General features: G+C 36.9%; 55 protein-coding genes and 1 pseudogene (1 of these 56 running past the window's edge). 40 read left to right on the plus strand and 16 right to left on the minus strand.

Going from position 1 to position 57,671, the window contains the following annotated elements; translation table 11 throughout:
- The 12 genes from tnpB to QI30_RS00870 all read left to right on the plus strand — a co-directional run.
- The coding region (gene tnpB, locus QI30_RS00815) for an IS200/IS605 family element RNA-guided endonuclease TnpB (RefSeq protein ID WP_148113843.1) at positions 1 to 1,052 on the plus strand (1,052 nt) is incomplete at its 5' end.
- 161 nt (positions 1,053 to 1,213) lie between these two features.
- The gene (locus tag QI30_RS00820; RefSeq protein WP_126989052.1) at positions 1,214 to 1,756 is read left to right on the plus strand and encodes an ATP-binding protein; all 543 of its coding nucleotides are present in this window, start codon (positions 1,214 to 1,216) and stop codon (positions 1,754 to 1,756) included.
- Positions 1,757 to 1,878: 122 nt separating this feature from the next.
- On the plus strand, positions 1,879 to 2,964 hold the full coding sequence (locus tag QI30_RS00825; protein ID WP_126989053.1) for a hypothetical protein: 1,086 nt from the start codon (positions 1,879 to 1,881) through the stop codon (positions 2,962 to 2,964).
- Between the two features lie 245 nt (positions 2,965 to 3,209).
- Positions 3,210 to 3,818, plus strand: coding sequence for an RsiV family protein (locus tag QI30_RS00830; RefSeq protein WP_126989054.1), 609 nt, complete (start codon positions 3,210 to 3,212; stop codon positions 3,816 to 3,818).
- Positions 3,819 to 4,245: 427 nt separating this feature from the next.
- Positions 4,246 to 5,256: a serine hydrolase gene (locus QI30_RS00835; RefSeq protein ID WP_126989055.1), complete on the plus strand. Its 1,011-nt coding sequence runs from the start codon at positions 4,246 to 4,248 to the stop codon at positions 5,254 to 5,256.
- A 295-nt stretch (positions 5,257 to 5,551) separates the two neighbouring features.
- Positions 5,552 to 6,202 carry a DUF3298 and DUF4163 domain-containing protein gene (locus QI30_RS00840; protein WP_126989056.1) on the plus strand — a complete coding sequence of 217 codons (651 nt, stop codon included), beginning with the start codon at positions 5,552 to 5,554 and terminating at the stop codon, positions 6,200 to 6,202.
- A 147-nt stretch (positions 6,203 to 6,349) separates the two neighbouring features.
- Positions 6,350 to 7,003: a DUF3298 and DUF4163 domain-containing protein gene (locus QI30_RS00845; protein ID WP_126989057.1), complete on the plus strand. Its 654-nt coding sequence runs from the start codon at positions 6,350 to 6,352 to the stop codon at positions 7,001 to 7,003.
- A gap of 76 nt (positions 7,004 to 7,079) precedes the next feature.
- Positions 7,080 to 8,510, plus strand: a complete 1,431-nt coding sequence (locus QI30_RS00850) for a transglutaminase domain-containing protein (RefSeq protein ID WP_126989058.1) — start codon at positions 7,080 to 7,082, stop codon at positions 8,508 to 8,510.
- 11 nt (positions 8,511 to 8,521) lie between these two features.
- Positions 8,522 to 8,998, plus strand: a complete 477-nt coding sequence (locus QI30_RS00855; protein WP_126989059.1) for a hypothetical protein — start codon at positions 8,522 to 8,524, stop codon at positions 8,996 to 8,998.
- A 42-nt stretch (positions 8,999 to 9,040) separates the two neighbouring features.
- Positions 9,041 to 9,451: a hypothetical protein gene (locus QI30_RS00860; RefSeq protein ID WP_126989060.1), complete on the plus strand. Its 411-nt coding sequence runs from the start codon at positions 9,041 to 9,043 to the stop codon at positions 9,449 to 9,451.
- Positions 9,452 to 9,526: 75 nt separating this feature from the next.
- The gene (locus QI30_RS00865; RefSeq protein WP_126989061.1) at positions 9,527 to 11,146 is read left to right on the plus strand and encodes a DUF2075 domain-containing protein; all 1,620 of its coding nucleotides are present in this window, start codon (positions 9,527 to 9,529) and stop codon (positions 11,144 to 11,146) included.
- Positions 11,143 to 11,478, plus strand: a complete 336-nt coding sequence (locus QI30_RS00870; RefSeq protein WP_199754616.1) for a nucleotide pyrophosphohydrolase — start codon at positions 11,143 to 11,145, stop codon at positions 11,476 to 11,478. Before QI30_RS00865 ends, QI30_RS00870 begins: the two co-directional genes overlap by 4 nt.
- Before the next feature lie 47 nt (positions 11,479 to 11,525).
- Here QI30_RS00870 and QI30_RS00875 read toward each other — a convergent pair whose 3' ends face one another.
- On the minus strand, positions 11,526 to 12,590 hold the full coding sequence (locus QI30_RS00875; protein WP_126989062.1) for a M24 family metallopeptidase: 1,065 nt from the start codon (positions 12,588 to 12,590) through the stop codon (positions 11,526 to 11,528).
- A 95-nt stretch (positions 12,591 to 12,685) separates the two neighbouring features.
- A complete protein-coding gene (locus tag QI30_RS00880; RefSeq protein WP_158620924.1) occupies positions 12,686 to 13,207 on the minus strand; it encodes a GNAT family N-acetyltransferase in 522 nt (173 codons plus the stop codon).
- A gap of 112 nt (positions 13,208 to 13,319) precedes the next feature.
- On the opposite strand from QI30_RS00880, the gene QI30_RS21060 reads away from it, so the two are divergent.
- On the plus strand, positions 13,320 to 13,448 hold the full coding sequence (locus tag QI30_RS21060) for a hypothetical protein (protein WP_255411542.1): 129 nt from the start codon (positions 13,320 to 13,322) through the stop codon (positions 13,446 to 13,448).
- Positions 13,449 to 13,692: 244 nt separating this feature from the next.
- Here QI30_RS21060 and QI30_RS00885 read toward each other — a convergent pair whose 3' ends face one another.
- The 4 genes from QI30_RS00885 to QI30_RS00900 all read right to left on the minus strand — a co-directional run bounded on the left by QI30_RS00885 (position 13,693) and on the right by QI30_RS00900 (position 17,727).
- The gene (locus QI30_RS00885) at positions 13,693 to 15,378 is read right to left on the minus strand and encodes a methyl-accepting chemotaxis protein (RefSeq protein WP_126989064.1); all 1,686 of its coding nucleotides are present in this window, start codon (positions 15,376 to 15,378) and stop codon (positions 13,693 to 13,695) included.
- 12 nt (positions 15,379 to 15,390) lie between these two features.
- Positions 15,391 to 15,936, minus strand: a complete 546-nt coding sequence (locus QI30_RS00890) for a glutathione peroxidase (RefSeq protein ID WP_126989065.1) — start codon at positions 15,934 to 15,936, stop codon at positions 15,391 to 15,393.
- Positions 15,937 to 16,108: 172 nt separating this feature from the next.
- Positions 16,109 to 17,176 carry a copper resistance D family protein gene (locus QI30_RS00895; protein WP_126989066.1) on the minus strand — a complete coding sequence of 356 codons (1,068 nt, stop codon included), beginning with the start codon at positions 17,174 to 17,176 and terminating at the stop codon, positions 16,109 to 16,111.
- Positions 17,176 to 17,727: a copper resistance CopC family protein gene (locus QI30_RS00900; protein ID WP_233600492.1), complete on the minus strand. Its 552-nt coding sequence runs from the start codon at positions 17,725 to 17,727 to the stop codon at positions 17,176 to 17,178. Before QI30_RS00900 ends, QI30_RS00895 begins: the two co-directional genes overlap by 1 nt.
- 203 nt (positions 17,728 to 17,930) lie before the next feature.
- Between QI30_RS00900 and QI30_RS00905 the strand changes: the two genes are divergently transcribed.
- The 5 genes and pseudogenes from QI30_RS00905 to QI30_RS21185 all read left to right on the plus strand — a co-directional run.
- Positions 17,931 to 18,509 (plus strand): TetR family transcriptional regulator, encoded by a 579-nt coding sequence (locus QI30_RS00905; protein ID WP_126989067.1) that lies wholly within the window; start codon positions 17,931 to 17,933, stop codon positions 18,507 to 18,509.
- Between the two features lie 70 nt (positions 18,510 to 18,579).
- A complete protein-coding gene (locus QI30_RS00910; RefSeq protein WP_126989068.1) occupies positions 18,580 to 18,909 on the plus strand; it encodes a DMT family transporter in 330 nt (109 codons plus the stop codon).
- A 1-nt stretch (position 18,910) separates the two neighbouring features.
- Positions 18,911 to 19,225, plus strand: coding sequence for a DMT family transporter (locus tag QI30_RS00915; protein WP_126989069.1), 315 nt, complete (start codon positions 18,911 to 18,913; stop codon positions 19,223 to 19,225).
- Between the two features lie 314 nt (positions 19,226 to 19,539).
- Positions 19,540 to 19,809 carry a hypothetical protein gene (locus QI30_RS00920; protein ID WP_126989070.1) on the plus strand — a complete coding sequence of 90 codons (270 nt, stop codon included), beginning with the start codon at positions 19,540 to 19,542 and terminating at the stop codon, positions 19,807 to 19,809.
- An 84-nt stretch (positions 19,810 to 19,893) separates the two neighbouring features.
- Positions 19,894 to 20,013 (plus strand): annotated as a pseudogene (locus tag QI30_RS21185) (dimethylsulfone monooxygenase SfnG); the annotation flags it as partial.
- A gap of 188 nt (positions 20,014 to 20,201) precedes the next feature.
- Here QI30_RS21185 and QI30_RS20280 read toward each other — a convergent pair.
- Both QI30_RS20280 and QI30_RS00930 read right to left on the minus strand, forming a co-directional pair.
- Positions 20,202 to 20,348 carry a hypothetical protein gene (locus QI30_RS20280; RefSeq protein ID WP_158620925.1) on the minus strand — a complete coding sequence of 49 codons (147 nt, stop codon included), beginning with the start codon at positions 20,346 to 20,348 and terminating at the stop codon, positions 20,202 to 20,204.
- A gap of 123 nt (positions 20,349 to 20,471) precedes the next feature.
- A complete protein-coding gene (locus tag QI30_RS00930) occupies positions 20,472 to 21,776 on the minus strand; it encodes a hypothetical protein (RefSeq protein WP_126989072.1) in 1,305 nt (434 codons plus the stop codon).
- 103 nt (positions 21,777 to 21,879) lie between these two features.
- On the opposite strand from QI30_RS00930, the gene QI30_RS00935 reads away from it, so the two are divergent.
- The 4 genes from QI30_RS00935 (at position 21,880) to QI30_RS00950 (ending at position 26,935) form a co-directional block, all read left to right on the plus strand.
- Positions 21,880 to 23,421, plus strand: coding sequence for an AbgT family transporter (locus tag QI30_RS00935; protein ID WP_233600493.1), 1,542 nt, complete (start codon positions 21,880 to 21,882; stop codon positions 23,419 to 23,421).
- A gap of 16 nt (positions 23,422 to 23,437) precedes the next feature.
- Complete coding sequence (locus QI30_RS00940) at positions 23,438 to 24,730, plus strand: amidohydrolase (protein WP_126989073.1); 1,293 nt, start codon at positions 23,438 to 23,440, stop codon at positions 24,728 to 24,730.
- 5 nt (positions 24,731 to 24,735) lie between these two features.
- Positions 24,736 to 26,172, plus strand: a complete 1,437-nt coding sequence (locus tag QI30_RS00945) for a M20 family metallopeptidase (RefSeq protein WP_126989074.1) — start codon at positions 24,736 to 24,738, stop codon at positions 26,170 to 26,172.
- Positions 26,173 to 26,248: 76 nt separating this feature from the next.
- A complete protein-coding gene (locus QI30_RS00950; protein ID WP_126989075.1) occupies positions 26,249 to 26,935 on the plus strand; it encodes a hypothetical protein in 687 nt (228 codons plus the stop codon).
- A gap of 41 nt (positions 26,936 to 26,976) precedes the next feature.
- Here QI30_RS00950 and QI30_RS00955 read toward each other — a convergent pair whose 3' ends face one another.
- Positions 26,977 to 27,393, minus strand: a complete 417-nt coding sequence (locus tag QI30_RS00955) for a hypothetical protein (protein WP_126989076.1) — start codon at positions 27,391 to 27,393, stop codon at positions 26,977 to 26,979.
- 899 nt (positions 27,394 to 28,292) lie between these two features.
- Between QI30_RS00955 and QI30_RS00960 the strand changes: the two genes are divergently transcribed.
- Positions 28,293 to 28,928, plus strand: coding sequence for a peptidylprolyl isomerase (locus QI30_RS00960; protein WP_126989077.1), 636 nt, complete (start codon positions 28,293 to 28,295; stop codon positions 28,926 to 28,928).
- Between the two features lie 12 nt (positions 28,929 to 28,940).
- Here the strand turns inward: QI30_RS00960 and QI30_RS00965 are convergent, their stop codons facing one another.
- The 3 genes from QI30_RS00965 to QI30_RS00975 form a co-directional block, all read right to left on the minus strand.
- Complete coding sequence (locus tag QI30_RS00965; protein WP_126989078.1) at positions 28,941 to 31,463, minus strand: YfhO family protein; 2,523 nt, start codon at positions 31,461 to 31,463, stop codon at positions 28,941 to 28,943.
- Positions 31,464 to 31,620: 157 nt separating this feature from the next.
- On the minus strand, positions 31,621 to 32,484 hold the full coding sequence (locus tag QI30_RS00970) for a DMT family transporter (protein ID WP_126989079.1): 864 nt from the start codon (positions 32,482 to 32,484) through the stop codon (positions 31,621 to 31,623).
- Positions 32,485 to 32,642: 158 nt separating this feature from the next.
- Positions 32,643 to 33,614, minus strand: a complete 972-nt coding sequence (locus tag QI30_RS00975; RefSeq protein ID WP_126989080.1) for a restriction endonuclease — start codon at positions 33,612 to 33,614, stop codon at positions 32,643 to 32,645.
- Positions 33,615 to 33,979: 365 nt separating this feature from the next.
- Here QI30_RS00975 and QI30_RS00980 point away from each other — a divergent pair, with 365 nt between their 5' ends.
- Complete coding sequence (locus QI30_RS00980) at positions 33,980 to 34,210, plus strand: hypothetical protein (protein ID WP_126989081.1); 231 nt, start codon at positions 33,980 to 33,982, stop codon at positions 34,208 to 34,210.
- A gap of 28 nt (positions 34,211 to 34,238) precedes the next feature.
- On the opposite strand, the gene QI30_RS00985 is transcribed toward QI30_RS00980, so the two are convergent.
- Together QI30_RS00985 and QI30_RS00990 are read right to left on the minus strand one after the other, a co-directional pair.
- A complete protein-coding gene (locus QI30_RS00985) occupies positions 34,239 to 34,772 on the minus strand; it encodes a GNAT family N-acetyltransferase (protein WP_158620926.1) in 534 nt (177 codons plus the stop codon).
- 197 nt (positions 34,773 to 34,969) lie between these two features.
- Positions 34,970 to 36,625 carry a Na/Pi cotransporter family protein gene (locus QI30_RS00990; protein WP_126989083.1) on the minus strand — a complete coding sequence of 552 codons (1,656 nt, stop codon included), beginning with the start codon at positions 36,623 to 36,625 and terminating at the stop codon, positions 34,970 to 34,972.
- 220 nt (positions 36,626 to 36,845) lie between these two features.
- On the opposite strand from QI30_RS00990, the gene QI30_RS00995 reads away from it, so the two are divergent.
- A complete protein-coding gene (locus tag QI30_RS00995; protein ID WP_126989084.1) occupies positions 36,846 to 38,084 on the plus strand; it encodes an MFS transporter in 1,239 nt (412 codons plus the stop codon).
- 147 nt (positions 38,085 to 38,231) lie between these two features.
- Here the strand turns inward: QI30_RS00995 and QI30_RS01000 are convergent, their stop codons facing one another.
- Together QI30_RS01000 and QI30_RS01005 are read right to left on the minus strand one after the other, a co-directional pair.
- Positions 38,232 to 38,450 (minus strand): DNA-binding protein, encoded by a 219-nt coding sequence (locus QI30_RS01000; RefSeq protein WP_126989085.1) that lies wholly within the window; start codon positions 38,448 to 38,450, stop codon positions 38,232 to 38,234.
- A gap of 21 nt (positions 38,451 to 38,471) precedes the next feature.
- On the minus strand, positions 38,472 to 39,413 hold the full coding sequence (locus tag QI30_RS01005) for an LCP family protein (RefSeq protein WP_158620927.1): 942 nt from the start codon (positions 39,411 to 39,413) through the stop codon (positions 38,472 to 38,474).
- A gap of 147 nt (positions 39,414 to 39,560) precedes the next feature.
- On the opposite strand from QI30_RS01005, the gene QI30_RS01010 reads away from it, so the two are divergent.
- The 15 genes from QI30_RS01010 to QI30_RS01080 all read left to right on the plus strand — a co-directional run.
- On the plus strand, positions 39,561 to 40,355 hold the full coding sequence (locus QI30_RS01010) for a YveK family protein (protein WP_158620928.1): 795 nt from the start codon (positions 39,561 to 39,563) through the stop codon (positions 40,353 to 40,355).
- A complete protein-coding gene (locus tag QI30_RS01015; protein WP_126989088.1) occupies positions 40,352 to 41,047 on the plus strand; it encodes a CpsD/CapB family tyrosine-protein kinase in 696 nt (231 codons plus the stop codon). Before QI30_RS01010 ends, QI30_RS01015 begins: the two co-directional genes overlap by 4 nt.
- Before the next feature lie 12 nt (positions 41,048 to 41,059).
- Positions 41,060 to 41,824, plus strand: a complete 765-nt coding sequence (locus QI30_RS01020; RefSeq protein WP_126989089.1) for a tyrosine-protein phosphatase — start codon at positions 41,060 to 41,062, stop codon at positions 41,822 to 41,824.
- Positions 41,825 to 41,838: 14 nt separating this feature from the next.
- The gene (locus QI30_RS01025) at positions 41,839 to 43,065 is read left to right on the plus strand and encodes a lipopolysaccharide biosynthesis protein (RefSeq protein WP_158620929.1); all 1,227 of its coding nucleotides are present in this window, start codon (positions 41,839 to 41,841) and stop codon (positions 43,063 to 43,065) included.
- Between the two features lie 226 nt (positions 43,066 to 43,291).
- Positions 43,292 to 44,698, plus strand: coding sequence for a capsule biosynthesis protein CapI (locus tag QI30_RS01030; RefSeq protein WP_126989091.1), 1,407 nt, complete (start codon positions 43,292 to 43,294; stop codon positions 44,696 to 44,698).
- On the plus strand, positions 44,695 to 45,795 hold the full coding sequence (locus QI30_RS01035; protein ID WP_126989092.1) for a glycosyltransferase: 1,101 nt from the start codon (positions 44,695 to 44,697) through the stop codon (positions 45,793 to 45,795). Before QI30_RS01030 ends, QI30_RS01035 begins: the two co-directional genes overlap by 4 nt.
- Positions 45,796 to 46,703: 908 nt before the next feature.
- Complete coding sequence (locus QI30_RS01040) at positions 46,704 to 48,497, plus strand: polysaccharide biosynthesis protein (protein ID WP_233600494.1); 1,794 nt, start codon at positions 46,704 to 46,706, stop codon at positions 48,495 to 48,497.
- Position 48,498: 1 nt separating this feature from the next.
- On the plus strand, positions 48,499 to 49,527 hold the full coding sequence (locus QI30_RS01045) for an NAD-dependent epimerase (RefSeq protein WP_126989093.1): 1,029 nt from the start codon (positions 48,499 to 48,501) through the stop codon (positions 49,525 to 49,527).
- Positions 49,514 to 50,797, plus strand: coding sequence for a nucleotide sugar dehydrogenase (locus tag QI30_RS01050; RefSeq protein WP_126989094.1), 1,284 nt, complete (start codon positions 49,514 to 49,516; stop codon positions 50,795 to 50,797). The genes QI30_RS01045 and QI30_RS01050 overlap by 14 nt, the downstream gene beginning before the upstream one ends.
- Before the next feature lie 106 nt (positions 50,798 to 50,903).
- Entirely contained in the window at positions 50,904 to 54,362 is a 3,459-nt protein-coding gene (locus QI30_RS21160; protein ID WP_126989095.1) for an adhesive domain-containing protein, read from the plus strand.
- Between the two features lie 138 nt (positions 54,363 to 54,500).
- Complete coding sequence (locus QI30_RS01060) at positions 54,501 to 54,962, plus strand: DUF4352 domain-containing protein (RefSeq protein ID WP_126989096.1); 462 nt, start codon at positions 54,501 to 54,503, stop codon at positions 54,960 to 54,962.
- An 11-nt stretch (positions 54,963 to 54,973) separates the two neighbouring features.
- Positions 54,974 to 55,564 (plus strand): TetR/AcrR family transcriptional regulator, encoded by a 591-nt coding sequence (locus QI30_RS01065; RefSeq protein ID WP_126989097.1) that lies wholly within the window; start codon positions 54,974 to 54,976, stop codon positions 55,562 to 55,564.
- Between the two features lie 10 nt (positions 55,565 to 55,574).
- Entirely contained in the window at positions 55,575 to 56,693 is a 1,119-nt protein-coding gene (locus QI30_RS01070; protein ID WP_126989098.1) for a glycosyltransferase family 4 protein, read from the plus strand.
- Positions 56,690 to 57,247, plus strand: coding sequence for a sugar transferase (locus QI30_RS01075; protein ID WP_126989099.1), 558 nt, complete (start codon positions 56,690 to 56,692; stop codon positions 57,245 to 57,247). Before QI30_RS01070 ends, QI30_RS01075 begins: the two co-directional genes overlap by 4 nt.
- Positions 57,248 to 57,442: 195 nt before the next feature.
- On the plus strand, positions 57,443 to 57,671 hold the 5' portion of the coding sequence (locus tag QI30_RS01080) for a hypothetical protein (RefSeq protein WP_126989100.1). Its footprint extends 263 nt past the window's final position; 229 of the gene's 492 nt are visible here — the first part of the coding sequence; it begins with the start codon at positions 57,443 to 57,445; its stop codon lies off the right edge, out of view.

The following is a 57,671-nucleotide window of genomic DNA, read 5'->3' on the forward strand; positions in this document are numbered from 1 at the left end:
ACAACTATTTCCTTGAACGTTGGAATACTTCTTATGAAGAAGAAGGAAAAGGGTTGAATCGTTCCATTATGTCTAAAATGCTCACAAAGCTGAAAAAACAAGATGATACGGCATGGCTACGCAACGTAGATAGTGTGGCATTACAAGCCTCTTATGAAAATTTACTAGACGCTTTTAAACGTTTCTTTCAAAAGCAAAATAACTATCCTCGCTTTAAAAGTAAAAAGAATCCAGTTCAAAGTTATACTACGAAGAATACGAATAACAATATTGCGATTATCGGTAATCAAATGAAGCTACCAAAATTAGGACTTGTAAAGTTTGTAAAATCGCGTGACATTAAAGGGCGTATTTTAAAGGCGACAATCAAATACAATGCGAGTGGTACATTTTACGTGTCTGTCCAATGCGAAGTGCCAGACTTTAAGCCATTGCCTAAAACAAAGGAAGCTGTAGGAATTGATTTAGGTATCACCGATTTTGCGATTCTGTCTACTGGACGTAAAGTGGATAACCAACGCTTTACAGCCAAAATGGAGCAGAAGTTAAAACGTGAGCAACGCAAGTTATCACGTCGCTACGAGCAAGCGAAAAAAGATGGGCGTGATTTACGTGAGTGCATGAACTATCAAAAGCAACGTCGTAAAGTGGCTCGTTTGCGTGAGCGTGTCGCGTTTCAACGAGAAGATTTTTTGAATAAACTGTCAACAGAATTGATTCGTCACTATGACGTCATCTGTCTTGAAGACTTAAACACAAAAGGCATGTTGAAAAATCATAAGTTAGCGAAAGCGATCAGTGATGTGTCATGGTCTTCTTTTGTACAAAAACTGATGTATAAGGCGAAATGGTTCGGTAGAAAAATTGTTGAAATCGACAGATTTTTCCCATCGAGCCAACTTTGTCATGCCTGTGGTCATCGAGATGGCAAGAAAACATTGGATATTCGTGAGTGGACTTGTCCATCTTGTGATACGACACTAGACCGAGATATTAATGCAAGTAAGAATATCTTAATCGAAGGGTTAAGACTTTTAAAGCAACAACCGTAGGAACGACGGGGATAGCCTACTAAAAAAAGTGAAGCCGCTGTTTCGAGCAACTGGAAACAAGCAAGCACTGTTCGTAGGAATCTCCCACTTCAAGCAACGTTCGAAGAACGGCTAAGTGGGGGTAGTTCAAAGCAGAGACAGAAGAGGAGCAGCTGAATAAAATGCTCGCGGTTCGTGTGGCAGAGCGCTTTATTCAGGGCGAGGTGTTTAATGTATGGATTCAGTCGCCGGAGACCGGATGTGGGAAAAGTCATTTGGCGATGAGTATTTTACAGCAGGTCAATGAGGCCTCACCGCAAAATCGACGTACTTTATTTTTAGATTTTGGTCGGACAATGGAGCTGATGCGTGATAGTGTGGGTAACAGAGAAAGTATGTATACGCAAAATTATTTTGTGACGCTCGCGAGTAAGGTGGATGTGCTCGTACTCGATGATTTAGGTGCGGAAACTGGGGATATTTATAGTGATAAGCGGGCGAGCGAGTATACGAGCAATGTGCTACGAAGTATATTAAATAGTCGCCAGCATAAGCCGACAATTATTACGACAAATTTAAGTGGGCAGCGTCTTTTGACAGGCTACCGAGAAGGCGGCCGTTTCATTCCACCAATGTATGATAAAAAGATGATGTCGCGCGCCATGCGTAAGGTGGAGCATATTCTTTTTAAAGATACCCCTGATAAGCGCTTGCTGGGGTTTTAGCTACTTAAAAGGCCATAGAGGCGGTCTTTTTTTGTAAGAAATTCAAAAAAATGCAACTGTTTCATTATTGGAACGTTCTTATAAGAGATAGCAAAAGTAAATTGCGTAGGGAGCAGGTTGTATTGAGGAAAAAAGGGCTAGTAGTGTGCATCATCGCCGTTGTTATCGGTATGGCGATTTTTTTAACAGTGGGTGCTAATAAGAAGAGTGAGCGTAGCACAGGCTATACGATGATCAAGGATGAAAAACTGAAGGATGATGTCAAGTTACCTTATACGAATTTAACGAGTTACATAGCAACGAATGATTTTATTTACGTGGCCGTATGTGAGCCAGGTTCTGCATCGATTGCTAATCAGATTGTGAAAATTGACCGAACATCTGGTGCGTATAAAAGTATTTTCCATTCTAATTTAGATAAAGCGGCAACACAGGGCTTAAAAAATAGCGGAGACTGGATTATCTGGGTAGATGGAGATGATCTAGGAGGTAGCACAAAATTCTACGCATTTAATGAAAAAACAAACAAGACGCTGTCATTCGGCACAACAAGTGATACAGTGTATACCGATTTTCCAGAGATTTCGGGTGACCTTGTTGTATGGGCAGAGCATGAGCAAGTTACGAAACAAACAAAGCTGATGACCTATGATTTAACAACACAAAAACGCAAAACCATCCGTACCGTTTCTAAGGATAAATGGAAAGTTTCTGATTACACGATTCGCGATGGTGTGATTGCTTATATTGATAAATCATCAGAAAAAATGATGCTTCATGTACAGGATACGAAGAAAAAAACGAACAAAAAGTACCCTATTACAGCGAAAAATCCAGATTGGCTAACTTTTATTGATGAGCATACAATTGTGTATGTGGATAATTTAAAGCAAGGACAATTTGATAAAAATAAACTGATGACATATAGCATGAAAGATAAAAAGGAAAGTGCGTTATTTGCAGACCAAAAAACGGTAGAAGTAGACTCATTAAGTGGCTTTAAGAATGATGCCATTCTTACAGAGGTAAATAATGCGCTGCATGTATTTGCGGTTGAAAATGGTGTCGTAACCGAACAGCCTTTTACCCAAAAAAACAACTGGCCGCTTGATAGTGTAGATATCTCTTATTGGAATCACGAATTTTATATTTTTGAAAATGATGTAGACGCGCATATTTATAATTTAACCATTGATACAGAGCTTTAAATGGAGAGAGAGTCACACCGATGTGTGACTTTTTTTATTTGGTGGAAAAGCCCAGGAACTTTTTGGAATACGTACCGTCCTGTACTATAAGATGGAAATTTACCATTATATGTTGTATTAAAATGCTTAAATATCTAATAAGAAATTGATTTATAAATAGTTTGTTAATTTACCTATCTCCATTTAACTATAAAAAATTGTGTTATAATGGAAATGATAGAAATAAGTTCTAAGGAGTGTTTTATTTGAAAAAATTAGTAGCAACAGCAGCAATGTTAGGTTTTATGGTGGCAGTACCAGTTCAAAGCATTGGGGCTCAAGCAGCATCTGCACCAAAAGTATCCATTAAAGACTATAAAGGCGCAGACGATATTCAATACGCAGTTATTGCTGGGGACAAATACAAAGCAGTAAATGCAAAAATGAAAAAAGAAGCAAAAAAAGCGTATGACTACCAAGCTGCTGAAAAAACTGAAATGGCATTAAAACCTATCGTGAAATTTAAATCAGCGAGCAAAGTAAGTATTCTTTCTGTGATGTCAGAAACAGCAGATGATGCAGCACATGGTAACTTCACTGCAATCAGCTACAACACAATTAACGGCAAAGAAGTATCATTGAAAAGTGTTTTCAAATCAGAAAAAGCGTATTTAAATGCTAAAAAATATGCGAAAGCAAAAGTTTTAGATAATAAAAAGAAATATCCTTTAGCAGATAAGAAAACAACAATTGCAGGTCATTCATTCTACTTCACATCAACAGGCGGCATTAAAGTCGTATTTGATCCATACGAAGTAGCACCATATGCAGATGGTTTCGTAACCGTATCGATTCCAAAATCTCAATTAAAATAATGTGCTAATTTAAAAAGCACCTCAGAGCTCGGACAGCTTTGATGTGTTTTTGTATGAGGAAAAAAGCGTATAATAAGCTGTAGTGTGAAATCATGCTTACATAGGAATAGAGGAAAGAAACTAAAATATTAAGTAAGCCAATTAATAACCTGGGGGATTTTATTAAACTTAAACGAAGCTAAGGCCATAAAGAAAAGAAATCTGACTATATTCTCTCAAGTGTTTACATTATAACCGAATTTACTATGCTACCATTTTTGTGAGAGAATTAAAGATATACTTTGTAGCATAAATTTTTATAGGATGAGGTGCGATTTTAAAATTGATTTTTTTGTATAGTTTACTTATATTTCTAATTTTTATATTCATTTTAAATAGAATTTGGGTTTATAAAACAAAATCAAATCCAGAGTATATTTATAAATTTATGAAAGAAAATAGCAATAATGAAGTAGCCATATTAGTTAAGTATAATGGGGAAATTTTAGGGCAATGCAACGAAAATAAGATGTTACCTTTAGCCAGTGTAGCCAAAATAATAGTTGCAATTGAATTTTCGAAACAAGTGGCAGAAAGAAAATTGATTGCTAGCAATTTAATTAATATTAAAGAAATAGAAAAATATTTTATACCTAATAGCGATGGTGGCTCATATCAAGAATGGTTAAAAACGTTAGGTGATAGGGAACAAGTGACATTATTAGAGGTTGCTCAGGGAATGATTCATTATAGTTCTAATGCTAACACTTCATATTTAATGAATATTTTAGGGATTGAGAATACAAACAAATTATTGGGAGAATTACAGTTAAAGAAACATGAAAATATTTTCCCAGCTACAGAAGCGCTATACATACCATTAAAGTTAAATGGATATGATCAAAACTTCTCCAATATAGAATATATATTGGAGAAATTTGAAAAAATGGATTCGAATGAATACTATAGAGAATCTATCGCTTTAAATGAAGAATGGAATCGTAATCCATTATCTAAAGAACATAAAAATCAAATAATGAACAAGTTAAATTTAGATTTTCAGAGAATTTGGTCTAATCGCATGCCTAAATCGACAGCTAATGAATATATGTCTATCTTAGAAAAATTAAACAGCAAAACCTTCTTTCCGAAGGATGTTCATAATTACCTCGATAAAATCATGGAACAATTAATGTTAAACCCTCGAAATCAAGAATGGTTAAAACATGCTGGACAAAAGGGTGGTTCAACTTTGAATATTCTTAATAGCGCATTTTACGCTGAAGATATTAGAAACAATAAATTAGAAGTAGTCTTCTTTTCAAATTGTTTAGAAGAAAAAGATGTGCTAAAAAGAAGGAAATTAGAAAAATCTCTAAACGCATTTCACATTCAACTACTAAAAAGTGAAGCATTTAGAAATTCAGTTCGAAAGAATTTGAAGTCTCTAAACCAATAACATGGTTCTGTTGTAAAAAAATATCCTTATGCAGATGCAAGTATAACCATTGCGAGTCACGCGTTTCAACAGGTGGAGTAAAAGTGGTATTTGATCCATATGAATTAGCTTCATTTGCAGATGGAATGAAAACCGTATCGATAAAAATTAAATAACCAAAAGAGCCTACGCTTTTTTTCGTAGGCTTTTTTTAAAAAAGATTAATTTTTCAGAAAAATAACATATTAAACTAACAATTGGTTACTTTTTCAGACTATAATAAAGGAAGAAGGTAACTGATAAAGGGGTGATTTCAATGAAGAAGTTAGGAACGGTACTCATTATGCTATGCTTTCTCGCAATGTTACCGCTTCAAGGTTTAGGGGCAAGTGCGGCAGCACCTAAGATTTCGGTCAAGACGTATAAGACGGAGCAGATTCAATATGCAGTCATTCACGGGGATAAATATAAAGCGGTCAATGCGAAGATGAAAAAAGAGGCAGAGGAAGCTTATGCTACACAAAAAAAGCTTGATAAGCAGATGAAGAAAGACAAAGAGGCTGGCGTGGTTTTACAGGGAACTGATTATGTGATTGGCCTAACACCTGTTATAAAATATAAAACATCAACAAATATCAGTATTTTAACACAAACGTATATTTATGATGGTGGCGCACATGGAAATTCATATTATGAAAGTTACAATGTCTATAAAGGTAAGCTAATATCATTAAAGAAAGCCTTTAAATCGGATTCAGCCTACGTAAATGGTAAGAAATATGCGAAGCAAAAAATGCTACATAATCCAGCCAGCTATCCATTTGCGGATAATAAGTCGACAATTGCCGGTCATGCATTCTACTTCACATCAACTGGCGGCATCAAAGTGGTATTTGATCCGTATGAGGTAGCACCGTATGTAGATGGAATGAAAACCGTATTAATTCCCAAAAAATATATTAAATAACAGAGAAGCCTACGCTTTTTTTCGTAGGCTTTTTTAAAACTTTAAAAGACTAAATTTTCAGAAAAAATAGTACGTTAAACTAACGGTTGATTGCTTTTTCATATTATAATAGAAGGAAGAAGGTAAACTAATAAAGGGGTGATTTCAATGAAGAAGCTATGGACGGTACTCATTATGCTATGCTTTCTCGTAATGTTACCGCTTCAAAGTCTAGGGGCAAGTGCGGTGGCACCGAAGATCTCAGTCAAGCATTATAAGACGGAGCAGATTCAATATGCAGTCATTCACGGGGATAAGTATAAAGCGGTCAATGCGAAGATGCTAAATGAGGCGAAGGAAACGTACGCGCTACAAAAAGAATTGGATCAGCAATTGGCGCGTGATAAGGCAAATGGTAGTGTACCAGATTATATGGAATACTGGGCTGTGCTGACACCCTTTGTGAAATACAAATCATCAACGAAGGTTAGTATTTTAACGCAGCTTTATGTGTATAATGGCGGGGCGCATGGCAACTCTTCATATGAAAGCTACAATGTTTATAAAGGAACACAGCTTTCATTAAAAGGGGCATTCAAGTCAGAAGCGGCATATTTGAAAGCAAAAAAATATGCCAAAGCAAAAATGCTAGGATATCCTGAAAAATATCCATTTGCAGATAGCACAACAACGATTGCAGGTCATCCGTATTACTGGGTAGCGTCAGGTGGCATTAAGGTCGTCTTTGCACCATATGAGGTGGCACCATATGCAGCGGGTCCGGTGACAGTATCGATTCCTGCAGCGTATATGATGAAATAAAAGGAAGAAGCCTGGCGAAAGCGGGCTTCTTTTTTTGTTATAATAAAGCCATTATGTATAGATTGTAGGGAATTAGATGGCTATTTATTTTGAATCATTACAGACGTTTCAGGCGAACGGCGGCTTGAAGCAGTCAACAATTACAGCGAAGCAGCTACTACCGGCGTTAGTGACGCATATGCAACGAGGAGACCGAAAATTTTCGCTGCATATTAATGGGCGCCTGCCGAAGCCGCTTAGTGAGCTACTGCAGGATGCTTTTGACATCTCACATTTGCAGCAGCCGTTTCACACACAGCACTGCGCACGCCAGCAAAGCAAATATATAAACGTGTCAAAGAGCCGTATTAAAATTGATTTTTCGATGCATTACCGGATGTCGCGTGACGAGCATAAATGGGTCGTTGATGAAATTGGGCGTATTTTAAAGCAATTGATTAAGGAGGATATGAGTGATGTGCAAAAGGTTGTCGCGGTACATGACTATATCGTGCGCAATCACCAATATGAGATGAATACAACCGGCTCGCCGTTTACGGTATTTACCTTTATGCATGAGAAGCAGGGCGTTTGTATGGCGTATGCCTTACTTTTTGAAAAGATGATGGAGGAGCTTCACATTCCTTGTTATTACGTGGTCGGCAAGGCGGATGGTGAGAGTGATTTAGGGCATGCGTGGAATATGGTGCAGCTCGGCGGCGAGTGGTATCATATCGATGCGACATGGAATGATTTGGGCTCGAAGCTGAAAAATCATGAAATTCGCTATCGTTATTTTTTACGCTCGGATGAGTTTATGAAGCGTGATCACCACTGGAATCACAATCATTACCCGCAGTGCCTGAGTGAGACGTATAAAGGCATGTCGAATTTTTATGATGTGACCTACTGTGAGGATGCGATTTATTTTCCACATCCAACGTCGTCAAAGCTTATTAAAATGAATGTAGATACACGAAAAACAGCCGTATTAGTCGAGGGACGCGTGCAATTTTGCTCGGCATTTGAAGAGGCAATCTATTTTTGTGCGGTCGACAATGAACGTCATTTATATAAGCTAAATACGACAACAAATGAAGTTAGCTGTGTTGAAAAACGCGAGGTCATCGCCATCAAGCGAACATTATCACAGCTTATTGTGACATTTCGTGAAGGAGAGCCACTATGCTTAGAAGGGGCCCTTCAGGAAATAACGGAGACTGTGGAGGCATATGATGTCGAGCTTGCGGGCTTTGGCAATAGCTGGTTCGGTACGTATAAGGGTAAGGCACAGGCCATTTGCTTTACAGACGGTGCAGGGCTCGAGCTACTTATTCAAGATAGCTATAAGCAAGTCGCTGTCGATATTTTATGCCATGACAAGCTACAAATTTCACTTACCGCGAATAAAAAACCATTAAAAGCAACGAAGCCAGTAATTGTGACATTGCCAAAAGAGTTGGCCGAGCGAGTAGGGCAGGAGCGCGTAGAGATAATGGGCGATTGTGCGCTTAGATTAGAGGGATAAGGTGAAAATGAATGAAAAAATTTAGAGGAAAACGACGTTACTTTCGTAATTTACAAAAGGAAGCACATATAAAGAATTATGATTTAGATTTTAGTGCGGAAAGTTGGTTTGATTTTTGGCATACGCATATCGACTTTTGTGGACATGGAAATGATGCTGTAAACATAAGAAAGCAACATGTAAAGGCTTTATTTAATTTGTTTAATGAGGCAAATAAAGAGCTGGAAAACTGGGGAAAGCCTTATCAACTATGGATTGAACTATGTCATGAAGATGCTTCTATGGATGCGTTATTTATCCATTCGCCTAATCCAAATGCAGCTAATTTTCCGTATCAACATTCACTGAATCCGCTGAATGTAAAAGCGGAATTACCCGCTTATTTAACGGATGTCATTAGTGTGGAACAGTATAAAATCGCAAGTTATGAAACAATTGAAGAAGATGGCAGAGTAGAGAAGCTATTTATCATTCAACTACAAAAATAGATACGCTTACTAAAAGATAATAGTATAAAGGAGATTTATTAGATGAGTGACATTGTATGGTCATTAATTTTGTTTATAGGCGGAAGCATTTTTCTATTAAGTATTATTATCTATATGTTTAAAAAACAACGAGGTCATAAAGATTTTCTTGTATCTATCATTATTCTCATTGTATTCTTTATCGTATGTGCGTATGGAAGTGTTCTAGCTGTCCAACAAGCATTTGACAATAAGAATAGATCGGTAGCTTCTGGAAAATGTACGATTTTAATTTTGGAAGATATAGGAGGACGATTTGGCTCTTACAGTCTCATTGATGTTGAAGTAAACGATGTATCCTTAAGCACAAATTTAGAAAACTTTCCAACGATAAAAGAAGGAACGTATCGTTGTAAAGTAGCGTATTCTAAACATACAGATAAAATTTTCGATTTGGAGATTTTAGAGGATTAAAAAACTGCTTGAAGCATGCGAATAAAAATGCATGCTTTTTTTGATATAATAAGTAAAAAATGGAGGGGTTAGACAATGGGCTCGTTAGAAATCGTATCGATGGATTTTAAAAATGATGCATTAAATCGCATTAGCCAGCAAGAATCTTATTTGAATTATCCTGTTATTTATTTGCTTAATAATGATAAGGAAGCTTACATCGGGGAAACGATTTATTTTAAAAAAAGAATGAAGGCGCATTTGAAAAATAAGGCGCGTAAAAATTTAACACAAATCAATCTCATTCAGCATGAACGATTTAACCGCTCCGCAACATTTCATCTCGAAACGAAATTGATCAATTACTTTTTAGGAGATGAAAAATATTTATTACAAAATAAAAGTAAAACAGTAAGCCATGTGACACATAATTACTACGAAAAATCTTTTTATGATGAAGAAGTCTTTCAAGAGCTATGGCAACAATTGCGACAAAAAAAGCTTGTGCAGCATTCACTGCATGCAATCGAAAATAAAGATATTTTTAAGCTGTCGCCATTTAAAGAACTTTCTCGTGAACAGCTTGATTTAAAAGAGGAGGTACTCGAATTTTGTGAAAATCACATCCAGGATGAAAGCAGTTTGTTAATTATTGAAGGAGAAGCGGGCGTTGGAAAAAGTGTCGTACTGAGCTCGATTTTTAACACCTTACAAGAGTATGCACTAGAAGAGGGGGCGCTTAAGAAAACAACTAACTATTTGGTCGTCAATCATGAGGAAATGCTCAAGACCTATAAAGGAATTGCTAAAAATGTGAAGCATCTAAAGGCTAAAAATATTGAAAAACCAACACCGCTTATTAACCGTCTTCAAAAAAATGATGAGCGTGCAGATATTATTTTAGTGGATGAGGCGCATTTATTATTAACACGCAAAGATACATATAATAATTTTTATGGAAATAATCAATTAGAAGAATTAATGAAACTGGCAAAGATTGTGATTATTGTTTATGACCAAAATCAAGTATTGAAATTGAAGAGCCTATGGGAAGCTGCTAAACTGGAAACCTTAAAGCAGACGGCAAAAACGTGTAAAGTTTACCCGTTAACGAATCAATTTCGTATGCAAGCCAATGATCAAATAATTAAATGGATTGATGCTTTTAAAGATAAGAAGCTACTGCCCATACCTGTAGATGAAAAATATGAGGTGGCCTGTTTTGATAGCTTGCAGCAGCTTCATCAAGCAATTGAAGAGAAAAATAAGGACGTAGGATTAAGCCGCGTTGTTGCCACATTTGATTTTCTACATAAGAAAGACAATAAAACCTATTATGTAACGGAATCTAAAGGGGACTATCAAATGCCCTGGAATACAACTGCAAGTTCTACAACATGGGCAGAACGTCAGGAAACGATCCAAGAGGCGGGCTCTATTTATACGATTCAGGGATTTGATTTGAATTATGTCGGGGTTGTGCTTGGGCCATCTATTCAGTATGATGCAGCGAATGATTGCTTGAGAATTGATACAACAAAATATAAAGATACAGGTGCTTATGCAGGGACAGAAGGAATCGAAAATGTTGAGTTTGCGAAGGAACGAATCATTTTAAATTCACTCAATATTTTAATGAAACGCGGCGTTCATGGCCTCTATATTTATGCGTATGATGAAGCATTACGCGAGCGTTTAAAGGAGCTGAAAGCATGACAATTGAAGAACTACAAAAACAGGTGATAGCGTTTCGGGATGAGCGAAACTGGAAACAATTCCACAATCCAAAAGATGTTGCGCTATCATTGTCACTAGAGGCAAGTGAATTACTTGAAAATTTCCAATGGAAAACGAGTGATGAAGCATTAACTATTAATAAAGAGAACATCAAAGACGAGCTAGCAGATGTTGTAATTTATGCATTATTATTTGCGGATGAGGCACAGATTGATTTAGCAAAAGCTGTTCAACAAAAAATTAAAAAGAATGCCTTAAAATATCCAGTTGAAAAGGCAAAGGGAAATAAATCGAAATATACGGAGCTATAAAATAAAAAAAGGGCGGTACCCATACAGGTACTGTCCTTTTTTCACTGCTATAGCACAATCAATTCTTTTGGTGAATGAGTAATAACCTCTGCGCCGTCCTTTGTCATAATGACGTCATCCTCGATACGCACGCCACCAAGTCCAGGGATATAAATACCAGGCTCCATTGTAAGCACCATATTTTCTCTCACTGGTGTAGCAACACCTTGTGCTAAGAAAATGTCCTCATGAATATCAAGGCCAATGCCATGGCCTGCACCATGACCGTATTGTGCGCCGTAGCCTTGTGCGGTAATGTAATCGCGTGATAGGCTATCGACCTCTTGTGCGGTCATGCCGATTTTCATTTCCTTCAGTGATAATTCCTGTGCTGCTAAGACAATATCATAAATTTTTCGTAGCTCAGCAGGCGGCTCTCCAACAGCAATCGTGCGCGTCATATCCGAGCGATAGCCCTTATAATAAGCACCGAAATCTAGTGTCAGCATATCACCTGTTTCAATTTTTTTCTCTGTCGGTGCACCATGTGGTAGGGCAGAGCGCGTACCTGAGGCAACAATCATATCAAATGATGCGCCATCTGCACCATTTTTACGCATATGTGATTCAAGCTCAAAAGCAATTTCACGTTCTGTCACGCCAGGCTTAATAAACGTCAAAATATGCGTGAATGCCTCATCTGAAATCCATGCAGCTTTCTTAATTAATTCGATTTCATCAGGTGTTTTCGTTAGGCGTATTGCTTCAACAAGCAGTGACATCGGCTGTAATGTAGCCTTAATATTTGCTGTTAGCATACGATATGTAGCGAATGAGACATGCTGTTCTTCAAAGGCAAGTGTTGTAATATTTTGCTCTTTCAGCGAGGCATTAATAACATCATATACGTGTCTCGGGTTAATTTCTTGCACTGTAAAATCAGGGCATTGTGCTGTGGCTTGCTCTGTGTAACGGAAGTCCACGAATAATTTGGCCTCAGTTTGTGTGACGAGAACCGCGCCCTCACTTCCTGTAAAATTTGTTAAGTAGCGGCGGTTTTGATCGCTCATTACGATGAAAGCCTCAACATCTTGCTGTTTTAAGATGAGACGTAGCTTTTCTAAAATAGTCATGAAAATTCCTCCCTTTAGCATCACTATAGCGCGAAAAGGTGGCGTCAACAATGGTTTTTTTGAAAATTAAAAAATCGTACCGCAGTACGATCTTTTTAAGCAAAGCAGCCTTTATTAAATAAATACACATCTCCCGGTTCTTCAAAATTATCAAAGCGAGGATTTAATGCTAAGCCAAGGGCCTCCGCCGTTTTTATCGACGGGATATTATTATATTTCGTACGCGCAACAATCTTAGGATTTGTATCAATTGTATCGTGAATATACTGTAGTACAAGCTCATTAGCCTCTTTTGTATAGCCCTTCCGTGTATAAGCTGTATCTAATCGATACGCTAAATTAAAAATACGGCCATTTTGCCAATCACGGTAGCGCACACCGCACATACCAATCACGTCATTAGAGGCCTTTTCAATCATAATAAAATAGCCAATTTCGTCACGTGTCCAGTCATCCATCCAGTTTAGTAACATCTCGCGGGTTTGTTCTATAGATTCATGTGGTCCACCTGGGTTGTAGCGATTTGTGGAAGGGTCAGCATGAATACGATGCATTGCTTCTAAATACTGTAAATCAGGTTGTACGAGCTTCAATCGATTATTTTCTAAAATGACCATGTGAAAGCCTCCTATCATTATCCATTCTATTCCCAAAATCAAATAAAATTATGCGATTTTTTTCTGGAATTTATATTCGCTTGCTATAGTCCTATAGTGAGGAGGAGAACAAATGAAAAAATTATTAAGTTCGATTACAGATTTTGTATCAACGAAAAAAGGCATGTGGCTGACCATCCTTATTTGGCTTGTTGCAATGGTCGCGCTAAGTGGGGGTAGTTCAAGTATTTACAACGTCTAAAGGAACCATTTCTGTAGAAGATGTGTCGACTATTTTAAAAGAAATTAAGGATGAAATGCTAGATAGTTCAAAAATGCTACCACGTTGATAGTATTTAAAAAGAGACTGGGACATACGTGTAAAACAACCTTTCCTATGAGCATATAAAAAACCGGAATCGCGCGGTGGCGCGGTTCCGGTTTTGTGTTGTGAATGCTAAAAAAGGAACATGACGTGTTTTGTCCAAGTCTCCTTTTTATAATGGTTATACTTTAAATGCGCGAATCTCTTCATTTAATTGTTGCGCATGATTACTTAATTCCATTGCGACCTGAGTGATTTGCTCCATCGTCGCTTTTTGCTCTTCCATTGAATCAACAATGACATGAATACTTTGAGAAGCCTGTGATGCCCCACCAGAAATGTCTTGAATAGAGGCAGCTACTTGCTCAGCACCTGCAGATAATTCCTCAGATGTTGCAGAAATATCTTCGATTTGTGCGGTCATTGTCGACACAGCCATTGAAATCGTATCAAAGGATGTATGTGCCTCCTCAATTACATCAACACCCTGTTTTACAGAGACAAGGGACGCTGCTACTGCTTTTTCAACATTCGCTGTATCTAGCTGAATCTCGTCCGTTAAGCGTTTAATCGAGTTCGCTGATTTCTTCGATTGCTCTGCAAGTTTTCCAACTTCTGCAGCAACAACTGCGAAGCCCTTCCCATGTTCGCCTGCACGTGCCGCTTCTATTGAGGCATTAAGTGCAAGTAGGTTCGTTTGATCGGTAATGTCGGTAATAATTTTTGTCATCAAAGCAATTTCCACCGTTTGTGCGGAAAGCTTCGTCACTAATTGACTAACTAAATCTGTCGAATTATTAATGTCTGTCATTTGTTTACTTGCATCGCTCACTGTCGCAAGCCCTTGTGAAGCTTGATTACTCGTATCTGATGCCGATTCGTTTAATGTTTGGGCAGATTCGGCAATGCGTTGTACGCCTTGAGCGGTTTCGTCCATTGCATAAGCACTTTCATTCGATGCTTCAACAGATGAAGAAGCACGCGCTGCAACCGTTTCGACCTGTGATGTAATTTCGTCGCTCGTCGCACTTACTTCTTCTGTGCTTGCCGACAATTCTTCGGCTGCTGCGGATAATTGCTCTGCATTCATTTGTAAATTTCCTACAAGATGATGAAGGTTATTTTTCATTTTATTGACACTTATCGCAAGCTGACCAATTTCATCTTTTGCGTGTACGGGAATATCTTGCTGTGTTAAATCTCCATCGGCGACAATATTTACGAGCTTGTTTACATTCGTCAGTGGGTTCACAATATGACGACGAATATACACGATAAAGAATAGCGTAATCACGATACTGATAATTAATGAAATACTAGCTGTCCATTTTGTCGACGAAATCACAGAAGTTGTTTCATCTGCAATATCGGTTAATTGCTGATTTTGATACGTTCGCATTTCATCCGCAAGCTTTACCAAATGCCCATTTGAGCTTGCAATATCCTCTACAACAATTCGTTTTGCCTCGCGCTTATTTTTTGCATTAATTGCGGTCATAAAGACGTTCATTTGGTCATTGAATTCATTATTGTATGTATTCAATTCCTTCCATTGCTGTTTGACTGAGGAAGCCATTAAATAATTTTCTAGCTTTGCAATGGAATCATCGACGCCCTTTGCGCTAGCAGCTAGTAGGTCACGATTACTTTCTGAGTCCTCGATAATAATGGCACGCGCATATAGACCTTGTTTATACAAATTAATCATAATTTCATCAAGTAATTGTACTTGTACAATCCTATTTTGGAAGGCCTCGTCTGCTTTTTTATCAATAGAGACGACATTAATAATCGCAAACGAAATCGATAAAAACATAATAATCAAAATAGAGATAAAGGCCAAATTTAATTTTTTACTAACACTCATTGGATTTCCTCCTTAAAGTAATGATTCGATTGCTTGTTCAATGTCTAAAATTGAATCATCTGGCTCAAAGCGATGCACAACATGTCCCTGACGATTTACTAAAAATTTTGTGAAGTTCCAGCGAATATTCGGCGCGAGTAAATAGTCAGGATAATTTTCCTCAATATGAGCGTACAACATTTGTTGTTGCATATTGTCACGAGGCATGTCTTTGCAAGATATTTCATGCTTTAAATAGTGAAATAAAGGATGTGCCTTTTCACCGTTTACCATCACTTTATCGAAGACTGGATAAGAGACACCATATTGTAATTTGCATTGTGTGGCAGTCGTTTGACTATCTTCTGGATTTTGTTCACCAAATTGATTGCAAGGAAAGGCTAAAATAGTAAAGCCGCGTTCTTGATAACGTGTATACAGTTTTTGCAAATCTTCATATTGATATGTAAATTGACACTGGCTTGCTGTATTCACAATAAGCATGACTTGTTGCTGATACGTTTGCATTGATAAAATCTCATTATTGGGCTTTTTTACCAAGTAATTATAAATACTCATAAAAGTCTCCTCTTCTCTCTACTAAATTAGTTCTAATTATATAGGTAATAAAACTAAAAGACTATATGTATGCTAGAAAAAAGTAAAAGATATTGAAAGGGTACAAGAATATGTCACAAATAAAAAAGAAGAATCGCCATGAATGGCATTCTTCTTTCAAAACGATTTAATTTTAGAGCAATACAATGCTTTTCATAACAAATATGTACGTCGATACCGCAGCAATAAAGCCGAGAATAAACGTGACATAAGCTGGTATTTGACGAATAAGGAATGACATCAAAAAGATACAAAGACTAATCGTCGCAAGTGATAAAAAGGCGACGGCCACACCAGAAAATGCAAAATTCATAACTGTGTCTCCGTCAATTGCCGCTCCACCATGCAACCACTGGAATACAGGAGATACCATCGATTGTGTTAGCTCATGAACAGGCGGTTGTTGCTGTGTAAAGAAAGCGGTAATGATTAAAATAATCATTAAAAATGAGCTTTCGATACGAACCCATGGAAGCGGGTTAAACGGCATGTCTCGTTTTAACATAAAACGTGCAATAATCATATTGGCAAAAGCTAATAAAACAATTGGCACAACAAACATATGCTTTAAGAATAACCCTTGACCATAATTTGTTAGCCATGATGTAACATAGCTTGGCACAAGGACACCCATTAAAATTAAGCCACTAATGATGATCGTAAATAAGCTAGCTGCTGCGACAATTGAAAACCATTTTAAGAATGCCAGCCAATTAGCTGTATTTTTTGCAAAAAAGCTCACAACAAATAATGTTCCTACCCAAACACTCATCGCAATCGTATGCAAGAAATCGCTGATGATGCCTGTTGTAAAATTCATTGATGTCGCATGACTTCCCCAAGCGAGCGTCATCATCAAGATGACCATAATCAAAAGGCCAAAGCGGGCAAACATACCGCGTGCGACTAAAATAATCAGCATAATAGAAAAGGCGAGTGTCATCACCCACGCGAGTCCTACCGTTGTAGAAGATAATACAAGCAGGGTAGCATCTAAGTAGCCAATACGTGCGCCAAGATTAATAATAACTTCAATCACTGCAACAAAAGATAGTATAGGAATGGCAACCGCGCTAATAAGTAGCCATTTTTTCGGTACAACGATTTCAGGACGCTTTTGTGCAGGCACGCTATAAAGCACAAATGTTCCTGTTAAAATCGCTAGACAAATATAAAGGAATGCTTGAGAAATTTCGAGCATTATTTTTTACGTAACAAGAAGAATAAACCGCCGCCAATCACGACAACTAATCCACCGAAGACAGCTGCTAGCATGCCAACTGATGGACCAGTGACCTCTTCCTCAGTTGGTGTAGCTGGTTTTTCTTCTTTTTCTTTCGTTTCTACTTTTTCTTCAGTAGTAGTTTCTGCTGCTTTTTCTTCCTTCACTTCTTTTGCATTAACAGAAAATGAATACGTGCCTTCTACTGGATGGCCGTCAGCGCTTAAGACATTCCAATCAACCTGATAGTCGTCATTTGCAAGGGGCTTGTCAAATGAAGCCGTCATTTCAGTATTATGAATTGTTAAATCATTTGATTCGACTTCTTTGCCTTTTGAATCTGTTACGGTAATGTCACTCCCTTTTTCAATTTTGCCGCTAAAGGTAATGGACACTTCATCGAGTACCTTTTTTACGACTTGTCCATCTGTTGGATTTGAGTCTGTTAATTCTGAATGTGCAAAAGCAGGTAAGCTCATTGTTGTTGTCACAATGGCTGCTGCTGCAACGGGCATAAAACGTTTCATCATGTTGTTTACCGCTCCTTTTAGTTTAGCTATTATTCATCATCTATTGTACAAGAAAATCATGAACTATTTGTGAAGAAGCACTCACAAATGGAGCTCATAGTGTAAAAAGTATCTCAATTTCACACGGTTGTCACAAAACCTACTGATTGACAGTCATTCACACTATCCGTTACGATAGAGGGAAGGAGAAGGGGGGCGCATACATGGCTGACAAAAAAGAGCGTATAATCGCTGCAGCACAGGAAGTATTTTTAACGCAGGGAATTGATAATACAAAAGTATCTGATATTGTGAAGCTCGCAGGCATTGCACAAGGGACTTTCTATTTGTATTTTCCAACGAAGGCAGCAGTTATGCCTGAAATTGCTAAGCAGGTAATTGTTGAGATTCTTGCGTATTTGCAACAGGAGACAAAAAAGTCATCATCTGCAGCGCAACAGCTAAATGACATGATTGATGCGATGATGCGCTTTAACCTTGAACAAAAGGATCGATTACAGCTTTTATATGCAGGTCTTGCAAAAAGTGAGTATATTCGTGAATGGGAGGACATTTACTCTCCATTTTATGATTGGATGGCTCATTTAATTGTGCGAGGTCAACAAGAACAATCAATGAATGCGGATATGGATGCATTTAGTACAGCACGTATTTTAATCGGGACTATTGAATCGACAGCAGAGCAGCTTTATTTATTCGATGATAAAGTAGATGAAGCATTTGCTGCACAACAAATTCGTACACTAAAAACGTTTGTCCACCGCGCATTAGGTATTCAATAAGTTGAATACCTATATTTTTAACACAAAAAATGACTACAAGTCACTTTTTTTAAAATTTGGAGGAGTTATTATGAAAAAAGACTGGATGTACGTCGCTTTAACCAGTCTCTGTGAAATATTATGGCTTTTAGGATTTTCGTTTGCATCGAGTTGGTGGCATTGGATTTTGATTGTCGGTCTGATTATGCTCGATTTCCACTTTTTAGCGAAAGCCTGTGAAAACTTGCCGACAGGCACTGTCTATGCTATTTTTGCTGGTGTCGGGACGTTTGGAACCGTATTAATGGATTTACTTATTTTTGATAAACCACTTGATTTGATGACAAGTGCCTTTATGCTGATTTTAATTGCCGGAATTATTGGCTTGAAATTAAGTGATGGCAAAGGGAAGGAGGCATAATATGGGCTGGATATTTGTATTATTAGCTGCTTCCTGTGAGATTGCCGGTGTTGTCGGTTTACGTTTATTTAGTCAGGCTAAGAAGTCCTGGCAGCTCGCACTCTATATTGGTGGATTTGGTTTATCCTTCTTTTTCCTTTATCAATCATTTCATTATTTACAATTAAGCATTGCTTATGTCATTTGGATTGGCATTGGTACGGTGGGGGCTGTTGTTGTGAATATTTTATTTTTTGGTGAAGCAAAAAATAGAATGCGCTTAATTAGTATGGCGGCAATTATCGTCGGCTTAATCGGCTTAAAAGCAATGGCTTAAACGGAACAACATCTTCAGATTACTGGAGGTGTTTTTTTGTTTGGAAAGTATTTTTAACTTTTTTAAAATCCAGATATGAAGCGGTTTTTGAGTGATTTTTTATTAAATTTTTATAAAGCATACTTGACTACTAGGAATAGTAATGTTTATACTAGCAACAACAAATTAAACAAACCGACCAGACAACTGGAGGGCTTATCGATTAATGATCGATTTGCTCTCCTTTTGCGTTTTGGTTATAGGTGACTAGACAACTAGAGCCTCTCTAATTTTTGGATTAGAGAGGCTTTTGTGCATTGTAAGGAGAGGATAGCATGGCCAATCTAGATGAGGTATTTCATTTACCAGATTTACGCTTTGTGCAGTTTTGTGAGGAGAAATTTGCTTTAAATAAAGGCATTTATAATACAATTGATAATTATTTTTTTGAGCTAGGTGTGCACGATATTATTAAACGCCGTCGGTTGATTTTTCAATTTAGCTTACAGCACTGTGCTGTAGGAAAAAAATTTGGACCAGGTGGGTTAACTAGAAAACTAGAAGACTTTATGGAGCAAAAGAGTGGACTGCTGCAAGTAAATTAAAATTTTTTACACATAATTCTTAGTTATATGATAGGTATTATTATCATAAAAAATCTGAATTTTCTAATCGAAGGAGTGTTTTTCATGACATTGAAATTTTCCTATTGGGCGCCAAACGTAAGTGGTGGGCTAGTTATTTCGAAATTGCCACAAAAGACAGGCTGGGACTTTGAGGATAATGTACGCTACCCACACTTAGAGGAAGCGTATACAACGGCAGAGCTATTATTCTCTAAACTGCCGATAGCGAAAAAAGATGATACATTAGGACGAACATTTTTAAGTCCATTTGGTGGTTTAACATCTGCCGGGGCGAAATAAAATAGTTGTTCACAACAAAAATAAGGAATCGTGCCAACGCGCGATTCCTTATTTTCGTATGCTCAGCTTTTTTACGCTTTCGTATGTACGCTATAGGCAATGCTAAGTAATGTCCCAAACGCTAAACCTGCAACAATCATCAAGCCAACAGATTCAAAGAAGGTAACGAGAAAGATGGTTAAAATAAGTCCGAATAAAATAAGAAAAATATTTTTCACAAAAATTCACCTCCCTATTTATTAAAATTTTATCATAAAAAGAATTAATTGGTAATTCGATGCTGGAATACAATGGTTACTTTTTAAATTAAGGTCCTACTTTGATAAGACACAAATAAGTATTTAGTAATCAAAAAAATGAATTTCATAAACATGCTTAGGACGCCCCTGCATTTTTATTTGCTGTGTAGTAGATAAACTCGCATAACCATGCTCTACAAGCTTTTTTAAATAGCGATTTGCAGAACGTTCGGTCGTATTTAAATCGAGTGCTAAATCTGTCGCGTTCGTTTCATAGTTTCCGCGCTTTTGAAGTGACTGATACATACGCTGAAGAATGGTTGTTGAGATATTTGTCTTTTGATAAATGGTATTTAGCTTTTGGATAGTTGTATCAGATAGGTTGAGTTTCAGATCATTTGCTATCGGGCCAATCGTTGTGCCATTTTTTTCAATAATATAAGTTGTGGTCTTTTTGCTGTCTTCTCCAAGAAAAGCAGCTTTTTCGCCGTTAAACAGCGCTTCTTGTATCGATACGCCAATCCCCCATCCAATCGAAACATGAAAATCAATAGTATCTGAGAGCATCTGTTGAATAGCGCACGATGTTTTATTGTGTGTAAGCGTTAAAAAATCTGTATAGCTGATTAAGATTTTAATAGCAAAAGATTCTTGCTGAAGAATAAAAGGTAAATTTTCCGTGCGTCCAAAATCGAGTAACGACTTATACAAGGTAATTTTCCGATAATCTAAATCACGATGTAAATCATGCAATTGTACATAGCCGACAACAAGCTGATTTTGTGTCAATCGATCAATTTCCATGTCTTTTATTAAAAGGTCAATGGTGTTTTTAACACTTGCCTCTGAAGGTGTAAACACAATTGTTGTAATCGAGTCCGGCATATTTGTAGACAGATGTGGCAAACGAGTAAGGTAGTAGCGAATATGTGGTTGCTTGCTAAGTTGCTCAGAATATTCGGCAAGATGTCCATAAATTTTTTCTTCATCAAATGCTGTAATAGATTCATTGAATATATGTGGCCAATTTTCTTTAGGAAATGTATCTCGAATAGAGAGGAAATTATTTTCTTGATATAAGAAATCGATAAAGCATTTTTTTAACTGAAAGTGAGGATCTTGCTGCGAATAGTGAAAGCATTTTTTGTAAAAATCTTCCTCAGAAATTGCGATGTAACGCATTGGTTTTTTGAATTGTGGGTGGTTTCTTTTGAGATGAAAATAAGGGATTTGTCCACTACATAAAATACCATCAAAAAAGATAGAATTTTCAGAAAAAATTGTTGCTAAATGAGTTAAATTAGTATAACTAAAATAATAAAATTGCCATTGATCTTCTAATGAATTTGTATAAGATTTAATCCAGTCTTCAGATTCGATTTTATAAAAAATAGCTATTTTTTTCATTTTTTTTCTCCTTTGTGTAGTGGAAATTTATTTGTAAATAGTTTACCATAAATTTTAAGACAGAGTAATAACTTGTCCTAAAACATTCGTTAGGGGGAACTTTATGCGTGCAAAAAAAGAGCAAGGATACGTTTCAATGGGAGGAAATTCGCGCTTTGACCGCTTTTTACATCTAGTCGAGCGTGTAGGAAATCGCCTACCAGATCCATTTATTCTATTTTTCTATTTAACAATTCTATTAGTAATTGCGACCTTCTTCTTGTCTATTTATGGTGATGCAGTGAAACACCCAACAACTGGGGACCCTGTAGCAGTAAAAACGTTAGTGTCAACAGAAGGTATTCGTTATATTTTGTCCGATATGATTACGAATTTTACAAGCTTTGCGCCACTTGGGTTAGTAATTGTCGTCATGCTAGGCATTGGGCTTTCAGAGAAGGTTGGCTTACTTGAAGTAGCAATGAAGCAGGCGATTTTAGCAACGCCTGGACGAATCATTACGTTTGCTGTCTTCTTTATCGGAATTTTAGCAAATGTTGCGTCAGATGCCGCGTTCGTTGTCGTACCACCGCTAGCTGCGTTAGCTTTCTTAGCTGTTGGACGACATCCACTTGCAGGTTTAGCTTCAGGTTTAGCTGCTACAGGAATTGGCTTTTCAGCGAATATTATTATTGCGGGTACAGATGTATTACTATCAGGTATTGCAACAGAGGTAGCAAAGGGTTTTAATCCAGATGCACATGTCTCGCCTGTTGATAACTGGTTCTTTATGAGTGTTTCAACATTTGTACTAGCGACACTAGGGACAATTATTACGGAAAAATATGTGGAGCCACGTCTTGGTAAATATACAGGGGACCATAAGGATGATATGGCACACGTTATTACGGCCCTTGAGAAAAAAGGTTTGCGCAATGCTTGTATTGCAATGGCGATTTATGTAATTGCACTTCTTATTGCGCTTTTTATTCCGAATTCGCCGCTTCTAAACGACGATGGCACATTTCTACGCTCTCCATTTTTAACAGGCATCGTACCATTATTATTTGGCTTGTTTCTAGTCGCCGGCATTACATACGGTGTCACTATTCAGAAAATTCAATCTACTAAAGATGTGCCGAAGCTAATGGCAGAGGCTGTGAAGGATTTATCTGGTTATATTGTGTTGGTATTTATGATTGCGCAGTTTGTTGCATTTTTTAACTGGACAAATCTTTCAACATGGTTAGCTGTCCATTTCTCAAACATTTTAGAGTTTTTGAATTTAACCAATATATTTGCGATTATTCTCTTTGTTTTACTTGTAGCATGTCTGAGTCTCTTTATCATTAGTGGCTCAGCGTTATGGGCACTTGTGGCACCGATTTTTATTCCGACATTTATGGCACTTGGCTATAATCCAGCCTTTATTCAGCTAGCTTATCGAATTGGTGAATCTTCAACGAATATGGTGACACCACTAAATCCTTATTTCGCGATTATTCTCTCATTCCTGCATGTTTACGATAAGAAGGCAGGAATTGGGACGTTAATGTCATTAATGATTCCGTACACGGTTGCATTCCTTATAGTTTGGACATTATTACTCGTTATATTCGCACTGTTTAACATTCCAATTGGTCCTGGTATTTATATGAAAATGTAAGGAAGGGTGAAAAGAGATGGAGATTCCACAGAGCATCATTGCACAAATGAATCAGTGGCGTCGCGATTTTCATGCTCATCCAGAAGTCGGATGGACAGAATTTCGAACAGCTTCGAAAATTGCGGCTTATTTAGAGGAACAGGATATTGATATTTTACTTGGAAAAGAAGTAATTTCTGAGAACCGAATGGGGCTTCCATCGCAGGAACAACTCCAAAAAAGCTATGAGCGAGCAATTAAAGAAGGGGCAGATACAAAGTATGCTTCTCATTTTGAGGGTGGCTATACAGGCGTAGTTGCGACAATTCCCGGTGATTTACCGGGACCAACTGTTGCCTTTCGATTTGATATTGATGCACTTCCTATTTTTGAATCGATTGAAAAAAAACATTTGCCTCTTGCGCAAGGATTTTCGTCTATTCATGATGGAGAGATGCATGCTTGTGGCCATGATGGGCATGCCGCGATTGGCTTAGCGCTTGCGACGATTCTTTCACAAAATCGCTCCTCAATTGAAGGCGTTGTAAAAATTATATTCCAGCCAGCAGAGGAGAGTGTACGCGGTGCGAAATCCATGGTTGAAGCAGGTGTCGTTGAAGATGTAGATTATTTTCTTGCAATGCATATCGGTACAGGGGTTCCTGAGAATACAGTCGTATGCGGTGCAGATGGCTTTTTAGCAACGACAAAAATTGATGTTGAATTCTCAGGTATGGCGGCACATGCGGGCGCTTATCCTGAGGAAGGAAGAAATGCATTAGTGGCTGCTGCACAGGCAGTCATTGCGATGCAGGGCATTAGCCGAAGTAGTTTGGGCGATTCGCGGATTAACATTGGTACACTTCATGCCGGATCGGGAAGAAATGTCATTGCAGATCATGCCAAGCTACAGCTTGAAACGCGTGGTATCAATACGGTGGTTAATACGTATATGTATGAGGAAGTCATTCGTATAACAGAAGGGATTGCACAAATGTATGGTGTAACAGCTACGCATTCCATTGTTGGAGAGGCCAATTCAGCAAGCTCTTCTGAAAGACTTGTCACATTGCTTACGGAAGCGGCTAATAAATCTGGTATAGAGACAGTCATTCCCCGAGAAAATTTTGCGGCGGGTTCAGAGGATGCTACCTACTTTATGGAAGCTGTACAAGAGCAAGGTGGCTATGCGAGTTACAGCGTCTTTGGTACAGAACTTGCAGCAGGACACCATCATGAGGCCTTTGATTTTAAAGAAAATGTTATGGAACAAGCGCTTCACGTTTTAACAAGTGCTTTACTAACAATTTATCAAAAAGAAAGGGAGTAGATACGATGCCACACAGCCAAACAATTGACGCAATCATAGATGCACATCATCATGAAATTATTGAACTAAGCGACACGATTTGGGAACATCCGGAGTTACGTTTTAAGGAATTTCAATCTAGCCAGCTACTTAGTTCATTTTTAGAGGAGCAAGGCTTTGTCGTGGAGAGAGGAATTGGGGGATTACCAACAGCCTTTTCAGCGACGTATGGTAATGAAAAGCCGGTAATTGGGATTCTCGGAGAATATGATGCATTGCCAGGACTTAGTCAAGTTGCTGAAAGTGATGAAGAAATAGCGATTTTAGAAGGTGAAAATGGTCATGGCTGTGGTCATAATTTACTTGGTACAGCAGGGGTTTCAGCGGTTTTAGCATTGAAGAAGCGTTTGGAGGACGGCGAAATTAAGGGGACCATTCAGTATTTTGGTTGCCCTGCAGAAGAGGGTGGCTCTGGCAAAACCTATATGGTTCGTGAGGGGGTATTTGACCATGTCGATACAGCACTTACGTGGCATCCACATTCGATGACGGGGGTTTTTTCTTATTCTTCGCTTGCAAATTATCAAGTGTATTTTGAGTTTAGTGGGAAGGCAGCGCATGCAGCAGACTCGCCTCATTTAGGCCGCAGCGCATTAGATGCGACGGAGCTTATGAATGTCGGTGTGAACTATTTACGCGAGCATATGATTCCGGAGGCACGCGTTCATTACGCTGTAACAGATACAGGAGGACGTTCACCAAATGTCGTTCAAGCACATGCAGAAGTGCTCTATTTGATTAGGGCTCCTAAGATTAATCAAGTTCATGCATTATATGAACGTGTAGTAGATATTGCTAAAGGTGCAGCACTAATGACAGGAACGACATTATCAATTCGCTTTGATAAGGCATGCTCGGATTATGTGCCCAATCATGTGATTAATCAAATCGTCGAGAAGAAGTTACAAGCCGTGGGTTTACCAGAATATTCAGCAGAGGAATATTGTTATGCGAAGAAGATGGCTGCAACGATTACAGCAGATGAGCTAAGTTCAGCCCATCGAGAAGCGGAGCGGATGTCGAATTTTGAGTTAGAAGAAGATTTCTATGTGGCTGGAAAACCATTTTTTTCTAGTATTATTCCGTATCGTAAAAGCTATGCCCATATGACGGGTTCGACGGATGTTGGGGATGTGAGCTGGGTCGTACCAACTGCTCAATTTTTCTTTACATGCTTTGTTGCAGGGACACCGCTTCATACATGGCAGCTTGTATCGCAGGGGAAAACAAGTCTTGCTCATAAAGGACTTCTACATGCGAGTAAGACACTTGCAAAAACCGCAGAACATTTATTTTTGCATCCAGAAGTCATTGATGCTGCTAAGAAGGAGCATGATAAAGTGACAAGAAATCGTTATCAGAATCCAATTCCCGCTGAGATTTCACCTGCTTTTCATGAATGAAGGACAACCTTTGACCGAACGACTTTCTTTGCTTTATAATAGGCATCGAAATCATTTAAAAAAGTAGGTCAGAAATATGATAATGAATGTTGTTCTCTTGATTATCGTAACGATTATTAATGTCTTTACGTTATTCTGGGATAAGTATGTGTACAAGATGAAGGCACGTCGTCTTGAAGAAGCCAATCAGACAGCTATCGATCATCTAAGTAAAGGAACAGAAATTCGTGTCGGAAAACCTTTATCAGAAGATGAAAAAGAAGCGATTCGTCAAGAGTTAGAAGATGCGAAGCGCGAGCCTTTTTACAAACGAATTAGTGGTACGAGTAAACTATTATTTTTAATTAATATTTTACTAGCAATTACGGTTGCGTATAGCTATTACCAAAAAACAGATACGGTTCAAATTCAGCAAGAATATGATGTGATGGAGTATACACAAAACTATTCATCATATCGTTATTTAGGGAATACCCCAACAATTAATAAAAAAGCAAAAATTGAAACGGTCAAACTGTACCAAACACAAATTAATAATGAATTTTATTTAAAAGGCTACAGTGAATATAGCGGCAACTTTTATTTAAAATTATCTGCAGCGGATCAAAAGGATGCAGATTTAAAAATGAAAGAGACCGGAGAAGCTGTAAGTACAGCTGGGGTCACTGTATATGAAGGTACATTATTAATTAATAAAAAAGAGAAAGAAATTAGTTTTTTGCCGTATGAATATAAGCAAGACACAGAAAAGAAAGCAAAATAATAAAAAGGCTGCGACTTATATAGGTTGCAGCCTTTTTATCTTTATTTTATAGCAGTTAGCGGTTGCCCAATCAGGTAATCAAATAATTTAGCAGATGTTTGACGGTCTAGCTGCACATGTTTGTTTTCGCCATCAATTATAATTTCTGCCTTATCTTTTGATGTGTTTAACCAAATAAGATAATTTGCAGATTTGACAGTCGTGGCAGAATTTGAAAACTGTAACATGTAGTCTGGTGATTTTACTTTAGCTAAATTTGCCTCTTCCCAGTCAAGCGAGCTTAAAAAATTACGTGTATCACGTGCTGATGTATGTGCGGATACGGTTTTATATGCATGTTCGTCTGAATGATATTGTTTTACCTCGATGTATTGTTGAATTTTAGGTGCGGCAGTTTGACAGCCAGCTAAAATGATTAGACATAAGCTTACGAAAAATAGTGGGATTACTTTTTTCAATCTCTTAGACCTCCTTTTGGAATCAAGGTCTAATGTTACGAAATGCGCCGGAGTAAATCTATAAGATTGTCGTAATTTCGTGAAAAAATGGAAGCAAGTCGATAAATTAGAACAAATAACAGCAATAAAAAAAGCTGATCACGGCAATGATCAGCTTTTTAAGGATTAGGAGAGAGGGTAATCTCTCCATATGTTTATTCTATTATTGTTCTATTTTTCTTACAAGAATAAATATGACTAATAATTTTATCATCCTTTTCTATTATTTTTAACAAAATACTATCATTTTATTCGTTAAATATACATATAAAAATAATTTTTTATGCATTTAATTATTTCTTTAGTATTTCATCATATAAATTATATATTCTTTTTAAATAATTTTATTGAAAATATTTACAAATTTAAATGATTTTTTATGAAGCTACAATTGTTAAGAAGGTTCAATGGTTTATAATAAAAAAACGTTTCAGAAAAGCGATTAGTAGGTGTTTAAAATAGGATTCTTTTAATTCATAAAATATATCGATATGTTTAAAAAATAATTAGTTAGCTATTTTTCTTTCTTCTTTCAATTCTTGTAGAATACGCCTACCTCAACGCTCGCAGGTAAGAGATGAATGCAAGGTTAAGTTTCTACTTGACTGAGAAGGCATGTTTTTAGTGAAATATATTCATAAAGCGAGGTAAACAATGCTAAATAAAGGAAATGAATAAAAAAGCTACATGAGTTATTGCAGTATTTTGTTAAGCATTACTTTAAAACAACAAATATAGGATAAGGAGAGATTAATTTAGGCAATTTCTTTTTTATTGAAAATAATTTGCTTTTAATAGTCAGCTATATGCAGGGTTGATATAATTAGGCGAATTGTTTTTTTTAGATTGGAGAGAAGAATATGAAAAAATGGTCTATCGTTTTAGTATTTGCTTTTGTGGCGATTCTTGCGGCATGTGGCACATCTGAAACAATGAAGGAACAGGTATCAAATGCAGATTATGCAGAAAAAGTGAAAGAGAACCCAATTGTAACCATTACGATGGCGAATGATGAAAAAGTAGTGCTAGAACTTTATCCAAAAGTGGCACCGAATACAGTCGCAAACTTTATTTCATTAGCAAAGGAAGGGAAGTATGACGGCTTAATTTTCCATCGTGTAATTCCTGGCTTTATGATTCAAGGAGGCGATCCATCTGGTGATGGTACAGGGGGTCCGGGTTATACAATTGATGGTGAATTTAGTAATAATGATTTCACAAATGATTTAAAACATGAGCGCGGTGTTATTTCAATGGCTCGTTCAGGCGACCCCAATTCAGCGGGCTCACAGTTTTTTATTATGGTAAAGGCATCAGCCAATCTTGATGGTGATTATGCTGCATTTGGTAAAGTAACAAAAGGTATGGATGTTGTTGATACGATTGTGAATGCACCTCGTGATAAAGCAGATAAACCAAATAGTGATCAAGTGATGAAAAAGGTAGAAGTCGATACAAAGGGCTTTGATTACCCAGCACCTGTAACGAATAAATAAAAAAAGTAGCGCTTAATTTGCGCTACTTTTTTTGCGCCATAAAATCAAGGCAACAAGTAATATTAAAGATACAGCAGATATCGGCCAGACGATAGACCAATAGGGTGGTGCATAATGCATTGTTATCTGATTTTGACCTTGTTGTAGTGGAATGCCAATAAAGGCATAGTTGATTTTTTTGGCATCCACTTTTTCATTATTTAGTGTAATATGCCAGCCCGGCTCATACGGAATGGGTGTCACTAATAGGTCATCTTTTTTTGCGGTAACTGTGCCAGAAGCATCGGCATTATCCCAAGTGAAATCTGCTTTTTTTGCAGCCTTGTATGCCGCATCTAACGTCCTATAATCTTCACCGTAAATACGCAGGTTTGTTAAATGGTACTTACCACTTGGTAATTTGATTTTGACTAGGTCACTTGCTGGTATGGCGAAAGTTAGGTCATTGAAGCCTGTCTTGTATTTTGCATAGTTGCTTCGTCGACTTGTTTCGTAATCATTGATTTTTAATGTGAATTTTTTGTAGCGTTTAATTGGAGATAACGTCATTTGAACGTATAATGTCTCTATTTTCTCTATCTTCGGCAGCTGAATGAGTATTTCACCCTCATTCTTGCGAGGAACGATTAATTTATCCTTTTTCCATTTTCCATTATGTAATGTAATGGAAGTAGGTCTAATAGTATTTGTAGTTGGCAAGGGCGTAGTGCCATCATCTGTAATTGCTCCTTGTAAAAGTGCATGCTCTTTTGCAAGTGTTGACTCGAGCTGTAATGCTTCCTCATTATAAAAAGAATCTACTACACGAAATGCGGGTAATAATTTTTGGTTTTCATACAGTGTAAAATTCTTTGATGTATGAACATTTTCATATAAGTAAGGAATGTTTTTGTATGTTGAATGACGCATATAAAATTGGCTTTGGAAGGCCGCCATTAAATTTGTTCGATCACCTAATGAACGATAGCGACTTAGACTTTCACGCCCTGTATCAATTTGCAAATCGCGCATGTACATATCCATAATAGAGCCATTTGAAATGCTAGAATATAAACTAAAACCGTTAATCGGCATAAGGGAGGCCATGTTTTCTCGGAATACATTTGACCAATCTGTTCGGACAGTTTCATTCAATTCATGATTTTTAATATAGTCGAATGCAGAAGTATCTTGTGTCGGCATATACTTGTCGGATGTTAGATACTCTTTTGTAGAAAGTTCTGTATGGGAATATAAGTTGGATTGAAAGAAATTACTATAAACTAAGACCATTATAATAATCGAACTACTAATTAAAAAGGTGCGTTTTTTTGTTAAAAATAAACCGATAGAAATAAGTGCCCAAATTAAGGCTACAATAGATAAAAAGTTTAAATGCGTATTTGTTAACAAAATGGTTAAAAGAAAAATAACTGTAACAGTAATGGTAGCGTAAAACCATTGCTTTTTATGAAGAATGTTTAAGTTTTCAATTGTAATAGCAGTAAGACCAGCATAACCTAGTGTGATAATTGGTGTCCAACGCGTGTTTGGTGCTGAAAAACCATTAAATAGGCTCCCTATAAATGGACTGAAATATAATACAGTTCCAAGAATACTAATGAATGCGAACAGTTTAAATGCGCGATGTTGATAAAGTGGACGGAGTAAAAGAAAAATCACAATAAAGATAGGTAGCCACAACGTTTTCGATTCACTTAATAGTAATTCTGTATTCAATGCATAGAAGGGAATACTTTGTTCATAGGCTGGACGATTATTATGAAGATAACTAATAACCGCCGGAATAAAAGAGAAGCAACTAATACCAAAACTTAATAAACTGCCTAGTATATACCATTTAATTTGTTGTTTCTTTTGGCGTTCATTATTTGTGATATGGAGAAATAGGCGTAATAAGATATAAATTCCGGTAATGATTAATACAACATAAGATATGTAAAAGTTACTAATGAGAAGAAGTGCTGTCGAAATAATAAAAAATATTGGTGACTGGCGTCGAATAATTTGTTCAACACCAATAAGCAGGAGAGGAACCCAAAATAACACATCGGTTAGGTTATCCGTCAGAACTTGATTTTTGAAGAAAAATGGACTAAACATATAAACAACAGCACCTAAAAAGGCTGCAGCATGTGTTTTAGTAAAGTAATTCAAAAAATAAAAGCATGCATAAAAAATCGCTATTTGTTTAATAATACTCATTGGAATAAGAAGTAGGGCCCAGGTTTCAACGCTTGTTTTAATTGGTAATATACTAAAAATTATATACCAAGGGATGAGAAAAATATTTGTTGAAAAGTAGTAATTTAACTGTGAAAAGATGCCACCACCGAAGCCGAAATTTTCAGCGTAAGCCCAATTTCCTTGTTGATAGTGTTCTAAAATAAATTGCTTAAAAAAAAGCATTTGTGAAAGCCCGTCTCCAAAGCCAACCATTAAATATCCTTGCGTCCATTTCCATAAATAAAAACCATGGCCAATAATGGATAAGAGAAGTGCTCCTACAAAAGTTAGTAGATAATGTTTTTTCATGATTTTACCCCTTTCACTATAATCATAATACTAATTTTCCATTTAATTGTTAAATTAAATGGAAAATTACGATAAATTAAAAAAAAATGTTATAAAAAGAGAGCGGAATGTCTTTAAATAAAAAAATCCAACGAATTCAATTCCTTGGATTTTTTATTTATATTCTTTTTTTGAATTTTAATTCACTAATCAACGTTGAACCTAGTAAAAGAACAGCACCCATTAGTTGCGCTATGGTCATAGGTTCGTGTAAAAGCCACACAAAGATAACAATTGCCACAAGTGGATCGACATAGCTAAGCATCGCAATACTTTGCCCCTTTAAGCCATCCATTCCTATAAAAAAGAGCCAAAAGCCAATGCCTGTATTAACGACACCAAGGATGAAAATAAATGGAAATGTCTGTGTATTAAGCATCGCAATATGAAAAACATCTGTGAGTGATACATAAATGCCTAACACAATGGCAGCTAGTGTTAATTGAATAACGGTGAGCTCTAGCTTATCGATTTCAAGAATAAATTTATTAACGAGCATGAGCGTCGCATAAAAGGCTGTTGCAGCAAAGCCATACAATAATCCAAGTTGTTCGTCCATAATACTATTAAAGCTTGCGCCAACAATAAGTATCATCCCGAATAGCGCAATAATGATGCACAGCACTTTTTTAACTGTCCAAGCTTCCTTTAATAAAAAGGGAGCTAGAAGTAATACAAATACAGGTGCAAAATAATAAGCTAATGTGGCATTGCTGATAGATGTGTAATCATATGATTGGTAAAGAAAAATCCAATTGCCACTTAGTGCAATCGCAGACAGCAGTAGAATGCCAGCATGTCGGAAAATAAATGTAAAATGGATACGTTTTTTCATTAGTAGCAAAATGATTGACAGAAAAATGCTGCCGATTAGACTGCTCCAAAATGCACGTTTGCTTGAAGCAAGTTCGATTGGACGAATAACGACACCAATTGTACCGAAGATAGCCATTGATAAAATAAATGGTAGAAATGTTTTCATCGCGTACTCCTTTTTTGAGTCTGCGATGTACGAAGACGCAGACTCGTTTTAGTTAGCTGAAAGAGTCGCGTTTACTGACGGTGCCATTGAAATGAACAGGATGAATCACCTTCTATTCCATATAGTTTTTTTATCATATCAAAAAATTCTGTTAAATTTTAGCCTTCTGGCAAATAAAAGGCTCGTAATGGCAGGAGTGCACGTGTTGTATTTGGTAGTTTTTCATAGGTTTGTACAATTAACTGTACAAGCTGTTCTAAATCGATGGCTTTGACATTATTTTGTTGGGCAATCCGTAAGGCACTCGTTGTAAATCCACCTGTGGACACAATAAGACTATTTGCTTCTAACGGATGTGCACCGAGTAGATGACGAATTTCTTCAGAGCCCGTTACCTGTGTACGGTGATGAATGGCGACTTTGATAATTGGTTTTTCAAAGCCTAATTCATCTTTAAAGGCTAGTAAATTAATGCCCTCATCAGCTACTTTAGTCAAATATCCGAGAGCATGCAAAAGGCCGTCGATTAAATCCTGCATATCCCATGGATTTAGCGCATCTACTTTATCTTCAATCATTGCCTGTGCCTGCGTTTGTAATTCTTGTAGGAGCACGTCAATATCCTCATGTTCGGGATTATGTAATGTACTCGCAATTGTTCCATGTAGGGCATTATCAAGCTCTTGCCCCCAAGCATCAATACGAAAAACGGTTAGCACCGAACTTAAGCTATTTTTCGCTGCTTGTGTTAAATTGTGTCGTGAAATACGCGTCGATTCCCAAGTAACTTGTCGTTCATTAGGATAAGAGTTATCGTCTGTATAACGATAAGTTGCTTCACTTTTAATCGTACCAATAATATATTCACGATGCTCCTTTGAGTATGAAACAACACGGTCTCCAATTTCAATTTCTTGGTAAAATCGCCAAATTTGATTGACCCAACTGTGGCGTGTTAGCGGTTTATTATCCAAATAAACGCGGTCTGCTTTTACAAATAATGATTCTTTCGTAGGGTAGAGTGCTGGGTCACCTAAATCTGCCCAGCCAATGGATACGATTCCTTCGCGTAACCATGATGGAATAAGTTCATTGTCTGTACCCGCACGGATCATCCACCATTTTTGCATTATGACATCGTCCTCTCCTATTTTGTAATTTATATGCCACAAAAAAGAGAGCTGTAAACGTCTATTGAAAATTGAATTATCAGATGATTGAATTTTCAATAGGATGAACGGATGTTCTATTGGAGGAAAATTGGAAGCTAGGGTCTGAGGATCAGCTTGTGCGTGTGAATGGGATTTTTGGCATGATTTCCTCGTCTATGATGCCGATTGAAATACTGGTTTTTGCCTTTAATAGGTCTTTTATTCAAGCAGACCACCCATTAAAAAAAGAGTCAGAAGCTACAAAGCAATTTGACATTGGATAATAATTGAAAAAAAGTGTCATATTCGCTATGCTAAAGGCAATTGAAGAAAGGGTGCAACCTGTGATTTTAATGATTTTACGTGTCGTTTTTACAATTGTCGCGATAAGTTTTGCAACATATGGTCTGATTACGAGTGATTTCCGATTTCAAAATTGGATGCTCCTTTTCTTTAGCTTGGCATTAGTTGTTACAGGCATTAGTGAGTTAAGAAAAGGGCATAAAATGATAGGCGGATTAGCAATTACGGCGTTTGTTTTTATTTTATGTGTAATCGCTATGACGCAATTTTAAAAGGAGACCCTATAATGGGCCTCCTTTTTTAATAACCCAAATCACTACGTAAAATGGCATAAAGCTTTATATCATGATAACGTCCTTTTGCAAATTTCCCATGTCGCTGTGTACCTTCGTAAAATAAACCAGCTTTTTGAAGTACACGTTCAGAACGAATGTTTTCCGCAAAATAACTCGCTTGAATTCGTTCTAGCTTCAATTCTGAAAAACCATAGCGAATAATCGCTTGTGTTGCTTCACTTGCATAGTCATTGCGCCAATATTGTTTTGCAATAACACAGTGCATATCGGTAATTTTTTCTTCATGACGATAATCGCTAAATTCAATAACACCGATAAATTCATCTGTTTCTTTTAACAAAATCGCCCAAGCTACATTACTTTGGGTATATTTTTGTAATAGCGTAGCTAAAAAGTGTTGATTGTCATTTTGTGAAGGCGAAGTATCCCAATCTAACAGCGCTGTAACATCATCATCTGTTACCAATTTTTGAATATTGTTCATATCTGTAGACGTAATTTTCCGCAATAAGAGACGTGTGGTTTCGAGTGTTTTCATTATCATCACCTCATTATGTCGCTTTTTAATCTATTCCCGATTTAAGCGGGTACATACTAACAAAATAAAAAAGAGGCTGGGACAAAATACGTCATGTTCCTTTTTTAGTGTTCGCAACAAAAAACCGGAACCGCGCCACCGCACGATTCCGGTTTTTCTTATGCTCATAGGAGCAGTTGTTTTAAGCCTCTTATTGATTATGTGTTTGTTGGTTGTTGTGCTAACTGCTGCTTTGTTGCGACAGTATCTGCTAAATTTTTTGCATGATCTCCAATACGTTCTAAATTACTAATGATATCAGCAAAGACGATACCAGCAGTAGGCGAACAAAGACCCTCGTTTAAGCGACGAATATGGCGCTTACGTAATGTACGTTCCATATTATCAATTCGCTCCTCATCGGCATATACGGCTTGTACAAGCTCTGTATCATGCGTATCTACTGCTTGTAATGCTTTTTCTACCGATTGCATTGTTAATTTATACATGGTCACAAGCTCTTCATATGCTTCGTCACTTAGCCAGATTTTATTATTGTCTTTAAATTGCAGTAGTTCTACAATGTTTTCGACGTGGTCACCGATTCGTTCAATATCACGAATATTTTCAAATAAATTATGCTGTAAGTCTGAATCATTACCTGATAAAGATTGCTTGGATAGCTGTACTAAATAGGCCGTTGTTTTACGATCTAAATTATTAATGGCCATTTCAAGCTGTTCCACATTTTGAATGGCTTTCATATTTTTATCTTCTAATACATTTAACGCTTCTGATAAGCTTTGTACACTATATTCACCCATGCGTAGCACTTCTTTTTTAGCTTGACCAAGTGCTACAGCAGGAGATTTTGTTAAAAGATTTTCGTCTAAATATTTAGGTTTATGTTCAATCGCTGTATCTTCACCTGGAATAAGTTTTGTAACAATCCAAGCAAGTGCACCAATGAACGGTAACTGGATTAACGTATTTAAAATATTAAATGTTCCGTGTGCAAAGGCAATTTGCATTTTATTTTCTAGATTTAAAACACCAGAAATCCATTCAACATACATTGTAAATGGTGTTAGTAGAATCATAAAGATGACGGTACCAATTAAGTTAAATAATACATGCGTAGCAGCCGCACGACGCGCAGCGACACTTGCGCCCAACGCAGCTAGAATGGCTGTAATCGTCGTTCCAATATTATCACCAAATAGTACAGGCAGTGCACCATGCAGCGGAATCAGATTTTCAGCATATAAGCCTTGTAAAATCCCAACTGTAGCAGATGATGATTGAACAATTAATGTGAAAATTGTTCCGACAACAACACCTAAAATAGGTAAGTCTGACATTTGAATTGTTAAATCAATAAATGGTTGGAAATCGCGTAAAGGCTTCATTCCATTACTCATCATTTCTAGACCAATGAATAAACCAGCAAAACCGAAAATAACTTGTCCAATATTTTGAATGCTCGTCTTTTTAAAGAAGAAGAGTAAGACGGCACCTACTGCCATAATTGGATATGCATACTCGCCTACGTCAATTCCAATAATAAATGCCGTTACAGTTGTACCGATATTGGCACCCATAATAACACCAATGGCTTGACGTAATGTCATAAAGCCAGCGCTTACAAGACCAACTGTAATAACCGTTGTCCCTGAACTAGACTGAATTAATACCGTTACAAGCATACCTACTAGTACACCCATAAAAGGGTTTGTCGTAAAGCGATCGAGAATATCGCGTAAACGATCTCCTGCAGCTTTCTGTAAGCCATCGCCCATAAATTTAATGGCGAATAAGAATAAGCCCAAGCCACCTAAAAACTGAAAAATCATTTCCTGCACATTAACATCCATAACGTAATTCCCTTCATTTCTTATTTCTCTTCTATCATGCGAGGTATTAATCCTTTTGTAAATGTGGTTTACATTCTCTTTACATAACTCAAATATTACTGTAATCTATTCGCTATAAATTCGACAATATTAGTTATTATTTCTAATAGAGGTAGCTTTTTTATATATAATCATTAAAAAAGAGTTTAAGAATTTTAAATGAGTGGATGGAGGTAATAAAATGACAAGGCAACTTGATAGTCCAGCTGTACAGAAGGTTTATCAACATACAATCCGTACAGTTATTTTTTCACAAATGCTTGGTGGCGCAGGGCTTGCGGCAGGGATTACGGTGGGCTCGCTAATCGCTGCAGAGATGCTTGGGACGGAGAAATATGCAGGTGTTCCATCCGCATTATTCACAATAGGTTCCGCAGGTGCTGCATTACTTGTTGGGCGCATTACGGCGAGTAGTGGACGCCGATTAGGACTTGCGACTGGTTTCTTTTTAGGTGGTATAGGGGCATTACTTATTATTTTAGCAATCGTATTAACGAATATTTGGCTTCTTTTTTTCGCATTGATTATTTACGGAGCGGGCACAGCAACTAATTTACAGGCGCGCTATGCGGGGACGGATTTAGCATTACCACATAAGCGTGCAACTGCTGTAAGTATGGCAATGGTAGCGACGACATTTGGTGCAGTTCTTGGCCCTAATATGGTTGGTGTCATGAGTAATATAGCGATTTTTTTACATATTCCTGAATTAGCAGGCATTTTTATTTTAGCAGCGGGGGCATTTTTCGCTGCCGGTTTTATCTTATATTTCTTTTTGAAGCCTGATCCATACTTATTAGCACGTGATATTGCGATTGAAGCACCGATTGAAGAGCAAGGCATACATAATCAAGGACTTATTTATTTAGGTGGCTTTGTGATGGTTATGACACAAATTATTATGGTAGCGATAATGACAATGACACCACTTCATATGCAGCATCATCAGCATAGTGTTAATGCTATTGGCCTCGTTATTAGTTTCCATATTGCTTCAATGTATTTGCCTTCGCTTATAACAGGTACACTTGTAGATAAGATAGGGACACATAAAATGGCGCTTATAGCGGGATTTGTGCTTGTATTAGCAGCTATGACAACAATGCTTGCGCCGACAGATTCCGTTCTACTACTGACACTAGGCTTATCATTACTAGGAATTGGTTGGAATTTTGGCTTAATTAGTGGGACAACAGCGGTTGTTGATGGTACAAATACATTAGAGCGACCAAAAGTTCAAAGTCGTATTGATGTTTTGATTGCTGTATTTGGGTCATTAGCAGGGATTTTATCAGGTGTTATTGTAAATTATAGTGATTATGCAGTGCTGTCATTTATCGGCATTTTATTAGCGGTATTTATTATCATTGTTGTGTTTATCACAAGAAAAAAGAGGCTGGGACAAAACCCTAGTCAATAAGAAAGTGGCTGGGACAAAACACGTCATTTTCCTTTTTTAGCGTTCGCAACGAAAAACCGGAACCGCGCTACAGCGCAGTTCCGGTTTTTCTTATGCTCATATGAACGGTTGTTTTTATACGTATGTCCCAGCCTCTTTTTTTAGTAGTTAATTTTTAGGCTCCGGCCCATACCATCGTTCCATTGCACGAATATGAATCACCCAGTAACAACGTTTACTGTCTGGTATTTGAAAGTATTTAAGTGTTTTATTGTCCAGGTCTTTTTGAATATAAGAACGATTAGCTAAAACACGGTTAATTTTATAATACGAAATTTTCCAGCGATGTGCAGCTTCATAAGGAGTCATATAGTTATCAATTCCCATTATTCATTCACCTCTTATACTTTATTGCAGCTCTAAATGTTTGTTTAAGGCATCCTTTACTTCTTCCAATTGCTTTGTATTCAATTTGTAGTAATAGATACCTTTTTTCTTCATATCGGTTCCTTCATTTAAAGAAAGCTGTTCTGTTTTTTCAATGGTAGTTAAATAATTTTTACGTAACGTATTTAATTGGTCCATAGGAATGTTTGTTTGCATATTATGTTTCATGACAATTAACAGATTGTCGAATTTCTTAATAGTTTCAGCAGATTTAAGTTGTTCTGCCAATCCAACTAAGACGGCTCGTTGTCTATTTTGGCGTCCAAAGTCACCATCCGGGTCTGATTTTCTCATACGAATATACTCTAGTGTAGATTCACCATCTAGGGTAATTTCTCCCTTTTTAAAATCCTTGCCGTGACTTGAGAATGCTTTTGGATTGTTTACGGTTACACCACCCATTAAGTCAACTAAATCTACAACACCATCCATGTTAATCTTCACGACATAGTCAATAGGGATGCTGAATAACTGTTCTACAGTTTTACTAGCGCCTTCAATTCCAGCATAGGCATATGCGTGATTTATCTTGTCAAATTTTTCTTTCCCAGCAATTTCAACATAGCTGTCTCGAGGGATACTTATTAATTTTGCAGAACGTTTGTCTGGGTTTAAAGTTACAGTAATCATTGTGTCTGATCGACCGCTGTCATTTTCACGTTCATCAACACCTAATAACAGCAATGAAATAGGTTTCGAACCTTTTACTATCTCATTACTAGGCGTTTTCCGTTCTTTTGTCTCGTACACAATTTTTGTTTTTTGATAACTATCTTGTGCACTTTTTACTTTGCTATACGTATAGCTGGCGGCTATCGTTAATAGAAGTAAAATAGTTACAAGTACCCAAATTATTTTTTTGAAGTTAAAAAATTGATACTTTTTATCTTTTTTAACTGACATTTTGTTCATGCCCCCTTACTTATAATAAAAACATGTTTACCTATACGAAAGAAATGGTTATATTGGAGATGACAAGTATTTACCATTTTTACTAATATATATCGAAAAAAGAGTGGACGTCTAGTATTTTCTATGGGAGGTATAAAATTGAGTAGCTCAGCAATCAGCGTAGAAGAAATTGTTCATATTGTGAAAAAGCGTTTTGGCCTCCTTTTATTTATGGGGCTATTAGGACTGGCAATTAGTTCCGTTATTACATTTATGGTAGTAACACCAAAATACGATGCAACGACACAATTATTAATTAATAAGGTCCAAAAAGGAGATAGTGTCAATCCCTATCAAGAGACACAAACGGATTTACAATTGATGAATACGTATATAGCGATTGTAAAAAGTGATGTCATTCTAGATGAAGTCATTAGAGACCTGAATTTGTCGATGGATGTAAAAAAACTTAGGGAAAGTTTGACAGTTGCAAGTGAAGAAAATTCTAAAGTAATGAATATTTCGATTCGTAGCACAGATCCTGTTGAATCAGTTACAATTGCAAATAAAATTGCCGAAATATTCAAACAAAAAACACCAGGTTTAATTGAAGTGAAAAATGTACAAATTTTATCACAGGCAAATTTAAAAAATTCCTTTACGCCAGTCTCTCCAAATGTCGCCTTAAATCTAGTAGCAGGTGCATTATTAGGCATCATAGCGGGTGGTCTATTAATTGCTATTTTAGAATTAACGGACCATACATTTAAATCTGAGCGAGAAATTGAAGAATACTTAGAAGTGCCGGTAATCGGGAGTATTCATCAAATGAATAATGCTCAAAAGCGTAAGTTAAGTAAACAAACAGTAAATACGAAGCCGCCGAAAAAGAACATATCTAAGAAACAAAAAACGCCTATTTGGATGTCAACTTTGAGGAGGGATAAAGGATGAAAAAAATGACGCGCGCTGCACGGCAATTAATTGTCCGAGAACAGCCACAAGCTGTGATATCTGAGCAGTATCGCACACTGCGCACGAATATTAAATTCTCAAAAAGTGATAAACTGAAATCTTTTTTAGTTACATCTGCTATTCAAGCAGAGGGAAAATCAACAACAGCGGCAAATTTAGCTTATCTATTAGCAGAAGAAGGAAAAAATGTGTTGTTTATTGATGCAGATCTGCGAAAGCCTACCGTACATTATACTTTTCATTTAAAAAATACAGTAGGACTTTCTCATGTATTATCAAATCAAATTGAAGTAGCATCAGCAATACAGCGAACAGATGTTACTGGTCTATCGATTATGACGAGTGGACCTATACCACCAAATCCTTCTGAATTGCTTGGGTCTCAGCGATTTCAAATATTCCTAGCTGAAGTGGAGGAAAGTTATGATTGGATAATCTTTGATACATCGCCGCTACTAGCAGTTACAGATACGCAACTACTAGCTAATCGATTAGATGGAACCATTTTAGTAGTGGATTCGATGAATACGGATAAAAAAATGGCGAAAAAAGCGATGAATTTATTGAAGAGTGCCGATGCTAAAGTTTTAGGGGTTGTCATGAATAACGTGACCGCTTCTAATGTAAACTACTACAGTTCAAAATATTATCGTTCATATGTCAATGACTAAGGAGTGCAGTGTATGGTCGATTTACACAGTCATATTTTATTTCAAGCAGATGATGGACCGGCCACATTTGAAGAATCATTAATGATGCTAGAACAGGCAATGAAACAGGGAATTACACAACTTATTTCAACAAGTCATGCTCATAAAGGGGCATTAAATGTTTCAAAAGAGGATGTGTTCGATAAATTGGCCTTACTACGTCATCATATTGAGCAACAAAATTGGGATTTAAAAGTGTTTGAAGGGCATGAAATCACGATTTCAGAAAATACAGTAGAACATGTTATAAATCATGATGTGCTGACATTAGCAAATAGTCAGTATGCTTTAATTGAATTGCCATCAGGACATTTACCACATTACACATTGTCAACTTTTCATGGCTTACTTGAAGCAGGCTATACACCAATTATTGCACATCCTGAGCGTCAGCAAAATATTATTCAGGATGCGAATGTTCTAGAGCAATTTGTACGAAGTGGTATGTTGGCACAGCTAACGACAGGTGCTATTTTGGGTAAGTATGGTAAGCGAGTTGAGAAGGCTGCTTTTGAGTTATTAGATCGTCAGTTAATTCATTTTATTGGAACAGATGCACATGATTTAGAACGTCGTCATTTTGATCTTGAACGTGCGATTTCTGTTTTAGAAAAACGTGGTTTTGCTGATTATGCAGCGTTACTGCTAGAAAATAATGAAGCGGTGCTACGGAACCAACCAGTAGAAGTTTTAGAGCCTGAACAACCTAGTAAAAAGCGATGGTGGCTACGTCGATAGGGGAGGGAAGACATATGCTAAAAAAAATCTCCTGGACATTTACCTCTAATTTAGTAACAGCCTTTGTAAAATGGCTGATGCTCATTATGATTGCAAAGTGGCTAACACCAACAGATGTTGGTGTTTATGCACTTGCTTTAGCAATTACTTCACCACTTGCCCTTTTTGCGAATATGAAGTTGCGATCTTTATATGTGAATGCAGAGGAAGCAAATTATCGTGCATATAGTATTGCACGAAATATTATCGCATTGATTTCATTTTTAGGAATCAGTTTATTAGCATTTTTTGCATATCATGATACCTGGTTAATTATCGCAATAGTAGGTTTATCTAAAATGCTTGAGCTTGTCAGTGATCTTATGTATGCGTTAGCACATCGCGAACAGGATATGGCAAGACTATCGAAACAAATTGTCATTAAACAAATTTTGCTAACGATATTGTTTATAGGTAGCTTAGTATGGAGCCGTGATTTACTAACGGCAGTTACGGTACAAGTAGTAGCACAGTTTTGTTATTTAGCTATAGAAACGAAATTATTCGTCAAACGCTATCCTTTTGAGCGTACCATTTCAACATCTCTTGTATGGTCGATTTTAACATTAGGACTACCACTAGGTATCACACAGCTTGTCGTATCTTTTAATACTTTTTTACCTCGCTATGCACTTGAATTTTTTTCGTCCTCAGAAATGCTCGGTTATTTTTCAGCAATTGCTTACATAACCGTTATTGCCAATATTTTAATGGGTGCAATTTCGCAGAATTATTTACATGTGTTTAAACGGCTGCATGTTGCTGGTGATTATACTAAAATCCAGCGAGTTTTATACCGCAATCTATTAGTAATCGCGCTTATGCTATGTGTCGTTCTGACATTAGCAAGTTTGATTACAGGTAAATGGCTTTTAACATTTATATACTCTGTAGATTATGCGAAGTATGCCTGGCTATTACCATGGATATGTATTTGTATTTTCTTTAATGCACTTAATTGGAATATTGATACGCTTTTTGTAAGTATTGGAATTATTAAAAATCAAATGTATTTTGCCTTGCTTACAAGTGTAATAACGATACCAGTAACAGCCTGGTTTGTTTATGAAGAGGGAATTTTTGGTGCTGCTTTAGCGATGAGTATAAATAGTGCAATACATTATTCAATAAAAGAAATTTATTTTAGAAAATGGTTGCGAAAAAAGGAGTGCCTACATGGGGTAGCAGAGCGAGCTTCTTGAAATACTCGTTATCGTACATAGTACTATAGCTATTTTTGAGAGGCTTTCTTATTTAGCGTTTATAATCAAAAATGTATGTGTTCTATTCATTCTTTAATTATACGAATGACTTTCAAAGATGAAGTTTAGCTATTAGGGAAAAATATATAGGCGCTGAATATATTGATTCACTGAAATGACTTAATGGTATTTAGCCTATTTATGAAAAAAAAGAGCAGGTGTGTTGATGAAACTTATTTCCCATATTATCGTGTCATGTCTTGTCATTGGAATGGCTATTTTTTCAAGTATTTTTATTAATAGTAATACCACATATCAAGGCTATGAATTATTATACATTTTACCGCTACTTTACATGGTATTATTTATTTTAATTTTAAGCCCTTTATTATTTTATCGATTTAATACATTTTTAATGAGTTATACATTAGTAACTTTTTTACGATATCTTATCTTACCATTTTTAATTGTAAAATCAGGATGGTATATTGGGCGCTCGCCAGTAGATCCAATGGCAAGCTCTTTTTCAACTGCTCTTTTACTTATGATGTGGGAGTTGATTTTGACAACGGCAGCAATCGCATTTTTCTTTTCTCGTAAAAAAATCCTTCGAATAGAGCCGTCTGTAAAGACAACCGTTGAATTACCGCAATCTATATTTATTTATGTTGTGTATATTTTAATGAGCTTTGTTGTTTTAGCAGCAGTTCCAGAAGCGCTCAACAGCTTTGCTTTCTTAATGCCGCGCGATAATATGATTGATATTGGTATGGGCGGTTTTAAAATTAGTATTGTTCAGTTTATACTAATTACGGCGAAGTACTTAATTTTTCTTTTAATGATGATGCTATTATATCGTCGTTATGAGCGAACAAAAGGTACAATTTGGATTTGGTTATCTTTTGGGGCTGTCTTATTAAATATTATGATTATATTTGGTGATAACCGTTCAGATTTTTTAATTAGCGCGATTGCAAGTTTATATTTATTTTATCGTCTTTTTTTGAAAAGATCATTACCTTTTATATTTAGTACAGTTGTATTAGTATTTATTGTTTTTATGAACATTACCACATATCGAAATACGACATCGATAACGGGTGGTGAAAATCGCTTGACCGATTTGACAGATATGTTACAAATTTATGCTGGGGGTCCATATAACGTAGCAATGGCTATAGAATTACCTAGCTATTTCCCTAATGCTGCAACAATAGGTAATTTTATATATGATTTAGGACGTCCGATTATTGGATTGAATGTATTTTTCAGAGAATTACAGGGGTTTGAATTTAGTAATTATTTATATAATTATCGAATTTATTTTTCAGACCATGTATCACAAATTATACCAATTGTTGGGCAAGGAAATTTATATATGGGCTTTTTATTTGCTCCTTTATTAAATGTTACCTTTGTAGCTCTTGCATATATACTTTATAAAATTATGTGTCGCCAAAATCAGATTGAATTAATTTTTTTCTTAACGATTCCTATTACACGGATAGGCTTCATGATGGGCCAAAACGCCGGGATTTTATTAAATGATATTTCCTTCATATTAGTACTAAATATTACGTTATATTTATTGAACCATTACGTTGTTTTAAGGAGAAAGGGATTAGTTACATGAAATTAACTTACGTTTATGATTTACGTTTGCAGTTTGATGGACAAGCTTATTATTCAAAAAATTTTTCAGATAGTGCTTGGGAGAAATATTTTGATGTCGTAGATGAAATTCATATTTATCCTATGATTCAACAAGTAGAATATAGTAATCTTTCACCTATAAAGAGCCCGCTTATTGTGCATGAAATTCCTTTCCAATCAACAAAATCGATTTATTTAAACTTAAAAGATATGTGGTCTCTAGCGATAAATATAGTAGAATCAAGTGAAGAAATCATTATAAGATTACCTTCACATATGGGGATTTTTGTTGGGTTAGCATGTATTAAAAATCAAAAAAAATATAAGGTAGAAGTGGTGGGCAATGCATTAGAAGCCTATCGCTTGCATGGTAATCCTTTATACAAGGTAATAGCACCTTTTTTACATTCTTCAATGAAGAATGTTGTGGCAAGAGCTGATACAGCAATTTATGTTACAAGTATATATTTACAAGAATGTTATCCAAATAATCAACAAGTTTACAATGTAGTGAATGCATCAATAAAAAAGCATCCTGTTTCTGTAAAATGGCAACAGCAGCCATTTACAATTGGTATGATAGGTTCATTAGAAACGAAATATAAAGGACATGCTACCCTTTTTAAAGCATTAGAAGAGCTAGATAAACTAAATCAGCCTATCATTATAAGATTATTAGGCGAAGGTAAACTAAAAAATTTACCTCGGTACAACAATGTTACTGTGTATCATGAAGGAATTATCGATCAACAAGAGGTAGCACGATGGTATCAGTCGCTTCAATTATATGTTCAGCCAAGTTATACAGAGGCAATGGGTCGAAGTATAATGGAAGCTATGAGTTATGGGTTACCAGTGGTAGCTTCAAATGTCGGTGGAATACCTGAGCTTGTAGAAGCGAATATGCTTTTTAAAGTTCGAGATACAAAAGGAATGGCTAAGAAAATCGCTGCATTATTATATGATCCATCTCTTTGGCAACGTGTTTCAACGCGTAATCACGCGTATATACAGCAATTTGAGAAATCAATTGTGCAAGAGCAACGTCGAATAGCCCTTAGAAATTATAATGTTTAAATAAAATATATATGAAAATGTAAAATAAAAAGAGAAATCGTCGTAGCTGGCGATTTCTCTTTTTATTTATGTAATGTGATATGGACTTTAGTTAACTAAAGTCTATAAAAAAATCATATTACATAAGGGTTTGTAGCGTTTAAAATAGACCGAACAACTAAGAAGTTTTTTTAATATAGTAACTAAATTTAAATTAAAATAAACTTAATTTTATGATAATAAGGAGCTATAAAACCAATAAATAAAAACCATTAAGTTTTTTTAATATAATTTAATGAAAGATAATAATAAAAAAATATATAAAAAATGAGTAATTTTCAAAATTTTTACCCATAGAACATAATTTTAAACATAGTAATTAGACTTATTGGTTGTTTTTAAAAAAAGAAACTTTAGACATACAAATATATTATTCTTAAAATTTAAAGTTAGAAAACAGTCTTAATGACTAAAAAAATAAGCATAATATCAAAAAAAGAAGGTAGTTTTTTTGTTGTTTTATTTAATAAAAAACAAATAGTTCTAAATGTTTATCTGGGTTTAGAATTATAAATTTATTATTTTAAAAATTAAATAAAAAAGTGATAGAAAAATCTATAATAATAACTTTATAAGCGATATGAATGAAAAATAGTAAGAAAATTAGCTGTAAATCATATTAAAATAAAAAGTTTCCATGAATAAACAGAATGAAAATCATTCTTTTAGACATGGTGTAAGTATAGATATAAAAGGGTTTTTAAAGAAATTTGGATTAGAAAACAACTTACAAAAAATTTTTTTGTTAACATTATTTTGGTATAAAACATGTAAAAATGTTTTGTGAAATCAAATATATGCTATATTATGGCTAGATTTAAAAAATAATAAATAAGTTCTATACGAAAAAGTAAATGAGGTGATGATGTTTGCGTAAATTGTTATTTAATTGGAAATGGACTATATCTGATTTAACACTGTTGATTTTATTATTTTTAATGACATTTAGCTTATCTTCACAAAAAAGTATATCGTATAGTCTAATTTTTGCTGTATGTCTAGTTGTTTCAATGACAATGGTTGCTGCTTTTTTAACACAACTTTATAAAAAAGATGTGCATTCACTAAGTGCGAGTCGCTTACTATTTTGCACATTGAGCATGAGTGCGATTGCAGGTGTTACTCAATTATTACTAGGTGCACCAGTTGAAACCGTGACACTATCAGTACTTGTATTAATATGTTATCTACTTATTACACGTATTTCTTATCAGTATAAAGTGAGAGGTGAGAGTAGATTAGTGAATACTGCATCTGAGCAAAAGAAAAGGCTTCTTATTATAGGAGCAGGAGAAGCGGGACGCCTATTCGCAGATCGATTACGTCATAAAAAACAATATGACATCGCTGGTTTTGTAGATGATGATTATAAAAAAATTGGGTTGGAAATTGGCTCTATACCAGTACTGAGTGAGATTAAATTATTAAAAAGTACAGCCCTTAAGTTTCAAGTAGATCAATTAGTTGTCGCAATTCCTTCACTCAATCGTGAAAAGCTCCGTCAAATTATGCAGCTATGTATTGAAACAGGATTAAAAACGCAGGTGATTCCTTCTATTGAAGACTTAGTAAATGGTAAGCCAATTCATCAAACGCGAGATGTCCACATTGACGATTTACTCGGACGTGAGGAAGTAGCACTTGATGAAACAAAGCTTCGTGAAACAGTAACAAATAAGGTTGTACTTGTCACAGGTGCTGGCGGTTCGATTGGTTCTGAAATTTGTCGTCAATTAATTCGTCTACAGCCTAAAAAACTAATTTTACTCGGGCATGGTGAAAATTCGATTTATTTAATTGAACGAGAGTTACGTGGACTGACATCGATTCCTCTTCAGTGCATGATTGCTGATATTCGCGATGCTGATGCGATTGAGCAAGTGATGTACACGCATCGTCCTGAAATTGTCTACCATGCGGCAGCTCACAAGCATGTACCACTAATGGAGCAGAATCCATATGACAGTATTAAAAACAATATTTTTGGTACGCGTCATGTAGCCCAGGCAGCACACAAGGCAGGTGTCGAACGATTCGTTATGATATCGAGTGATAAAGCTGTTGATCCACCAAATATCATGGGCGCAACAAAGCGTGTAGCAGAAATGATTATTCAGCAAGTGGCAAAACAAAGTGACACAAAATTCGCGGTTGTCCGTTTTGGGAATGTACTTGGCTCTCGTGGCTCAGTAATCCCATTATTTCAACAGCAAATTGCTAACGGGGGCCCGATTACGTTAACAGACAAACGAATGACACGCTATTTCATGACGATTCCAGAAGCGGCACGTTTAGTATTGCAAGGATCTTCTTTAACAGAAGGCGGCGAAATTTTCATTTTAGATATGGGAAAGCCGGTAAAAATTATCGATTTGGCACAAAATTTAATTCGCTTGTCAGGTCATGAGTTAGAAGACATTCCAATTGTAGAAACGGGCATTCGTGAAGGCGAAAAATTACATGAAACCTTATTAGGTGAACAGGAGCAATTACTGCATAAGGTGTTTAATAAAATTTATGTGGGTGCGACACAAAGCTGTACCCAGCAAGAGCTAGATGAATTTTTGGCGGTTATTTTACAAACACCAGTAGAGGATATTAAAGGCAAACTATTAAGTTTTGCAAATCAACGACAACGGGTTGTCGCAGAAAGCAGGGGATAGGATGCGTATTTTAGTAACAGGATGTGCGGGATTTATAGGTTCGCATTTAACGAAGCGATTAGTAGAGGATGGACATCATGTTGTCGGGGTAGACAATTTAAATGATTATTACGACGTTACATTGAAAAGAGATCGTCTGAAACAGATTGCACATCCACAGTTTGAATTTATAGAGGCAGACATTGCGGATCGACATACGATGGTACATCTTTTCTCAGTGAATCAGTTTGAGCGCGTGATACATTTAGCAGCGCAGGCTGGCGTTCGTTACAGTATCGACTTTCCAGAGATGTATGTACAAACGAATATTGTTGGCTTTTCGACAATTTTAGAATGCTGTCGAGAATTTAAAACACCTCATTTTTTATATGCATCATCTAGCTCGGTGTACGGTGGTAATAAAAATTATCCGTTTTCAACAAATGATTCAGTTGATCATCCGGTGAGTCTGTATGCCGCAACGAAAAAATCGAATGAGTTATTTGCACATTCCTATAGTCATTTATACGAGTTACCAACAACAGGAATGCGCTTTTTCACTGTATACGGTCCTTGGGGTCGTCCTGATATGGCATTATTTAAATTTACAAAAAATATTCTGAATAATAAAACAATAGATGTGTACAACTACGGTGAAATGCTACGAGACTTTACATATATCGATGACATCGTAGAGAGTATTACCCGTTTAATGAATACCATTCCAGCAGTAAATGAAAAATGGTATGAGCAAGGAGCACCTTTACCTGAAAGCTTTGCACCTTACCAGGTTGTAAATATCGGACATAGTGAGCCTGTGAAATTAATGGATTTCATTGAAGTATTGGAAAAAACACTTGGGCGTGTAGCGGAAAAGAATTTGATGCCGATTCAGCCTGGTGATGTACCAAATACGTATGCGGATGTTCAAGCACTGCAACAAAAAATTGGTTATGTACCACAGACAACGATTGAGCAGGGCATTCGTTCCTTTGTGAAATGGTATGAATCGTATTATGCAGTGGAGGAGGCAGTATATGAAAAACTATAAAATTGGTGTCGTTGGCTTAGGCTATGTGGGTTTACCAGTTGCAGTAGGCTTTGGAAAGGTTCGACAAGTTGTTGGTTTTGATATCAGTAATAAGCGAATAAAAGAATTAGCTGCTGGCATAGATGTAACAAATGAAGTGACATCCTATGAATTAGCACATACAAATATTCAATATACGTCAGACCCAGAAGAATTAGCACAATGTAATTTTATTATTGTGTCCGTGCCCACACCAATCAATACGGATAATCAACCAGATCTTACACCAATTTTAAGTGCCTCAAAAATGATTGGACAGCATTTAAAACCTGGAACAATTGTTGTTTATGAATCTACTGTGTACCCAGGATTAACAGAAGAGGAATGCATACCAGTTCTCGAGCGCTTTTCATCACTGCGCGAAGGTGTAGATTTTCACGTTGGCTATTCTCCGGAGCGTATCAATCCAGGGGATAAAAAACGTAGTTTCACAACGATTCAAAAGATTGTGGCAGGTCAAACATCCTTTATTACAAATCGTATTGCAGAGGTGTATGAGCTAGTTGTGACGGCTGGCGTGTATAAGGCACCTTCTATTAAAGTAGCAGAAGCAGCAAAAATCATCGAAAATACGCAGCGTGATATCAACATTGCATTTATGAATGAGCTTGCGCTATTGTTTGATGCTTTAGATATTAATACGTCAGAAGTGTTAAAGGCAGCGGGAACGAAGTGGAATTTCTTAAACTTTACACCGGGTCTAGTCGGTGGTCACTGCATCGGCGTCGATCCTTATTATTTAACGTATAAAGCACAGCAGGTTGGCTATAATCCAGAACTGATTTTAGCAGGTCGTCGATTAAATGATGCTTTTCCTGAGCACATGGCGAGCATGATTGTCAAAAAACTTCATGCACAAGGTGTCATACTACAGGATGCGCTCGTAACGGTTTTAGGTGTGACATTTAAAGAAAATATACCAGACATTCGAAATACGAAAGTGGCAGCGCTCGTGCGGGAGTTAGAAGCTTACGGAGTATCGATTCAAGTGCACGATCCACATGCAGATGCCGAAGAAGTATACGAGCATTATCAGCTACGTCTAAGTAAAGAAAGTGAGTTAGTAAAATCGGATGCGGTTGTTGTCGCGGTTGCACATGATGAGTATATTGAAAAATCGTGGCCGTATTTAACGACATTACTAGCAAAAGAGGACGGCATTGTCGTAGATATCAAAAGTTGCTTAGACCCAACTTGCAAGCCTGCGCTCGTGACGCACTTTAATTTTTAAGTGATTGTACATTAAAGGAGGTGTTGGCCTGGTAGAGGGAGCTAGTAAGTTGTAGAAGTTTTATCTGTATTACCCATATTCTAAAATTCAGAAAGAAGGTTATGAAATGCCGAAGAAAAACTATTCAAAGTGGACTAAAAGTGCCGCCGCATCAATGCTTGCATTTTCATTAGTTGCTACACCTTATGCAATTTCATTTGGAGAAAACGGAAAGCCAAATGTTTCTCAAAAATCTGCTAGTGCGGCTGTGTTAGATATTGAATTATTAAGTAATATGACATTAACAAATAATTCAGGAACAACAACTGCAGATCGTTTCCAACTAAATCCAGATGGTACACAAAACGTGGACTTTACAGTTTCAGGGGCATCCCTTGCACAAGCTTCCACGATTACTAGTGGTAAAAAACAGGTTGTTCTAGGTGTACCGGAGGAATTACAAGGCCTTGTACAACCAAATGGTCAAGCTCAAATTGATTCATCTATTACAGTTCGTATTAACGAAGTACCACTTGTAGAACCAGTTCTTGATGCGACGAATGCTGTATTAGATGCGGTTGCATCAGCAGTTTCTGCAACGCCAGGTATTAGCATTAACCTAGATGAAGTGAACAAACAATTAAATCTATTAAATAATTTAGGTGAAGTTGGTCAAGCGACATTTACTGCCCCTGTCACTGTAAATGCGGACGGTTCCGTATTATCTGCACCAATCGATGACGGATTAGGCTTGATTTTAGCACAAAATTTAAATACCGTATTAACGGATTTAGATAACGCCATTCAAGCATTAAATGCGACAGGCTCAGGTTTAGCAGCACTACCAGCGGCAGCACTAAACGCAGCGTTAGTTCCACTTAAATTAACAGTTTCAACAGCTGTTGCAACATTAAAGGCTGTCATTACAGCTGGCGGTGCCATCGTTAATCAATTGGCGGACGCGGCTGTGTTAGGGGACACAGAAATTGTTATCCCTACTAAAGTGACAGGGCCAGCTGAATATTTAAATACAAATCCGACGCTTGATGCAGAATTCGTAGGGTCAGTTGTAAAAGGGAATGTTATTACGTTAGATTTATTCGCATCTTCTGATGGTAAGAGTACAGTTTATTACCAAGGAAACCCAGATGATTTCGTAGCACCAGCAGCACCAACGGATGTGGCGACAACAGGTAACTCAACAGATGGCTACGAAGTAACAGGTAAAGCAGAACCAAATTCAGATGTGACTGTGTATGATGCAGATGGCAAAGAAGTCGGCACAGGAACAGCGGACGCAGACGGAAACTTTACAATTGACGTTCCAGGCTCGGTAGGCCCAGAAGCGCCACTAACGGTAACCGCTACAAATGCAAATGGTGAAAGTGAGCCAGCTTCAACAGAAACACCAGCAGATCCTGCGGTAGCACCAGAAGCACCAACGGATGTGGCAACAACAGGTAATTCAACAGATGGTTACGAAGTAACAGGTAAAACAGAGCCAGGCGCAACCGTAAACGTATATGACAAAGACGGGAACGAAGTCGGCACGGGAACAGCGGATGCAGACGGAAACTTCACCATTGAGGTACCAGCATCGGTAGGGCCAGAAGCCGACTTAACAGTGAAAGCTGAAAATAGCGCGGGTGAAGGTGAAGGCGCAACAACGCAAACACCAGCGGATGAAGTGGTAGCACCAGCGGCACCAACGGATGTGGCAACAACAGGTAATTCAACAGATGGTTACCAAGTGACCGGTAAAACAGAGCCAGGCGCAACGGTGAATGTATATGACAAAGACGGGAACGAAGTCGGCACAGGAACAGCGGATGCAGACGGAAACTTCACCATTGAGGTACCAGCATCGGTAGGACCAGAAGCTGACTTAACAGTGAAAGCTGAAAATAGCGCGGGTGAAGGTGAAGGCGCAGCAACGCAAACACCAGCGGATGAAGTGGTAGCACCAGCGGCACCAACAGATGTGGCAACAACAGGTAACTCAACAGATGGTTACGAAGTAACAGGTAAAACAGAGCCAGGCGCAACGGTGAATGTATATGACAAAGACGGGAACGAAGTAGGCACAGGAACAGCGGATGCGGACGGTAACTTCACCATTGAGGTACCAGCATCAGTAGGGCCAGAAGCAGACTTAACAGTGAAAGCTGAAAATAGCGCGGGTGAAGGTGAAGGCGCAACAACGCAAACACCAGCGGATGAAGTGGTAGCACCAGCGGCACCAACGGATGTGGCAACAACAGGTAACTCAACAGATGGTTACGAAGTAACAGGTAAAACAGAGCCAGGCGCAACGGTGAATGTATATGACAAAGACGGGAACGAAGTCGGCACGGGAACAGCAGATGCAGACGGAAACTTCACCATTGAGGTACCAGCATCAGTAGGGCCAGAAGCAGACTTAACAGTCAAAGCTGAAAATAGCGCGGGTGAAGGTGAAGGCGCAACAACGCAAACACCAGCGGATGAAGTCGTAGCACCAGCAGCACCATCTGAGCTTGGAGTAACAGGTAACCCAACAGACGGCTACGAAGTAACAGGTAAAACAGATCCAAATACAGACGTTACAATCTATGATAAAGACGGAAATGAAGTCGGCAGTGGTACATCAGATGCAAACGGCGACTTTACGATTACAGTACCTGGTACAGTAGGGCCAGAAGCCGACTTAACAGTGAAAGCTGAAAATGAAGCAGGTTCAAGTGAAGGAACAGTGAAAACACCAGCAATTTCAGGTGCGATTGTTGTTAATGAAATAAAAGAATTTAACACATTAATTACAGGTACAGCACCAAAAGGAACAGAAAAAGTTAAATTAACAGTGAATGGCAAAGACTTAGTTCTTGGGAATGTAAATGCAGATGGTACGTTTGAATTTGATCGTAAGTATGTTTATGATACAGCGGGCAACAAGAAGGTACTAGGTGCAGGCGACGAAATCGTTGTCTCATATTACGGGCCAGGAAAACAACCTGTTACAGCAGGATCAACAATCGTACAGCCTTCAGAATTACAAATTACAATGGATGCCATCGAAGTCCAAACGAGTGAGTTTACATCAACAAAAATTACGGGTACTGCTGGGCCAGATGTTACAAAAGTTAAGCTTACAGTAAATGGCCAAGATTTAGTATTCGCAAATGTAAATGCAGATGGCACATATGAATTTGATCGTAAGTATGTCTATGATGCACAAGGTAATAAAAAATTATTAGGTGCAGGCGATATCGTTCGCGTAACAGTAGCTGATAATGGAAAACAAAATTACTATGCAGAGCAAACCGTAACTGCAACTGAAGTAGCACCAGTTGTAATTGAGAATGTTGATAAAGCGACATATACGATTACAGGTACAACAGATGCAAGCGTAACGAAAGTACAGTTATCAGTGAATGGTAAGGCATTAGCAACGTATGATGTTGTGGATGGCGAATTCACAATTACACGTAAATATGTCTATGATGCTGACGGTAACAAGAAAATCTTAGGTGCAGGTGATGTTATCACAGTTCGCAACTATGAAAAATTAAAAGATGGTCAAGCATCAATCACTGTACCAGCAGATTAGTTTTTAAATCGGGCTACCGTTGAACGAAGAGTAGCATAAGAAATCGCTTTTGGCGATTTCTTTGCTATTTCTGAATGAAGGGATCATTACCTCGGTAGCCCTTCTTCTTTCATATTAATTAAAAAAGGGTGGTTATGTATGCGTAAGTTAACTCAAACAATGATGTTATTACTAGTAGCTTCGCTATTTTTAGCTGCATGTAATAAAGCTGAAAAAGTAGAAGAAACTAATGATGCTAATGAGGCAAAGGCACAAATTAAAGTAGGCGAGATTGATGAGAAATACGATGCTGTAAAAGTAGATGGTTTCAAAATTCAATTGCTTTCAACAGAAGTGAAAGACGATACGTTAACGCTGCATTTAAAAGTTAAAAATACAACGGACAAAAAGAAACTCTTTGATGCCTTTGTATTAAATGTACAAACTTCAGAAGCAAAAAATTTAACATCTGCAGTTGAAAATAATATGGGTGAAACAATTAAAGCTGGTAAAGAAGTGGAAGGTACTGTTTCATTTACTGCTGCTGGTAAAGGACCATTCACAGTAGAATATGACGACTTAGAAAACGATAAAAAAGAATTATGGAAAATTGAGCGATAGGAGGAATAACGATGCCGACAAAAAGAGTAGAAGTAATTCATACAAAAGAGTTAATAAACCATGCATTTAAAGAGCTGTTATTAGAAAAGGAATTTGATCGCATTACAGTAATGGATATTTCATCGAAAGCTCAAATTAATCGTGCAACATTTTATCTACACTTTAAAGATAAGCAAGAGCTCTATACGAATTATATGGAGTACTTCTTTTACCATGTCGACATCATCTTGCACAATATAATGTCACCTACTTATGTGAATAAGGGGTTAAATCAATTTGTGACAAAGCCATTTCCACCTATTGCTGCTTTATTTAGTTATATGAAAAAAGAAGAAGCTTTAACAAATTGCTTGTTGGGACTAAAAAGTTCGCGTGAAACAACGTTACGATTAGAACAGTTATTAGAAAAGTATTATTTACGTTTTTATAAGGCGCATAAAGGTACACCCTATAATATGCAATTCACAAAAGAAAATGACTTATATGAGCGCTATATTTTAAAAGCTGCGATGGGTATTATCTTTGGCTGGGTAGATGAAGGAATGCGACGTTCATCGGATGAAATGGCGATTTTATTTGTTCGCATTTCATTAAAAATGTGAGGAGAATTAAATGAAAATTCTTCAAGTAACGGCGGTAGACTTTACAGTAGAAAAATTTCTATTGCCACTGATTCATCGTTTGCAAAAAGAGGGGCATGAAGTGCATATTGCTTGCCTCATAACCACTGCGCCTAAGCATTCCAATATGCACGCCATTTCTTTTGAACGTAGTATGCGTATGGCGACTCATGCGAAGGCATTAAAAGAACTTGTGAAGCTTATGAAATCCGAAAAATTTGATGTTGTGCATACCCATACACCTGTCGCGAGTATGTTGGCAAGAATTGCAGCGAAGATAGCACGTGTACCAACGATTATTTATACGGCGCATGGTTTTTACTTTCATGAGCGTATGAATAAGATTCCTTACACAATTGCGTATACACTTGAAAAGTATGCAGCAAAATGGGGTAGTGATTATGTCTTTTTCCAAAGTGAAGAAGACTATCAGTTAGCTGTGAACAATCATTTTAAACGCCCAGAGCGATTAATTCATATTCAAAATGGCGTCAATCGGAAACTATTTGAGCCAAATGACTATAATCGAAACGAAATGCGCCAAAAACTCGGATTAGCTGAGGACACATTTGTTTACTTATTCGTTGGTCGTCTAGTATACGAAAAAGGATTAGCAGAATTAACAGAAGCCTTTCGGTTGTTAAATGAACCAAGGTCACATCTTGTTATTGTTGGCGGTCAAGTAGAAGGAGATCGCGATACATTTCCCGCTACAGTTCAAAAAAATGTTACGTATTTAGGCTTACGACAGGATATTGCAGCATTACTTCATGCAGCAGATGCATTCGTGTTGCCGAGTCATCGTGAAGGACTCCCGCGTTCCATTATTGAAGCAATGGCAATGGAAAAACCAGTGATTGCAACGGATATTCGGGGATGTCGTGAAGAAGTGATTCATCAAAAAACAGGGCTGCTATGTACTGTTCAAAGTGCATCTGATTTAAAGGATGCAATGAACGAATTATTTGAACACCCGCAAATGGCTAAAGCTTTTGGTAAAGCTGGACGCCAACGCTTTTTAGAACAATATGATGAAGAAAAAGTCTTGGATAGACAGATGGTTATTTTTCGACAGTGTGAGCAACAAGAGATGGGAGTGGAGTATGAATGAAACGTATGACCGATTTATTAGTCGCTACGTTATTGATTTTTATCCTATTCTTGCCCATGCTTTTAATTGCTATATGGATCAAATTAGATTCGGAGGGTCCAGTATTGTTTAAGCAAAAAAGAAAAGGACAATATGATGGACATTTTACAATCTATAAATTTCGAACAATGGCGATAGATACACCAAATTTAGCGACGGATGAGCTGCAAAATGCGGCTGCCTTTATTACAAAAAGCGGCCATTTCTTACGTAAAACGAGTTTGGATGAGCTACCACAGCTATTTAATATTTTAAAAGGTGATATGTCCTTTGTTGGACCAAGACCTGCACTGTACAATCAATATGAGTTAATTTCAAAGAGAGAGCAATTCAATGTACATGCTGCTAAGCCAGGACTTACAGGCTATGCGCAAGTGAATGGACGAGATTTGATTAGTGATGAGCATAAAGTGCGTTATGATGCCTATTATGTACAGCATTATTCATTGTGGTTGGATATAAAAATTGTCTGTAAAACAGTTACAAAAGTATTTAAACAACAGGACATTGCGTAAGCAAAAGGAGAAGTGCATAATTAATGTACTTCTCTTTTTGTTGTAAAATAAAGTCTTTTATCTTAATAAAAGACTTAATAAATAATTAAACAGATAAAAAACGGTTCTTTATCACCGAATTATTAAGATGCATTACTGTTTTATTGCGATTCGAATAAGCTATTCTTGTACTATAGTATTGAACGGAGGTGCCTCATGGCAATACACTATGTAGAACAATCCTTACATAAATTGCAAAAATTATACCGTCAGAAAGCTTATCATGAAGTAATTGATGAAGCAAAAAAATTATTAAAATCGTCAGCAATTAAACAAAATAGAAACCAACAATTTCACTGTTTGCTATTACTTGGCGAAAGTTATTCTTTTCAGGCGAAGTTTGCAGAAATGGTCCAAATTGTCGCGCAGCTTCAACCGATTTTTC

The organism is Candidatus Kurthia intestinigallinarum, from assembly GCF_003991225.1.
GTDB classification, from domain to species: Bacteria; Bacillota; Bacilli; order Bacillales_A; family Planococcaceae; genus Kurthia; species Kurthia populi.

What these genes read in the sequence shown, in the direction of transcription:
- QI30_RS00985 (WP_158620926.1), bottom strand. Translation starts at nt 34,772, where the DNA reads ATGAAAACACTCGAAACCACACGTCTCTTATTGCGGAAAATTACGTCT.
- QI30_RS21060 (WP_255411542.1), top strand. Translation starts at nt 13,320, where the DNA reads ATGAAAAAATTATTAAGTTCGATTACAGATTTTGTATCAACGAAAAAA.
- QI30_RS00900 (WP_233600492.1), bottom strand. Translation starts at nt 17,727, where the DNA reads ATGATGAAACGTTTTATGCCCGTTGCAGCAGCAGCCATTGTGACAACA.
- QI30_RS00995 (WP_126989084.1), top strand. Translation starts at nt 36,846, where the DNA reads ATGACAAGGCAACTTGATAGTCCAGCTGTACAGAAGGTTTATCAACAT.
- QI30_RS00990 (WP_126989083.1), bottom strand. Translation starts at nt 36,625, where the DNA reads ATGGATGTTAATGTGCAGGAAATGATTTTTCAGTTTTTAGGTGGCTTG.
- QI30_RS00840 (WP_126989056.1), top strand. Translation starts at nt 5,552, where the DNA reads ATGAAGAAGTTAGGAACGGTACTCATTATGCTATGCTTTCTCGCAATG.
- QI30_RS01005 (WP_158620927.1), bottom strand. Translation starts at nt 39,413, where the DNA reads ATGTCAGTTAAAAAAGATAAAAAGTATCAATTTTTTAACTTCAAAAAA.
- QI30_RS00965 (WP_126989078.1), bottom strand. Translation starts at nt 31,463, where the DNA reads ATGAAAAAACATTATCTACTAACTTTTGTAGGAGCACTTCTCTTATCC.
- QI30_RS00890 (WP_126989065.1), bottom strand. Translation starts at nt 15,936, where the DNA reads ATGAGTATTTATAATTACTTGGTAAAAAAGCCCAATAATGAGATTTTA.
- QI30_RS00940 (WP_126989073.1), top strand. Translation starts at nt 23,438, where the DNA reads ATGGAGATTCCACAGAGCATCATTGCACAAATGAATCAGTGGCGTCGC.
- QI30_RS01075 (WP_126989099.1), top strand. Translation starts at nt 56,690, where the DNA reads ATGAAACGTATGACCGATTTATTAGTCGCTACGTTATTGATTTTTATC.
- QI30_RS21160 (WP_126989095.1), top strand. Translation starts at nt 50,904, where the DNA reads ATGCCGAAGAAAAACTATTCAAAGTGGACTAAAAGTGCCGCCGCATCA.
- QI30_RS01030 (WP_126989091.1), top strand. Translation starts at nt 43,292, where the DNA reads ATGAAACTTATTTCCCATATTATCGTGTCATGTCTTGTCATTGGAATG.
- QI30_RS00850 (WP_126989058.1), top strand. Translation starts at nt 7,080, where the DNA reads ATGGCTATTTATTTTGAATCATTACAGACGTTTCAGGCGAACGGCGGC.
- QI30_RS00855 (WP_126989059.1), top strand. Translation starts at nt 8,522, where the DNA reads ATGAAAAAATTTAGAGGAAAACGACGTTACTTTCGTAATTTACAAAAG.
- QI30_RS01035 (WP_126989092.1), top strand. Translation starts at nt 44,695, where the DNA reads ATGAAATTAACTTACGTTTATGATTTACGTTTGCAGTTTGATGGACAA.
- QI30_RS01050 (WP_126989094.1), top strand. Translation starts at nt 49,514, where the DNA reads ATGAAAAACTATAAAATTGGTGTCGTTGGCTTAGGCTATGTGGGTTTA.
- QI30_RS01065 (WP_126989097.1), top strand. Translation starts at nt 54,974, where the DNA reads ATGCCGACAAAAAGAGTAGAAGTAATTCATACAAAAGAGTTAATAAAC.
- QI30_RS00860 (WP_126989060.1), top strand. Translation starts at nt 9,041, where the DNA reads ATGAGTGACATTGTATGGTCATTAATTTTGTTTATAGGCGGAAGCATT.
- QI30_RS00865 (WP_126989061.1), top strand. Translation starts at nt 9,527, where the DNA reads ATGGGCTCGTTAGAAATCGTATCGATGGATTTTAAAAATGATGCATTA.
- QI30_RS00960 (WP_126989077.1), top strand. Translation starts at nt 28,293, where the DNA reads ATGAAAAAATGGTCTATCGTTTTAGTATTTGCTTTTGTGGCGATTCTT.
- QI30_RS01025 (WP_158620929.1), top strand. Translation starts at nt 41,839, where the DNA reads ATGCTAAAAAAAATCTCCTGGACATTTACCTCTAATTTAGTAACAGCC.
- QI30_RS00870 (WP_199754616.1), top strand. Translation starts at nt 11,143, where the DNA reads ATGACAATTGAAGAACTACAAAAACAGGTGATAGCGTTTCGGGATGAG.
- QI30_RS00920 (WP_126989070.1), top strand. Translation starts at nt 19,540, where the DNA reads ATGGCCAATCTAGATGAGGTATTTCATTTACCAGATTTACGCTTTGTG.
- QI30_RS01045 (WP_126989093.1), top strand. Translation starts at nt 48,499, where the DNA reads ATGCGTATTTTAGTAACAGGATGTGCGGGATTTATAGGTTCGCATTTA.
- QI30_RS00905 (WP_126989067.1), top strand. Translation starts at nt 17,931, where the DNA reads ATGGCTGACAAAAAAGAGCGTATAATCGCTGCAGCACAGGAAGTATTT.
- QI30_RS00970 (WP_126989079.1), bottom strand. Translation starts at nt 32,484, where the DNA reads ATGAAAACATTTCTACCATTTATTTTATCAATGGCTATCTTCGGTACA.
- QI30_RS00820 (WP_126989052.1), top strand. Translation starts at nt 1,214, where the DNA reads ATGCTCGCGGTTCGTGTGGCAGAGCGCTTTATTCAGGGCGAGGTGTTT.
- QI30_RS01020 (WP_126989089.1), top strand. Translation starts at nt 41,060, where the DNA reads ATGGTCGATTTACACAGTCATATTTTATTTCAAGCAGATGATGGACCG.
- QI30_RS01060 (WP_126989096.1), top strand. Translation starts at nt 54,501, where the DNA reads ATGCGTAAGTTAACTCAAACAATGATGTTATTACTAGTAGCTTCGCTA.
- QI30_RS01070 (WP_126989098.1), top strand. Translation starts at nt 55,575, where the DNA reads ATGAAAATTCTTCAAGTAACGGCGGTAGACTTTACAGTAGAAAAATTT.
- QI30_RS00835 (WP_126989055.1), top strand. Translation starts at nt 4,246, where the DNA reads ATGAAAGAAAATAGCAATAATGAAGTAGCCATATTAGTTAAGTATAAT.
- QI30_RS00875 (WP_126989062.1), bottom strand. Translation starts at nt 12,590, where the DNA reads ATGACTATTTTAGAAAAGCTACGTCTCATCTTAAAACAGCAAGATGTT.
- QI30_RS00880 (WP_158620924.1), bottom strand. Translation starts at nt 13,207, where the DNA reads ATGGTCATTTTAGAAAATAATCGATTGAAGCTCGTACAACCTGATTTA.
- QI30_RS00910 (WP_126989068.1), top strand. Translation starts at nt 18,580, where the DNA reads ATGAAAAAAGACTGGATGTACGTCGCTTTAACCAGTCTCTGTGAAATA.
- QI30_RS00945 (WP_126989074.1), top strand. Translation starts at nt 24,736, where the DNA reads ATGCCACACAGCCAAACAATTGACGCAATCATAGATGCACATCATCAT.
- QI30_RS01015 (WP_126989088.1), top strand. Translation starts at nt 40,352, where the DNA reads ATGAAAAAAATGACGCGCGCTGCACGGCAATTAATTGTCCGAGAACAG.
- QI30_RS00950 (WP_126989075.1), top strand. Translation starts at nt 26,249, where the DNA reads ATGATAATGAATGTTGTTCTCTTGATTATCGTAACGATTATTAATGTC.
- QI30_RS00885 (WP_126989064.1), bottom strand. Translation starts at nt 15,378, where the DNA reads ATGAGTGTTAGTAAAAAATTAAATTTGGCCTTTATCTCTATTTTGATT.
- QI30_RS00975 (WP_126989080.1), bottom strand. Translation starts at nt 33,614, where the DNA reads ATGCAAAAATGGTGGATGATCCGTGCGGGTACAGACAATGAACTTATT.
- QI30_RS00935 (WP_233600493.1), top strand. Translation starts at nt 21,880, where the DNA reads ATGCGTGCAAAAAAAGAGCAAGGATACGTTTCAATGGGAGGAAATTCG.
- QI30_RS00845 (WP_126989057.1), top strand. Translation starts at nt 6,350, where the DNA reads ATGAAGAAGCTATGGACGGTACTCATTATGCTATGCTTTCTCGTAATG.
- QI30_RS00930 (WP_126989072.1), bottom strand. Translation starts at nt 21,776, where the DNA reads ATGAAAAAAATAGCTATTTTTTATAAAATCGAATCTGAAGACTGGATT.
- QI30_RS01000 (WP_126989085.1), bottom strand. Translation starts at nt 38,450, where the DNA reads ATGGGAATTGATAACTATATGACTCCTTATGAAGCTGCACATCGCTGG.
- QI30_RS00915 (WP_126989069.1), top strand. Translation starts at nt 18,911, where the DNA reads ATGGGCTGGATATTTGTATTATTAGCTGCTTCCTGTGAGATTGCCGGT.
- QI30_RS00895 (WP_126989066.1), bottom strand. Translation starts at nt 17,176, where the DNA reads ATGCTCGAAATTTCTCAAGCATTCCTTTATATTTGTCTAGCGATTTTA.